The organism is Actinomadura syzygii (assembly GCF_008085905.1).
Lineage (GTDB): Bacteria > Actinomycetota > Actinomycetes > Streptosporangiales > Streptosporangiaceae > Spirillospora > Spirillospora syzygii.
Window position 1 is genome coordinate 54,732 of record NZ_VSFF01000005.1, and the last position, 55,838, is coordinate 110,569.

Consider the following 55,838-nt stretch of genomic DNA (forward strand, 5'->3'; position numbering starts at 1 on the left):
GTGGCGGCGGACTCGACGTCCCCGCCGGCGCCCTGCCCCTCCGACCGCACCTTGGCGGCCGTGTCGGTGAACTTCTGAGCGGTGGACGACGCGCCGCCGGGGGACGTCATCGACATGCTACCGGTGGAGAAGCTCCGCAGCTCCGTCTCGATGTTCTTGCAGGCGGTCCTCTTCTTGCCACCGGCGACGGCGTCGATCGCCCCGCAACCCGTGGACCCGAGCAACAGGCCACCGACGACGAGAACGCCGACCAGCGTGGTGGCGGACATGCGCATAGGGATTCTCCTTCAGGGGGTTTGGAATCTTCCGGACGGGACAGACCACTCATGTCACACCCGTCCCGATGACCCCTTTGACACCCTCCCACCACAAAGGGTTCCGTGACTCAAGTCACACTCTCACGCCGCCCCGTACCGCAACCGATTCGCAGTCCGCCCCGCGGAGCCGGTACAGTACTCCCGGCAGGCACCCGTAGCTCAACGGATAGAGCATCTGACTACGGATCAGAAGGTTAGGGGTTCGAATCCCTTCGGGTGCGCAGCAGGTCAAAGGCCCCTTGCGATCTTCGCGAGGGGCCTTTTCGATCTACTATGTAGCAACGCATGTAGCAACGCGCTCAGGACGCCGATCGCCGCTTCTCCCGCTCGCCGGTGAGGTCGACGAGCATCCCGTCCATCGCGTCGGCCGCGCCGTCCTTGACCTCCTCCAACAGGTGCACGTAGATCTCGCTCGTCGTCGAGAGACGGGTGTGCCGTAGGACGCCCTGGATCACCTTGAGGTCGACGCCGTCCGCGAAGAGGAACGACCCGCAGGCGTGCCGTAGGTCGTGAATGCGGCAGCGCACGACGCCCGCCGCCGCGCAGATGTCCTCCCACATGCGATTGACGTTCCGCGGTTCGAGCGCCGTCCCGATCGTCGTCGTGAAGACGAGGCCCTCATCCGCCCAGAGGCGCGCGGCGTCCCGCTCGTCGTCCTGCCGGGCGCCGTGCTCGCGCAGGGCAGCCACGGCGAACGCGGGAAGCTTCATGGTCGCCTTGCTCGCCTGCGTCTTGAGTCCCTTCGCGACGAGCTTGCCCTTGCGGCGGCCGGTCTCCTCGTCGACCTCACCGCGCATCCGCTGGACGGACAGCCGTAGATGTACCGTCCCGGCGTCGAGGTCGACGTCTTCCCAGCGGATGCCGAGGCCCTCGCCGCGGCGGAGGCCGAGCGCGAGCAGCACCAGCCAGTAGGCCCACAGGCGGTGATCGGCCGCCGCGCCGAGCAGAGCGCGAACCTCGTCCTTCGTCAGCTCACGGGGCGGCTTGCGGTCGACGGTCGGCGCGTCGACCAGCAGGACGACGTTCCGCTTCACCGACTCGTCGTCGACGGCGTCGTTCAGTGCTTTCCGCAAGACGGCGTGCGAGTAGGCGACCGTCCGCGTGGACAGCTTCTCCGGCGGCGGGAGCTTCTTCTCGCCGGGGCGCAGCTTCTTGCGCCGTCGACCGCTCGGCTTCTCGGCCAGTTCCAGCAGCCACGCCCGGATGTGCGTCGTGCTGAGGTCGACCAGGCGCACCCGGCCGAGGTGCGGAACGATGTGCTTCTCGCAGGTGTCCCGGTAGGAGTCGAGCGTGCTCTCTGCGAGCTTCCCGGCCTGGACACGCTGCGGCAGCGTCACCGGCAGCCATACCTTTGTCAGGTAGCGCTCAAGGGTGTCCGTGCGCCCGGCCGTGACCGGCTGATTGTCGTCGATCTCCCGTTGGGCCTGCTTCCGCTTGCTGTCCGCTTCCGTCCGGCTGTCGCCGTAGACCGGCTTCCGCTTGCCGGATGGGAGGTAGACGGTCGCGACCCATTTCCCGTCGCTCTTGCGCTGATAGGGACGCCCGTCCCGGTTGCCGCGCGTCCGCGGCTTCCTGCTCGGCTTCTCGCTCATCCTGCTACGCCCTTCTGTGCTGGCGGGAGGAAGCCACGGCGCCGCGCCTCCCGGACCCATCGGTGCGCTGTGGTCACGGGCACTCCGGCCTCGGCTGCCATCTCGACGGCTGGCGACCGCGTGTGGCGAGTCAGGTCGCGGTATGCCGCAGCGACGCGCTGATAGAAGCCGTCCGGGTCGGTACGGTCCGGACGGCCGAGCGGCTCGCGGTCGGTTCGCCGCGGCGTTGCCTGTGTCGGCTTGCGCTGACGAAGTTCCTCAACGGTGAGCGTCTCGTCTGAGGTCGCGAACGCCGTCAGGGTGTCGACCGCGAGGTGGTCCTCAGTGCCGGGCTCCTCGCCCAGATTCACCATCGCCTCAACACGCGCGGGCTGGATCTTCCGCAGAGTCGCTGCGGTGATCCGCGGACCGTGCAGATAGACGTCGGTCACGACGAGGCGACCGGCGTCGTCCTCGGCAAGGCGCATATGGACGCCGGTCTCGCCGTCGGGCCCGGATAGGGACACCCAGCCGTCCGACACCACGAGCGCGTCATCCGGGAGCTGCTCCTTAGACATGGCGTGACCGTATCTCGAAATCGTCCATCCATCTAGGTTCGCTGGGGTACTCGCATATGTGAGCGTACTTGCGCATCTGTCTGCCGGGTGGTACTCCTTTGGTCCGTTGATGCACAAGGGAGCACACCTAGACCCCCTGGAGGTGGACCGCATGGCGGAGCCACTCGCGTATCGCGCCGAGGAAGTGCCCCAGGCCTTTCCGATCGGCCGGACAGCTCTCTTCAAGCTGCTGAGGACGGGCGAGATCGAGAGCTTCAAGGTCGGCCGCGCAAGGTTCGTCCCGCGTCAGGCCCTCGTCGACTTCATGGCGCGGCAGCTCGCCGAGCAGAACGGCGGCGGAGGGACGGCCGCCTGATGAGCGCCGACGAGAACGCCCCCGGGGACGAGTCCGGGGGCGCTGAGGACGAGCAGGCGGGCGGCCGGGTCGTCGAGAGCACGATACCCCGCTACCCCGTCGCGCACGTGTCCGTCTACGCGCCCGCCGGCCGCCGCCGCTGGTGGTGGTACGCGATGCGGTGCCCGCACTGCGGGGCCGGTCACTTCGGGCGCGCGAGGTCACAGGACGGCGTCAAGGGCACGCGGCGGACCGGCTGCGGGCGGCGCGTGTGGGTCATCGTCGCTCGCACCTACGGAGCCAGGGAGGCAGCGTGACCGCGCTCGACAGGGTGCTCGACGCGCTCCGCGAGGCCGGACGACCGGTCACCCGGTCCGGGGACGGGTGGCGGTCGAGCTGCCCTGCGCACGACGGCCAGAACCCGACCGCCCTGTCGATCACTCCAGGGCGTGACGGCGTGCTCGTCCACTGCCACGCACTCAAGACGTGCACCCCGGCCGAGGTCGTGTCGGCGCTCGGCCTCACCCCGCAGGACCTGTTCGACCAGCCGAAGACCAGCGGCGCGCGAGGTCTCGGCGAGCCGGTCGCCACGTATGACTACGTCGACGAGAACGGCGAACTGCTGTTCCAGGTGTGCCGGTTCGTGCCCAAGACGTTCCGGCAGCGGCGCCCGGCCGGGCCGGGCCGGTGGACGTGGCGCGTCAAGGGCGTGCGACAGGTGCTCTACCGGCTGCCTGAGGTTCGGCGCGCGGTCGCCGACGGGCGGCCGGTCTACGTCGTCGAGGGTGAGAAGGACGCGCATGCGGTCGAAGCCGCGGGTGCGGTCGCCACCTGCAACGCCGGAGGTGCGGGAAAGTGGCGCGGAGGGCACGCCGACACCCTGACCGGTGCGCACGTGGTCATCGTCGCCGACAACGACGCGCCCGGCATGGCGCATGCCCGGCAGGTCAAGGCCAGTCTCGACGGCCGCGCGGCATCCGTCCGGGTCGTGCGCGCCGCGTCCGGCAAGGACGCAGCCGACCATCTCGGGGCCGGTCACGGACTCGCCGAGTTCGCGTCCGTCGACCTGGACGAGTCGGGCGCCGAACCGTCGTCGGAGGTGCTCGGCGACGAGCCGGGCGACAAGGGCAGGGGTCCGTCGCAGGCGTCCATCCTGGTGAGGATCGCGCGGGAGCGGTTCGAGCTGTTCATGTCCGACGACGGGCGCCCGTACGCGGTGCGGCAGGACGGCGCGAACCTGGCGCTTCCGCTGCGCGGGCGGGCGGGCCTGCGGTCGCTGCTGGCCAAGGTGTACGCCGACGAGCAGGGCGGCGCGGTGCCCTCGCAGTCGGCGCTGGCCGACGCGATGACGGTCTTGGAAGGGGTGGCGCAGGCCGACGAGCCGCGCGTCCCGCAGTTGCGCGTCGCCCGGCATGACGGGCGGATCGTGGTCGACCTGGGCACGGCGGACGGACGATGCGTGATCGTCGGGCCGGACGGCTGGTCGCGTGAGTCCCGCTCGCCCGTGCTGTTCCGGCGCTCTGGGGCGATGAAGCCGCTGCCCGACCCGGTCCGCGACGGCGACGGCCTGGCGAGCCTGGCCGAGTTGCTGAACATGAACGCGACCGGGTTCCGGCTGCTGGTGGCGTGGCTGGTGGCTGCGTTCATCCCCGACCTGCCGCACCCGATCCTGACGTTCCGGGGCGAGCAGGGAACGGGCAAGTCCAAGTCCGCCCAGATGGTCATCGGGATCATCGACCCGTCCGGCGCTCCGAAGCGGACCGCGCCGCGGGACGTGAAGTCCTGGGCGACGCAGGCGTTCAACAACTGGGCCTTGTGCTTGGACAACGTCTCCTACATCCCCGACTGGCTCTCGGACGCCCTCTGCCGCGCCGTGACCGGAGACGGCATCGTCGACCGGGCGCTCTACACCGACGACGACGTCGTCGTCCTGGAGTTCCGGCGCGTCCTGGCCCTGACGACCATCGACGCCGGGGCGCTGGCTGGCGACCTCGCCGAGCGACTGCTCACCATCGAGCTGTCTCTCATCCGGGACGCCGACCGGCGCGAGGAAGCCGACCTTGACCGGGCGTACGCCGACGCGCACGCCGCGATTCTGGCCTCGCTGTTCGACCTGCTGGCCGAGGTGCTCAAGGCCCTGCCGGACGTCGTCCTGACCGAGCGTCCCCGCATGGCCGACTTCGCTCGCGTGCTGGCCGCAGTCGACCGGGTCCGCGGCTGGTCGACCCTGGAGGACTACAAGGCGGGCGCCCGCGACGCGGTCGCCGACGTCCTGGAGGGCGAGCCGTTCGCCCAGGCCGTCGTGAAGCTCGTCGACGGCGCCGGGCCGGACGGGGTGACGCTGACCGCTCAGGAGGTTCTCGACCGGGTCGACGCCCCGGACCGACTGCCGAAGAAGTGGCCGAAGGACGCCACGCGCGCCGGTGGACAACTCAAGCGCCTCGCGCCCGCGCTCCGCGCCATCGGTATCGAGGTCGAGGAGAAGCGCCGCAAGCAAGGCCGCTACTACACGCTGACCGCAACGGAGGAACGACGGAATGACCGCGCGGCCGGTTCAGGGATAGAAGCTGAGTCGCAGCATCACCAGCGTCACCCCGAGGGGCCAAAAGACGGAGTGAGCAGCGAAAACAGGGGTGACGCTAGCGGCGTCACCCCAGCGTCACCCCTGCCGGGGCTGAGCGGTCCGGGTGACGCTGGTGACGCTAGGGGTGACGCTGGCCAGACCGTAGCGTCACCTGGTCGGACCCACGCTGACCAGGGGCGACAACCCTCGGATGACGCTGATGACGCTGATGACGCTGAAAAGCGCCGTCGCTCGCGTGACGACCCCTCCGCAAGCTTCATCGCCGACTGGAACGCCCGCGCCCGCGAGCGGGACCGCGCGAAGGGTGATCGGCGATGACCCCCGAGGACGTTAAGCGCGACCTCGCCCAGGCCGTCGAGGACCGGCTCGCCGAGCGCGTCGAGGGCGCTCGGCGCCGCCGCGCCGAGCGGGAGCGGGCGCGGCGGGAGATGGGCGAACGCCGGGCTGCAGGACTCAAGAGCCGACACGCGCGCAAGCTCGCGCGACAGGAGGACCAGACATGATCGAGTTCGGACACCTCGCGCTGCGACTCGTCAGCGCCAACGAGGACCGTCTGTTCAACGACGGACCGGACGTCCAGATCGCTCGCGCCGTCGAGCAGCTGGAGCGGTTCCACCGGACGACGCCCCTCGCGCCGGTGCACGAGACTGCCATCGACCTCGCCGGATTCGGGACCGCGCCCGTCCATTTCGCCGCGGGCGACGAGCGGTACCTCCTGCTGAGCGAGGTGGCCGAGGCGCTCGGCGTGCCGGTGTGGCGTGCGTGCGAGTGGGCCCGCCGTGAATGGCTCTGGGCGGTCGAGGAGCAGCGCGAGGCCGACGAGGAGCGCGGAGACGGTCGCCTCGGGTGGGATCTCCTGCGCGACTACTGCGACCTCCGTCTCGACTTCATCGCCGACGACCCCGAGGCCAAGCCCGACGCGGACGGCCGCCGCTGGTCGAGCTACGGGAACTGGCTCATCTCGGCCGACCGGCTTCCGCTGTTCATCCTGTCGAGCCCGTGGCGCGAGGAGTTCCTCCGCAACACCCGCGGGTTCATGGCGCATGCGGCGGTGCGCTCCGGTCTCGTCGACCTGCTCGACGACGTCCAGACCTACCGACAACCGCCGTGGGACGGACCGGCAGAGCCGACCGGGGACACGCTCGGCGACCGCCTCCGGCGTCGTGCCGAGAGCATCGACGAGGGCGACGCCATCGAGCAGGCCCGGCGCGGCCCGGCGCTCGACGACGACCAGGCGGACACGTGACGAGCCCCTACTACAGGAACACCGTGGACGGGCCACGGCCGACGGCCGCCGGGCTCGGCCTGCTGGTGGGCCTGCCGGTCGGCGTCGTCGAGGCCGAGCGGGACCGGCAGGCCGGTGGTGATCCGGACGCGGTGTTCACCATGCCGCGGGCCTGGACGCGCCGGTCCAGGCGCAACACGCAGAAGGCGCGGGCCGCGCTCGGGTATCACGCGCCGCTGGTCGAGGTGCTCGACTGGCTGGCCGAGCGCTCGGCCGATCGGTAGCGGGACGCTGCCGTGACATGCGCACCCGTCTGACCTGGGATAACTACGCGACGTAGCGGGACACAGGTCCATGTCCCGTGACACGAGATCGCAAGGGAGAGAAATGGAGACTGGGCGCGGGGCCATGAGCCGCACCTCCTCAAAAAAATCGCGGCGTCTTTTTTGATCAAGACCGCCGGTAGGCCCCGCGCCCACTGTTCCGCCTCTCTCCCCGCGCCCTCCGGGGCATCACCGCAGGTCAGAGCGTTGATCGTCTAGCGGGCGCATCTCGGCGCCGAGTGGCCCATACTCCGGCATCCGGAGTAGGATTTCCGCGTGACGAAATCCACCTGCCAGCAGTGCGGCCGGGACCTCCCTCCGCGCCGTGGCCCTGGCAGGCCGCGCCGGTACTGCGGACCCGCGTGCCGCAGGCAGGCCGAGCGCGACCGGATGGCGCGGCGCCTGCTGCTCGGCGCGCTGGTCGAGCAGCGGGCGATGAACGAGGAGAGCGGATGAGCGAGGTTCTGGTGACGCTGGCCGAGATCGGCGCGGCCACGGGGCGCAGGGCCGACGCGGTCCGCGCCGAATGCAGCGCCCGCCGGATGTCGGTCCGCGACGACCGGGCGGGCCGTCCGGCGGTCACGGTGCGCGAGGCGCGAAGGCTGGTCCGCGCCGCGCGGGGCGGCCGGGACGAGCCGCCATCGAGGAAGCCGAGCGACGGGAAGGCACAGCAATGAACGGACCCATCGAGACCTCAGAGAGCAACCGGGCGTTCGGCCCGTTCCCCGCGGAGTGGGGCACCCCGGCCGGAGCGCGGTTCAGTGAGGAGCGCACCCGGTGGGTCGCCGAGCGCGTCCGCGAGCACCGGGCGCTGCAGGCCGTCCGCCGCCGCGCCGCCGCCGAGCAGAGGCTCGGAGCCGAGCACGTCCGCCGCGCGCTGCGGTTGCTGCAGTTGCGCAAGGAAGGGCCGTAGATGGGCTCGGACACTTCCCTGATCTTCAACCTGATCGCCAAGGACAAGGCGACCGAGACGATCGGGAAGGTCAAGGAGAAGATCAGCACGGCGGCCGCGGGCATCGCGGCCGGGGCGGGCGGCGCGCTCGGCGCGGGTATCGCGGCCTCACTCGACCTATCAGCCGCCTCCGACAAGCTGGCCGCGCAACTGGGCGTAGGGCCCGCCAAGGCTGCCGAACTGTCCAAGGTGAGCGCGAGCGTCTACAAGAACGCCTGGGGCGACTCGATCGACACCGTGAACACGGCGGTCAAGGGCGTGTATCAGAACATCGGGAACCCCGGCATCGCCGAAGGCGGGATCGAGGGCATCACCACCAAGGTGCTGGCGCTGGCCCAGACGTTCGACGTGGACCTCGGCCAGACCACGGCTTCGATCGGCAACATGATCAAGACGGGGCTCGTCAAGAACGCCACCGAGGGCCTGGACCTGACGACCGTCGCGTTCCAGAAGCTCGGCGACACCGGCGGCGACTTCCTGGAGACGATGCAGGAGTACAGCGTCCAGTTCTCCAAGGTGGGCCTGACCGGCCAAAAGTCGCTCGGCCTGGTCAACCAGATGTTGCAGGCCGGCGCCCGTGACTCCGACGTGGCCGCCGACGCCATCAAGGAATTCGCCCTGGAGATGGGCCAGGGGTCGAGCAAGGCCCGCGCCGGACTGCAGAGCGTCGGCCTGGACGCCGATCAGATCTTCAAGGCGTTCGGCCAGGGCGGCGCGACCGCGGACAAGGCTTTCTCGACGGTGCTGGGCTCGCTCAAGAACATCGAGAACCCGATCAAGCGCAACGCCCTGGCAACGCAGCTCTTTGGCACGAAGGCCGAAGACCTCGGGAACGCGCTCTACGCAATGGACCCGTCAAAGGCGGTTGCGTCCCTGGGCAAGGTCAGCGGCGCCGCCGACCGGATGACCAAGACCATAGGCGACAACCCGAAGTCAGCCCTCGAAACTTTCAAGCGCTCGGCACAAATGAAGCTCGCCGAGATAGGCGGGAAGTTCATCCAGTTCGGGATGGAACACCAGCAGTTCGCACAGCCGATGATCGTCAGCTTGGGCGTCATCGCCGGGCTGATCATGGCGGTGAAGGCCGGGACGATGGCATGGAACGCGGCCATGGCGATCAAGAACGTCGTCACGGCAGCGGGCACGGCCGCGCAATGGCTGTTCAACGCGGCGATGCTCGCGAACCCGATCGGACTGATGATCGTCGGACTGATCGCGCTCGGCGTCGGGCTCGTCGTGCTGTGGAAGAAGTCGGAGACCTTTCGCAATATCGTAAAGGGCGCTTTCTCCGCCGTGTGGTCGGCGATCAAATTCGTCTGGGATTGGACAAAGAAGAACTGGCCGCTCCTGGTGGCGATCCTGGTCGGCCCCTTCGGCATCGCGGTCTACACGATCGTGAAGAACTGGGGGCGGATCAAGGGCGCTGGCGTCAGCGTGTGGAACTGGCTGAAGGGCCTGCCGGGCAAGATCAAGAGTGGGTTCGCGAAAGTCGGAGGGTGGATCTCGGCGCCGTTCCGAGCCGGATTCAACGCCATCTCCCGCTTCTGGAATGGCACGGCCGGACGCCTCAGCTTCCGGGTGCCGGGCTGGGTGCCGGGGATCGGCGGGTCCGGCTGGTCGATGCCCAACCTGCCCTACCTCGCCAAGGGCGGCGTGATCCGCGGTGCGGGCTTCGCCGTCGTCGGTGAGGCGGGCCCGGAGGTCGTGCACCTGCCGACGGGCGCGGCGGTGTCCCCGCTCGGCCGCGGCGGTCGGCAAGAGATTCTGCTCCGCATCGACAGCGACGACGCATACCTACTGCGGTCGCTGCGCAAGTCCGTCCGGACCCACGGCGGGAACGTTCAGGTCGTCCTCGGACCGCACGGCCGAGGAGGCGGTTAGGGAGCCAGGGCGGCGCAGGGAAGGCGCTGAGGCCCGCGTGAGGCGGGGCGAGCCGGGCCCCGCGCTGAACCCGGCTCGCCCCTGATGAGCGCCCGGCCGACGAGCCCGCCCCCATGGTCCGGACCGCGACCGTACGCCCACTCTCGGACCGCGCTCCCGGCCGCCCGCGCAGGCATCCGGAGGCGCGGCGTCTACCGGCTCAGGAACCGCGCCGCCGCCCTGCCTCGCCGAGCGGCTCGGCCGCCGGGACGTGAGGTCACGACCGGTCCGCGCGATCGGCGTCCGTGGCGGTCAACTCGACGAGCCGCGCGGCGGCCTCGTAGTGGTCGGCGGGGAGGTCCTCCCACCGGTCGCCGTCCGGCTTGCACCACTGGTACCGGGTGCCGTTCCAGGTGACGAGGAACGTCAGGGTGCCGCGGTTCAGGACGCGCACGTACGACAGGCCGGTCTCCTCGTTGGGCATGACGGTGCTGGCCAGGTGTCCGGCGCGGTGGAGGATGGCCACGCACAGGCGGTCTGCCGGGCCGAGTTCGCCGATGGTCATCGATGGTCCTCGTGGGGGTCGGTGGGGTGGCCCGGCTCAGCGGCTCAGGAATCGCTGCGCGAGGTCGAGGGGGTCGTCGTTGCCGGGCTGCCAGACCTTCTTCGGCTTGCCGAAGGCGTGGCCGTGCCACCAGCCGGGCGAGCCGGCCATGGCGTAGAACGCGCCGACGACCGGGCCGTCGTCTGGCTCGGTGATGATGTACACGCCGTCGATCGTCCCGCCGTAGACCTCGTATCCGTCCGGCGTCGTCGGGTGCGGCTGGGCGGCGGGGCTCACAGGCTCGGCTTCAGGTAGCCGCCGATGACGACCTGCGCGTCGATGATGCGGTCGGCCTGGGCGATCGGCTCGCCCCATGAGGTCCAGAACCACAGCGCGCCGCCGTCGCTGTCGCGCGGACGGCAGGTCACCTTGTCCGCCATGCGGGGGCCGTCGGACACGGGGGCGACCACGGTCAGGCCCGTCTCGTCCAAATCGAGGTCGTAACCGCACACGTCGAGGCGGTCTCGCAGGGCGCCCAGACGGGCCCCGGCCTGCTCAGCGTCGCTCGTCGTCTTCACGGGAAACCGTCCTGCCGGTTGCACTGTTCCGGTCACGTCCAGTGAAGCTGTGGCGGACGCCACAGGTCAGCGTGATAATCGCGGATGAGCACGGATGCGCCCGCGTCCGTGAACATCCAGGCCGAGGTGCATCGCAACCATGTCGTCCGGGAGCAGGGTCATCGGCGCGCGCCTGCGCGCCGCGCGAAGGGCGGCCGGATTAACCGTTGCCGATCTCGCCGAGCAATGGCGCGACCTCGCGCCCGCCCGCGTCCGGCAACGGCTCCCCGCCCTCAGGAACCTTGAGCGCACCATCCGCGCGCACGAGGCCGGCACGAACAAGCCGGGCCCCCGCTATCAGCTCCTATGGGCCCGCGCGACCGGCAAGACCGAGGCCGAACTGTTCACCGAGGCCGGACGAGCGCCCGTCTCGCCTCCGGCCGGTCGCCGCCGCACGGCGCTGGAGGTAGGCGTGGCACCCGAACTCGTCGGCTACTTCCGCCAGCAGCTCCCCGGCCACTACAGCGCCGACATGTGGCTCGGCCCGCACATGCTGATCCCAACCGTGGACGCGCAGACGCGCCTCCTGCAACGGCTCGTCAGGGACGCCGATTCGCCCGTCCGGCGCGGCCTGCTGGAGATGGGAGTGGCCTACGCCGCGCTGCTCGGATGGCTCTACCAGGACGCGGCCGACCTGGATCGCTCGGCGCGCTGGCGCGGCGAAGCCCTCGACATGGCGCACCGGCACGGCGACCCGCAACTCGTCTCCTACGCCCTCGCGAACAAGGCGATGCACGCCGTAGACACCGGGGACGGCGCGGCGATCGTCGACTACGCACAGGCCGCCCTCGACGAGGAGCGCCGCCTGTCCCCGAAGGTGCGCGTCCTGGCGCTCGTCCACCTCGCCCACGGGCACGGCTACCTCGGCGACCGCGACGCCGTCGACCGCGCGCTCGGCCGCGCTCAGGCCCTCGTCGACCGGGTCGACGGCGAATACCCATGGGGCAACGCATGCCGCCGCACCCCCCGATACATGGACATCCAACGCGCGACCGCCTACGGGCGAGCAGGCGAGCACGATGAGGCCGCGCGACTCTGGGACGAGATCCTCGGCGACCAGCCGGACGACCACCGGAGGGACACCGGCGTCTTCCGCGCGCGGCAGGCCGCCGCCCTCGCCGCCGCCGACCGTCCCGAGCCCGAGAAGGTCGTCGAGATCGCGGCCGGTGCCGTGACCGTCTGCGCAGAGACCGGCTCCAACCGCCTCCGCGCGGAGCTGGCCGCGCTACCTGAGCATGCGTCGGCGTGGGCGCACAGTTCGCACGGCCGGGACCTCGCTGAGATCATCGCGTCCGTCACCTGACCGGAGGTAGCCGTGACCATCCCCGAGCCCCTGACGGACGGCCAGATCGCCGAGCAGCTCGCCGCCCTGCCCGGCTGGGAGCGCGACGGCGACGCGATCAGCCGGACGTTCAAGCACACGTACCACGAGACCGTGCACCTGGCGATGTACGTCGCAGCCAAGGCCCGCGAGGTCGGACACCATCCGGACATCCACATCACGTGGCAGCGCATCCGGTTCGACATCACCACGCACGACGCCGGCGGCCGGATCACCGCGAAGGATTTCGAGCTGGCCCGCCACATCGACGCGATCGCAGCCGGGCACGGGGCCGAGCCGGTCTAGAATGACCGCGCGATGCACCGGCGCCCGTCCTCCCCGTGAGGCGGGCGCCAGTCTCGTTAATGGCGCTACGCAGGGCGAACATCACTTTGCCCAGATCAGCAAAGCGACGGGTAGGCCGCTGGCACGGACGCTGCCTAGCCGCCGATCATCTTCCTGACCTCGGCTGCCATCTTGGTGCGCGCCTCCTTGGAGGTGAACCGCTGATCGCGGGCCGTCCATGCGAGCGCGTACCTGCCCACCTGCCGCCAGTCGCCGTTCGCCTTCATCGCCTTTACCCACCGGGTCGCCGTCGCCGGGTCCTCGAACTCGTAGATGCTGACGGCATCGGTGGTGATGAGCTGCTTGCAGCCCTTCCCCGTGTCGCCGGGCTTGGCCGCGCACGAACCCGTGTTGTCGGTCGGGTTCGGTAGCGGGTAGAGCTTGGCGAGCCGCTCGGCGATCTGCCGGGCCGTCACTCCGGCTGCCCGTGACGACGCAACGGAAGGCGCGGCAGAAGGCGCGGCGGCCTTGGCAGGCGGCTCATCCTCGGTGGCGCACCCGGTGAGGACGAGGCCGATGGCGAGGGCAGCGATCACCGCGATGCGCTTCATGGGATTCCTCTCGGTCCGCGGCGGGGGGGCGATGCTGGGACGCGCCGACCGTTGCGCGTGGTTCACGCCGGACGCCCCGCTGTCACGATCCGGCCGCGCTCCCTGAAACGTCAGGTCCGGACCATGTCCGCAGCGGCGCGGAGATGGTCGGAAGCGAAAGCGCCCCGCCGGTCGGGTGACCGTGCGGGGCGCTCGTCGAGCGGACTACGGCTGCAGCCGCTTGCACTCCGGGCCGAGCGTCCAGAGCTGCCGGTCGCACGTCGCGTAGCCCTCGTACGCGAGGGTGCGCAACAGGTGGTACGTCGTCGCGAGCGGCAGGCCGGTCACGCGCGCCAGCCGCTTCGCCGGAGCGCCGTCCGGCTCGTCGGAGATGGCGCTCAGCAGCGACAGGGCGCGCTGTACGGACCGGATCAGGGTCGGGCCTTCGCGCTGCTCCGGTCGGGGTGGTGCGGGCATCTCGTACGGCTCAGCGCCACCGTGGATGATCACGAGCGCCCCGTCCCGACGGGGTGGAGGTGACGCCTACGCGGCGTCGGCTGCCCCTTCATCTGGTCGAGCAGGTCTTGAAGCGTGTCGTTCAGGACCGTCGCCGTCCTGACCTGCCGCTCGTGGAGGTCGACGAGCATCGACTCCAGCGCGCGGACCTCCCGCTCTAGCGCGGCGATGCGCTCTGCGTCCGTCATCGGCTGCCGCCGATCTCGTCGAGCAGGTCGACGACCTCGCGCCAGCGTCCGGCCTTGACCTCCGCGACGAGCCGTAGGGCCTCGTCCTCGTCGATCTGGTCGTCGACGTGCGCGAAGGTGACGCGAAGGACGGCATACATCGGCATTTCCCCGCGGCGTCGGCCGAAGTCGAGGATGCGCGCCATGATCTGCTCAGCGTCGGCCGCGAGCCGGACGCTCTCAGGCTCGCCGTCCGGCCAGTCGCCGGAGCCGGTCGAGATGACCGGCTCATTGGTGGGTGTGGTGTCACTAGGCTTGCCCATGGGTCGGAAGCTCCGTTTCCGATCAAGGGCTCGGCCGGTGCTGGAATCACCGCGTCCGGGCCCGCCTTCTGTTGGGGACTCCGTCTCCTCTCCGTGGACCGCTCCCTTTTCTGTTACACATAAAAGCATCGGCACAGCGGACGGTCAACGACTCGCTAGGCTTTTGTGTGTGACAGAAAAGAAGAAGCGCGGACGACCGGCGACCGGGAAAACGCCAACGCTCGGAGCGCGCGTGCCCGAGGACGTTCGCCGCAAGGCTGAGGCGAAGGCCGCCGCGGAGGGGCGCACTCTCAGCGACGTGATCCGCGAGTGCCTGGAGCAGTACGCGAAGGACGAGTAACCGCAGGTCGCTCCGGCCGTTCCATGTAGCAACGCATGTAGCAACGGAGCGAGGTTCACTAGGGTCCAACAAGGTTCACCAAAGGACGTCTGCCCAGGTCACAGACTTAGGCGAACCTCGGCGAACCCCCCGCCCAAGTCTACGGATCAGAAGGTTAGGGGTTCGAATCCCTTCGGGTGCGCCCAGCTCAAAGGCCCCTTCCGATCGTGGAAGGGGCCTCTTGCGTGGGCCATGGGAGCCACGTTGGGAGCCGCGGGATTCGATCAGGTCTCGAAGAGGGCGCTGCTCGTGGCCTCAGACGCCGTCCGCTTGTCGTCGAGATGCTCGTGCACGTCCTTGGTGATCGCGGTGGGCGTGTGGCCAAGGAGCTCGGGGGGCTTGGGCAGCTTGGGCTGGATGTTGCCGAACCTTCGCGGGGTGATGAGGGCGTGGTCGCTAGCGTTCGCGAGGCGTTGGGGTGGTGGTTAGGCGGTTTAGGGAGGCGTGGGCGGGTGGGGCCCAGGTGGGTTTGCCGCCGGGGTGGCCTTGGGTGCCGGCGTGGCCTATGAGGATGCCGGTCAGGGCTCGGGCTGTTGCCCATCCGCGGGCTCGGCGCAGGGTCGCGGGGTCTGGGGTCGGCTCGTAGGCGGCGTGGAAGTGGTCGATGGCGTTGTCCGGTAGGAGGATCCAGGCGGCGGCTAGGTCGAAGGCCGGGTCGCCTGCGAAGAGGTCGCCGAAGTCGATTACGCCGCTGATGGTGCCGTTCGTGGTGAGGACGTTCGCCGGGTGCAGGTCACCGTGGAGCCATAGTGGCCGACCGGTGTACGGGGGTGCTGCGGCGGCGTCCTCCCAGATCGCGCGGACGGCGTCCGGGTCGGGGATCAGGCCCAGTTCGGTGGCGGAGGCCAGCTGGTTGGCGAAGCCCTCGGAGTGGTCGGAGAGGTGTCCTCCGCGGTTTCGTCCGGTGGGTGCGCGTTCGGGGGCCGGCTGGTGGAGTGCCGTCAGGAAGGTGGCCAGGGTGGTTGCCGCCTCTTGGGCGTGGATGGCGGGGGCGCGGTCGGCCGGTTCGCCTGGAACCCACGTTGTGACGATCCAGGGGCGCGGGAAGTGTGCGGAGGGCTCGCCCAGACGTTGTGGGACGGGGACGGGCAGCGGGAGGCGTGGGGCGAGGGTGGGCAGCCAGGCGTGCTCCTTGCGCACCAACTCATCTGCGGACGCCGTTGCCCAGGGCAGCCGGACGGCGAGTTCGTCACCGAGTCGCCACAGTTGGTTGTCCCAGCCGCGTGCGCCGAGGGTCACCGGGTGGTCGGCCAGGTCGGGGTGCTGCTCTCGCAGAAGATCGCGCACCAGGTCCGCGGTGATCTCGATCTCGACGTGCGTCATGCGGAGCACAGTAGCCAGCAGCGGTTGAGTGTTGCTGGTCTGTGGGGGCCTATGGCCGTCGTGATCGCTGTCTTGGCGGGACGGCGGACGGGTCATGTGCTGTAGAGGCCGTCCCAGGGTGAGGCGAAGCCCAGGCCCTGGGGGTGAAGTTCGGCCCAGGTTCGTCGGCCGCGTCTTTTTTCTATTAGTAGGCCGAATGTGATTTCGTCTACTACTAGCTGGAATGGTCGGATTGCTATGTCGCCGTAGGTGCGGTCGGGGAGGGCGGTCAGCCATTCGGTTAGTTTGGCTTGTGCGCGTTGGGTTGCGTCTCGGCGGTCTTTCTGGTTCCGGCCTGCCGACCAGATTTCTGAGCCTGCGTGGAAGCCTGCGGGGTCGAACCTGTGGAGGACGGCGTACCAGCGCATCTGTGTCTGCCAGTCCGGGCCGGGGACGTGATCCTTGGGGTACGCGCCGGTTACCGAGGCGAAGAACTGGCCCGCTTGGTAGGTGCCGATGGTGTCGGCGTGGAAGTCGGGCTCATGCTTGATCGGGATCACGTCCGGTACGGGCATGGGCGCATTCTAGGCAGGCGTGACTCGTTGTTAGAGGTCTGGGGCTGGGGAGACGGCACCTGTCCATAGGAGGGTGAAGAGGGTTAGTAGGGGGACGGCGTTGCCTACGGTCATTAAGGCTATGGCTCTGTGGGCGGGGAATAGGAAGCTCAACTTCCAGGGCGTGGTTAGGACTCGGCTTCGCAAGGCGGTTTGGGGGGTTGGGGTTGCTAGGCCGTCCAGGAAGTGGTGCATGGCCTTGCGGGTGGGCTCGTCGCGGCAGGCTTCCGCGTCCGCGCGCAGTTCCTCTACCAGGCGGAGAGCGGTGCGGGCTCGGCGGACGGCGAGGATTCCGCTGACGGCCATGATGAGGAAGAGGGCGAAGAGTAGCCCGTCGGAACCCCGGACGGTGAAAGCCATTCCCGCGTCCAGGAAAGCGCCGAACTGGGCGAAGTGCGCGTACATGGCGACGATGCGGCGGCGGGAAACGTCGTGGTGGCGGACGTGGGAGACCTCGTGCAGGAACACAGCGGTGGCGGTGGGGGCGTCGCCGCGCAGGCGGGAGCGCCACTGGCTGGGGATCAGGACGACGCTTTCGGGGCGGTGGGCGTTCATACGGTACTGCGACCAGCCGTTCCATATCGCGAACGGCATGAGGACGGCCGTCACCACGCCTGCCCCGATCCAGAACTGGGGGCGGTCGTACCAGCCCGGCCATACTTCTCCGGCCACGGCGATGGCGACTCCGGAGATGGCGCCTGTGACGATCAGTTTCCGGTTGTGTCGTTCGCCCCAGTCGGACATTACGCCGAGCATCCCCAGGCTGCGTCCGGGCGGGTGCAGCGTCTTCAAGTTGAAGTGGGTTCTGTAGACGGAGTAGGCGGCGATGGTGTCGATGTCCAGGCCGGATTGCTCCAGCGGTTGGCGGACGTCGTCCCAGCGGTGGTCCCAGTTGATCGGGCTCCGGAGTTGGCGGCCGTGGCGGTATTCGTACGACCATGCCGCCCATTCCCTGATCAGGAAAGCGAAGATCGCCAGGCAGATCACGGTGACGGCGCCGAGTGCGAGCAGGAGCTCCCCTGCGAGATGCATGGGCGAGTCGCCGTAGTGATCGACCGTCATGAGCGTCGGCACGAACAGCGCGTAGGGGGCGGCGATGACGGCGCGTAAAGCGCGGTCGGTGAAGCGGAGGTGGCGGAGCTGGGCCGCCTCGGTCATTCGGCGTCGTCGCCGTCTAGCAGCACGGTCACCTGGATGACTATCACGGTGCGCATTTCGCTCGGGTCCACCTCGGGTGGGAGGGTCAGCTCCTCCATGACGTGGTCGACGATCTCGTCCTTGCGGAACTTCTTGCGCAGGTAGGTGACGGCGTTCTCGACACCGCGCTCAATGGCCATGTTCGTGGCGACGTTCAGGACGGTGAACGCCACATGTCCGAGGAACGTGAGGCCCATTCCAAGGAAGATGAGGGCGTCCGCGAGTCCGGCGGCACTGTCGTCCACCGGGTGCGATTCCGTGCCCGGGAGGATGCGCTCGGTGCGCATGAGGTCGGCGTAGTCGTCGAACGAGTCGTCGCGTTCGTCAGGGGCGACCGCCGCGGCGGACGCGTCCACCATGGCGAGGATCCGTTCGACCTGTTCGTCGTCCAACCGCTGCATGTGCCCCCGGCCTCCCCGCCCCGTTTCGCCTCAACGTACGCGAGGCGGCGGGGAGCGCGCGGGACGCTGTCCACGTCCGGCCGGGACCCGGGGTCAGCGCTGTGTGGTGCCAGGGATGAGCTGGTGGAGGAGCGGCTTCCCGACGGGCAGGAACGTCCGGCCGAGCATGTTGTTGATCAGCTCTGCGGCGGAGGCGTACCAGGCGCAGACCGCGGTCAGCACGCCGATGTAGCCGCCGATCTTGATCGTGTTGGGGCTGGTCGCGAAGTTTCCGATGAAGAGGATGATCTCGGTCGCCTCAAGCGTGACGAACACGGCGAACACGGCCTGGTTGACCTGTGCGCTCCACAGCATCATGTACGTGTTGAAGATCGCGAAGGCGAGCAGGATCCAGCCGAGGTCGTTGGCCTGCTGCACGGCGGTCGCCCCGCCCGCGACCAGCGCGACGTACAGGCCGAGGCCGAGCCAGAAGCCCCCATAGGATCCGAACGCGGTGGCGCAGAACACGTTCCGGTTCCGGAACTCCCACATCGCGGCCAGGATCTGGACGAGGCCGCCGTACGCGAGCGCGTAGCCGAGCCAGGCGTCGGTGCCGTCCGTCCACGCCGCGTTCTTGGCGGACAGGAGGAACGTCGTCAGCGCGAACGCCGCCAGCCCGAGCGGGGCCGGGTCGGCGACCGCGGACGGGGCATGCGGGACGGGTTCCTGCTCGACATGTTCTGTCACGGTGCCTCCTCGCTTGCGTCCCATCGCCGCTTCCCGGCCGGGTGGGGACGGGCTTCGGACGGCGCCGGACGCGCGGTCCCTGAATCGCGGGGACCGTTTCTCACCCGGATCCCGATTGCGATCATAACTCCGCCGAGACCGTCGATCATGGGGCTGATCTGCGGTTATTCACGGCATATCCCAAGAAAGCGGACCAGCCATATCGGGCGGGACGCCGGATTCGGCGGATAAATGTCCCGGTGAATGCTCACACTTGACCGCGCCATCACCCCTTTTCCGGTCAGGTCGACCAATAGTGGCGAAAGCTTGCCGGTACCGATCCCGGAGTCGCTGCGACGAGCCGCTGGTGTCGGCTTCGGCCACCTGACAGCCACCGACACCGCCATCACGGGTCACGGTGACGCCTGACGGGCAGCGAGTCTGGTTGGACACGCTGGACAACCGCGACATCCCGCCATCATTTAAGAAGGTAAATTCTCGGCCAAGCCGTAAACCCGCTACAGCCCTCATTCGTCGTGGCTCGGCATCATTTTCCACGGATTATCCAGAACCGTTCCCCATCGCCCGGCATCTCACCGAAGTACAGGATCCGATCGAGGGAATAGGGGATTCCGCAGATGAAGATCTTGAATCGGGCGGGGCTCGGCGTCGCCGTCACGCTCCTCGCGCTGGGCGCCGGGACCACCGCAGGGATGGGCGTCGCCAGCGCCGATGGGCCGGGCACCGACCCGGCGGTCGCGAGGGCGATCCAAGAGCAGCCGTGGGTCGAGCTCGGTCCCGGCGACAGCGACTACCGGATCGCGTCCGCGCGCTGCTTCCTGGTGCAGCTCGGCTACTACCGCACCTGCACTCCGACGTCCGCCGGGGAAGGGTGGCCCTCCGACCTCGGGGCCGCGCTGAAGAAGTACCAGGGCGCGCGTCACCTGCCGAAGTCGGGACGGCTCGACGTCGAGACCTGGGGCGCGCTCCAGCGTGACGGCGGCGTGGTCGGCCAGGGCAGCGCACGGCACTCCCAGGTCAAGGGCATCCAGTACGCGATGAAGGTGTTGCAGAGCCGCTCGCTCGTCCCGGACGGGCAGTACGGCCCGGCGACCACGAAGGCCGTCAAGGCGTTCCAGCAGCGAAAGGGAATCGGCGCGGACGGCGTCTTCGGACAGATCACCTTCCGGGCCGCCTTCGCCAAGGGCGCCGAATCCCGGAGCACTCGGGGCCGGTAGCAGGCACGCGGCCGCCCCACCGCGAGGCGTGGGGCGGCCGCGCACATCTCATCGGTTCGGCTGGAGGAAGCGCGGGGTCGGCAGCGAGTCGCGGGCCAGCACATTGTTGATGAGGAAGCGCCGCGCGGGTTTCGTCGGTTTCGGAACCGGCCGGAACGTCAGGCGGTGCAGGTAGAACCAGCCGTCCGCGAACGCCTGCACGGCCAGTGCCATGCAGCGTTCGAAGTCCTCCGCCTTCCGGGGGCCGACGAGTTCGGCGGCTCGGTCGCGGTCGGCGCGCAGATTGTCGAGCCACACCTCCAGCGTCCGCGAGTAATGGTCGAAGTCGTTGCGGAGCGCGACCAGGTCGAACAATCCGTCGGACGCCGCCTGCAATTCGCCCAGGTACGACGGGTTGCACTCCGGGTAGACGGTCGTCGCCAAATAGAGGTCGCGCAGGATGTCGACGTCCAGCGGGAAGCGGTGGCCCCACGAGATCGTCTGGACGACCAGCCGTCCCTCCGGCCGCATCCACGACCGGCAGCGCTTGAAGAACTCGCGGTAGCCCTGGATCTTCGCCCGTCCCGACATTCCCGGACGTGCGAAATGCTCCATCGCCTCGATGCAGATGATCGCGTCGTACGGCGCGGACGGACGGTGGTCGATCCAGTTCTCCAGCCGCACGTCGGTGCGCGGGATGCCGAGGTTCTGCGTCCAGTCGACGGCGGCGCGGCTCAGCGTGATGCCGGTGACGGACTCGACGTCGTGCTCCTCCACCATCCGCCGCATTTCGCCGCCGTAGCCGCAGCCCACGTCCAGGACGCGGATTCCGGGCCTGATCCCGGCCTGGCTGAGCAGGTACTCCTCCTTGCGGAGCTGTGCTTTTTCCAGGGTGTCGGCGCCGTCCGTCCATAAGCCGCAGGCGTAGGCGAGACTCGGGCCCAGCCAGATGCGGAAGAACTCGTCCGAGACGTCGTAGTGCTTGGCCGCCGCTTGGGTCGAGACCCCCCGGTAGCCCTTGGAATTCGGCATGTGCCGTCCTTTCGTGTCATTCCTTCCATGCGGTGGGGAGCCGCCGGTCGAGCCAGCCGGGCAACCACCAGTTGGCGCGTCCCGCGACCCCCATCACCGCCGGGACGAGCAGCAGCCGCACGACGGTCGCGTCGAGAAACACCGCGAACGCCAATCCGAACCCGAACTGCTTCAATTCCAGGACGCGGGCGAACAGCAGCGCACCGAAGACGATCACCATGATCGACGCGGCGGCGGTGATCTGGCGCGCCGTGTGGTCCAGCGCGGCGGGGATGGCGCGGGTGTCGTCGCGGGTAGCCTGCCGTTCCTCCTGGATGCGTCCGACCAAGAAGACCTCGTAGTCCATGGACAGGCCGAAGAGCAGCGCGAACAGCGCAACCGGCAGGTACGCCTGGAGCGTCCCCGAGCTGGTGAAGCCGAGGACGCCGGAGCCTAAGCCGTGCTGGAACACCTGGGTGGTGACGCCGAGCGCGGCGACCGTCGCGAGCAGGTTCAGCAGGACGGCCTTCACCGGGACGAGCACGCTCCGGAACACCACGAGCAGGTAGCAGAACGAAAGCGTCAGGATGACGGCGACGACCAGGGGGAGCTTGCCGGTCGTCTCGTCGGACAGGTCGACGTACTCCGCCGTGAGCCCGCCCACCCTCACATGCGCGCCCGTCCCGGCGAACGCGCGTGGGACCAGGTCAGACCGCAGGTTCCGGACGAACGCGCTCGCCGCCGGGGAGTCGACCCGCTCCTTGAGGACGATCTGCATCGCGGCGCAGTCCCCCGACTGACCTGCGGGAAGCACGCGGGCAGTGCGCCGGTCGCCGCCCGCCGCGGCGGCGAGGCGTCCCATCCCGGTGGCGGCGTCGCCGCCGCAGCCGACGACCTGGACGGGCCCGACCGCGCCGGGGCTGAACGCCGTCGCGACGATCTGCTGGCCCTTGCCCGACGGCGTCCCGGTCAGCGACGCGAGGCCCCAGTCGACCCCGAGCTTGATCGTCGGCAGCGGCAGGCACATCGCGCCGAGCAGCAGCAACGCCGGAATGCCGAGCCGGTACGGGTGGCGCAGCACGACGCTCGCCCACCGCGACCACCGGCCCGGCCCGGACGCGCCGCCGGGCGTCAGGTCGGCGGGGCGGAACCGGTGCGGCAGCGCGCCGAGGTTCACCCGGTGTCCGAGCAGCGACAGCAGCGCGGGGAGCACGGTCAGCGACGCGACCAGGCAGCACGCGACCATGAGGCCCGCCGCGATCGCGATCTCCATGAAGATGTGGCCGCGGATCAGCGCCATCGAGCCGAGCGCGACCATGACGATGAGCCCGGCGGTCAGGACCGTCCGGCCGGACGTGCGGACGGCGACGCCGACCGACGCGCGCACGTCGTCCCGGGAGGGGACCACGCCGGGACGGGTCCGCCGGGCGAGTTCCTCGCGGAAGCGGCTGATCATGAAGAGGGCGTAGTCGATGCCGACGCCGACGCCGATCACGGTGGCGACGACGGTGACGAACCGGTCCAGGTTGAGGGCCCCGGCGAGCAGGCCGAGGAGCGCGGTGCAGACCGCGACGGACGCCGTCGCCACCACGACCGGGAGCACCGCCGCGACGACCGCGCCGAACGCCAGGAGCAACGCGATCAACGCGATCGGGATGCCGATGCTCTCCGCGACCTCCTGGTCGCGCAGCTCCGCGTCGGACAGGTCGTTGGTGATCGCGGACGCGCCGGTCAGATACGCCTCGACCGGTCCGCCCGCCGCCGCGTCGCGGGTGCGTCGTTGCAGCTCGTCGGCCTTCTTCGCGCGGTCGGCGCGGCTGCCGGACATCGCGAACGCCGCCACCGCGACATGCCGGTCGGCGGAGATCCGGCCGGGTCCGGCGTACGGGCTGTGCGGGGCGGCGCCGTGCGCGGCGACGGCCGCGATGACGCGGTCGACCGTCCGGCGGTACTCGGGCGCGTCGGCCGTCAGCCGCGCCGAACGGAACACGAGAACGCCCTGCTCGGCGCCGAGCGCGGGGAAGCGCTCGGCGAGCAGGGACTGCGCCTTCGACGACTCCGATCCCTGCACCGAGTAGTCGGGGGCGCCGAGCCGTCCTTCGACGTGCGGGTAGAACAGTCCCGCCGCGACGAGGACGGCCAGCCACGCGACCAGCACCGGGACGCGCCGCCGCGCGACGAAGCCGCCCCACCGCTGGAGTCGCGTCGCCGGACGCTCCGCGGCGGGCCGCTTCGTCGTGGGCCGCGTCATCGCGCCCCCGCCAGTGCGACGGTCGTGTCGGCGCGGAGGGTACCGTCCGCGAGCCGCCGCCGCGCCGTGTGGTAGCGCTTCTTACCGCTGGTCGTGCGGGGGATGACGCGGCGACGGGCGAGGTGCAGGGAGTCCACCGGCAGGTCGAGGGTGCGCAGCGCGCGGCGGCGTGCCCCGTCCAGCTCGAACCGGGCCGGGCAGTGCTCGACGACCGCGACGATCTCGCTGCCGGGGTCGTAGATGTCGGCGTCCAGCACCATGACCTCCTGGACGGGACGGCCGAGGATCCCGGCCACGCGTTCCTCCAGCAGCGACGCCAGATGGTTGCGGCCGTTCCGGATGATCACGTGCTTGCGTCGTTCGAGGACGAACAGCTCGCCGCGCTGCCGGAAGCCGAGGTCGCCGGTGCGCAGGACGCCGTCCGGGAACGGCCGTGGCGCGCCCGTGTCCGGGTCGAGGTATCCGGCGGCGATGTTCGGGCCGGTGAGCGTGATCTCGCCGAGTATCGCGTCGCCTTCGACAGGACGTCCTTCCTCGTCGATGAGGGCCGCGGTCATGCCGTCGAGCGGCGGGCCGCAGGAGAACACCGGGATGCCGGGGCCGCCCGGCGGCGGGCCGCCGAGGACGCCCTCGCCGAGCAGCCGCACCGGCGCGCCCGTCTCCACGCCCGCCGGGTCGACCAGCACGTAGCGCGGCGGCGCGTCGACCTCGGACAGCGCCGCCGCGAGCGTCGTCTCGGCCATCCCGTAGCCGCAGACCAGCGCGCCCGCACGCAGCCCCGCCGGGGCGAACCGGCGGTGGAACCCGTCGAGCGTGTCGAGCCTGATCGGCTCCGCGCCGACCACCGCCGTGCGCAGGGCGGACAGGTCGCAACCCGGCACGTCCTCCGGCGCGACCTTGCGGCGGACGTGGTCGTAACCGAACGTCGGCGCGGCGATCAGCGTGCCGCGGTACCGGCTGAGCGCGTCGATCCACGTGTGCGGGCGCATGACGAACTCGATCGGCTTCATGACGTACAGCGGCCAGCCGCGGAAGGCGCCGAGGAGCGCCATGCCGACAAGGCCCATGTCGTGGTAGAGCGGCAGCCACGTGACCAGGCGCTCGTCGCCGTTCCGGCCGAGTTTCCGCTCGATCGTGGTCAGGTTGGCGCACACGTTCGCGTGCGTGATGCCGATCAGTTTCGGGTCTCCGGTGGACGCGCTCGTCGCTTGCAGGAACGCGACCGTGTCGCCGCCGGGGCCCGCCGATTCGGGCAGGTCACCGGGGGCGAGGGTGTCGTAGCCGTCGGCGTCGGCGGGCAGCGGCACCACCGGGACGCCCGGCGACTCGACCGCGATGCCGTCCTGGAGGGCGAGGACGACCTCGCCCTGGACGACGCCGAGCGTCCGCCGGACCTGGGTCTGGAACTGCTCCATGCCGCCCGCCGCGTGCGGGGACGGGAGGATCAGCGGGCGGCCGCCCGTCCACAGCGCGCCGAAGAAGGCGAGGAGGGCGGGCAGGGGATCGTCCGCGGCGATCACGACGGTGGCGTCCTCGGGGATCTTGCGTCCGAGCCACGCCGACGTCCGCAGGAACGCGTCGTACGGCATCTCCACGTTCGGTTTCCCGTAGCGCAGGAAACACACACCGTTCCGGGGATCGGCGCGGGCAACGTTGGCCCTCGTAACGTCCAAGAAATTCACGCTGTTCTCCTTTCTGGGGGACGACCCCCAGACCCCCGGGGATGGAGGCGGCATGATCCTCGCTTCGCTGCGGTCACGCCGCCTCCGCGAGTCGCCGCTCGATCAGGGAGGCGAGGCGGAGCGGGGTTGAGGAGAGGAGGACGTCGTTGTCGGAGAACGGGACGCCGAGCCGGTCGGAGACGTCCACGCACACCTGCAACTGGGTCAGCGATGTCAGGCCGTGGGCGCGAAACGGCGTCTCGTCCAGCCGGAGCGTGGAGATGTCGACGCGGCCGTCCACGGCGGACACCGCCTCAAGTATTTCCGCGAATATCTCGTCCTTGGTCATCTGGTCTCCTCACCGTCCGTGGAACTCGAATGCGGTCAGCGCGCTGGTGACCCCGGACGAGGCCACCATCAGCAAGGTCCGGTCGCCGTCTGCCAGCTCACCGGACCGCACGGCCTCGGACATGCTGACCGGCACCGACGCCGAGGCCGTGTTGGCGTGGTTGCGGTGGTCGAAGCGGGCCCGCGCCGGGTCGATTCCGCAGGCGTGGACGACGTGCCGCGCGGCGCCGTCGCTCGCCGAATGCAGGAACACGCGGTCGGCCTTGAACTCCTCGAAGCGAGGAAGGTCCCGGTAATGCTCGACGAGTTTGCGGGTGCCGAACTCCAGCAGGCTGAGCCCGTAGGAGACGAATTGCAGGTCCGCGAGCCCGCCCGCGACGTCGACGTCCTTGCCGAAATGGCCCGTGAAGCTGGGCATGGGGACGAAGCAGAGGTCGCGTTTCTCGCCCCATGTCCGGAAGTCGGCGTCGTAGGAGCCGTCCTCGGGTGACGCGGTCAGAATGGTCGCGGTCGCGGCCTCGCCGATCGTCACGGTCGGGTGCCAGTGCGGGAACTCGTCGAGCGAGGTCAGCTCGTAGCGGTAGACGTCCCCGGCGCCGAACTCCGCGTTGACGATCATGATGGTGCGGTAGGCGCCGGCGCGCAGGAAGGCGTTCGCGACGTGCAGCGCCCGCACCCAGCTCGCGCAGGCGTCCAGGACGTCGAAGGCGGTGGCGCGGTCGAGCCCGAGCAGGTCCTGGTAGATCGTCGCGGACGCGGGCTCGATGATCCCCCGGCCGATCCCGGCGTAGATCAGCAGGTCGATGTCGTGCGGGCGCAGTCCGGCGGCGTCGAGCGCCCGGTGGCCCACCTCGACGGTCAGCTCGCTTGCGGTCTCGCCGTCGGCGCGGTGGTGCCGCACCTCGGTGCCGCTCGACGCGAAACAGGTCCGCACGAGCTCTTCGAGGGTGCGCAGGTCGTGTTCGGGCAGGTGGGCGGAGCTGTCCGCGAGCACCCGGTCGACGACGTCCTCGTTGGTGACGACGTGGGACGGGAATACATGCTCGATCGCCAGGAATCTCATAACCGTTCCCCCGTGAGCCTTTCTCGTGAAATGGAGAAGAATCCGGCAGACGCCATTTCGCGGACGCTCTTCCCGAACGCCTCGGACACCTGTTCCAGGTCCGCGTCGGAATGGGCGGCGCTCAGCAGCAGCGTGTGTAGTTCCGGCAGGAAGACGCCGTGCCCGCGCATGTGGTAGGCGAGCGCGAGCGTCGCGGTGACGTCGAGCCCGGCCAACCGGTCCCGGACAAGGCTCGGCGTGGCGTGGTCGAACGTGATCGAGAAGATCGAGTCGCGGCCCCTGACCTGGCACGGGACGCCGCAGTCGGCGGCCCGCGCGGCGAGGTCGGCGACGAGCCAGGACGTCCGCTCGCGCAGCCCCGGGTAGGTGTCCGGCCAGGCGCGGAGCTGTTCGAGCACGGCCGTCCCCGCCGCGCACGTCACCGAGTTGCCGCTCATGGTGCCGCCCGCGAAGGCGCGTCCGTCCACGTCGTGGAACGGGTCGCCGCTGGTGCGGGCCGTGTCGACGACGTCGGCGCGGCCGGTCACGGCGCCCGCGGGCAGCCCGCCGCCGATGATCTTGCCGAGGCAGGTGAGGTCCGGGACGGTCCCGACGATGTGCTGCACCCCGCCGTAGGCGACCCGGAAGCCGGTCACCACCTCGTCGTAGACCACCAGGATCCCGGCCTTGCCGCACACGTCGGACAGCGCGCGCAGGAACTCCGCGTCGTAGTCGGCCAGGGCGGACGGCATCGGCTCGACGATCACGCAGGCCAGCTCGTCCGCGTGCGCGGCGATCCGGTCGAGCGAGCCGCGCTCGCCGTACTGGAGGACGAGCGTCTCGGCGACCACCGCGTCCTGCATCCCGGCGGAGTTCCCGACCGGCTCGGGCGCGCGCGGGTCGCCGCGGTACCGGAACCACGAGCTGACCAGGCCCTGGTCGGAGAACCCGTGGTAGTGGCCCTCGAACTTGGCGACGCGCTGCCGTCCGGTGAAGGCGCGGGCGATGCGCAGCGCGACCTGCACGGCCTCGGTGCCGGAGTTGGCGAGCAGGACGCGATGATCGGGGCCGAACGCCTCCGCGATCAGCTCCGCCAGCCGGACCTCGCCGGGATGGCCGACGGCGTTGACGGCGCCGCGCGCCGCCGCGTCCTGGATCGCCGCGACCACGGCCGGGTGCGCGTAGCCGAGGATGTGCGGGCCGAACCCGCCGCCGAGGTCGATGTACTCGTTGCCGTCGACGTCGCGGAGCTTCGACCCGTACGCCCGGTCCACGACCAGCGGGAACGCGCTCGGCAGGACGAACCGGTCGAAGTGCGTGGGCGCCACCAGGCGGCGCGCGGCCCGCTTCCGCAGCGCCAGGGAACGCGGCGCGGTGTCCGCCATCTGGTGCTGCAAACGGTCGCGGAGTTCGTCGTTCAGGTACGGCGCGAAACGGTCGGTGAATCGGCGGGTCGTCGCCCAGAGGTCGATGTCCGGGTCGACTTTCGCGATGAATCCCTCGCCGGTGAGCAGCGACAGCGCGAGGACGGAGAACGCCGTCGTGATCCGCGAACCGTGTCTGCCGAGGATGCGGATCGCGTCGTCCAGGAAGGCGAGCGTCGACCAGCGGGACGTTTCCTCCTCGAAATGGCGACGCAGGATCCGGCCGAGTTCCTCTTCGTAGGCGGAGCCGGTGAGCCTTTCGGGACGCACCGCGAACGCACGGGTGAATCGGCGGACGGCCGTCGTCCATTCCTTGCGGATGCAGGCGTAGTAGAACGAGGCGAGGTTCCACCTGTCGTCCTCGGACAGGCGTCCGACCAGGCCGAAGTCGAGGAAGACCAGCAGGCCGCCGGGGGCGAACACGAGGTTGCCGGGATGCGGGTCCACGTGGAAGACGCCGTGGAAATAGACCATGCAGTAGAAGGCGTCCTGCATGCGGGCGGCCAGTTCGTGCGGCGGCAGCCCGGCTTCGTCGGGGAGGTGGCCGGAGGCGCCTTCGACGAAATCCATGACGAGGACGTCCCGGCTCGAAAGCTCCTCGTGGACGCGCGGCACCCGCACGAACGGGTGGTTGCGGAAATTGGCGGCGACCTCCTGCTGCCGCGCGCCTTCCCCGGCCATGTCGCACTGTCCGGTAAGCAGCGGGCGCAGTTCCCGGAAATGGCCGGGCAGGTCGTAGCCGCGCACCTTCGGGAGGACGTTCACGATCGAGAGGAGGGCGCCGAGCACGGTGGAACTGGCCTCTAGGCGTCCGCGCACTCCGGCCCTGACCACCTTCACCGCGACCGTCTCGCCATTGTCGAGCCGCGCCCGATGAACCTGAGCCACCGACCCGGCCGCGACCGGACGCATGTCGAACGCGGCGAACACCTCGTCCGGCGAACGGCCGAGGCCGCGGCGGAGCGTCCGGCGCAGGACGCGGTCGCGCATCGGGGGGAGTTCGGCGAAGAACGTCCGGAACTCCTCGACCGCGTCGCGCGGCAGGAGCCCGGACTGGGTGCCGAGCACCTGGCCCGCCTTGATGTAGAGCGGCCCCATCCGCAGCAGGTAGGCGCGCAGCAACCGCGCGGCCCGGACGCGATCACGCCGCCCCAGCCCGAACCGAACGGCGAGCACCACCGTCCACCACAGAACCCGCCCCGCCTCGACAACAGCGAGCCCCGCGCTCCTCACGGCGTCCTCGCAAGTGCGTGTTCGGCGGCGAGACGGCGTAGGCCCTCCGCCATGTCGATTCGGGGGTGGTAGCCGAGGTCGCGTTTCGCAGCGGTGATGTCGAACCAGTGGGCGGTGGTGAGCTGGTTGACCAGGAAGCGGGTGAGGGGCGGCTCGTCGAAGCGGAACAGGCGTCCGGTGAACTCCATGGCGGCGGCGAGGCCCCGGGCCGCCCACACCGGGACCGCCTTCGTCGGCGGCGTCACGCCCGCCGCGCCGAGGAGGAGGTCGATGGTCTCGCTGACGGTGCGCGGATCGTCCTGCGTGATGAAGTAGGCGCGGCCCGCCGGAGGATGTCCCGGGCCGAGCCGTTCCAGCCGTTCGAGGGCCAGGACGTGCGCGTCCGCGGCGTTGTCGATGTAGACGGTGTCGATCAGCTTGGTGGCGGGGCCGACGCGGCGGAGCCGTCCGCCGCGCGCGGCCTCGGCGAGGCGGGGCAGGAAATGCGGGTCGCCCGGCCCCCAGATGATGTGCGGGCGCAGCGCGACGGTAGCGAGGTCGGCGGAGTCGGCGTCCAGGACCAGCCGTTCGGCGATCGCCTTCGTGCGCGGGTACGGCGCGAGGAACCGGGACGCGTACGGCGCCGACTCGTCCACGCCGTCGAGGTCGGCGCGGTCGTGCACGACCGCCGGGCTGGACGTGTGCACGAGGATCCGCGTCCCGGCGCGGCGGCACGCGGTCACCACGTTCGCCGTGCCCGTCACGTTCACGTCGAAGTAGTCGCGGGCGGCGCCCCACACCCCGGCCAGGGCGGCGCAGTTGATCACGGCGTCGTGCCCGTCCACGGCCCTGGCCACGGCGTCCGGGTCGCGGAGGTCGCCGGTGACCTGCCGGACGTCGAGCGCCTCCGGCACCGGAAGCGGCCGCCGCTGGAACGCGCGGACGACGTGCCCGCGTTCGACCAGGCGCGCGCAGACCGCCCGTCCGAGAAAGCCCGCGCCCCCGGTGACCAGCACTTTCATCGCGTACCTCGCTCATGTCGCAGGAAGCGTCCGGTGGCGCGGACGCGGCCGTAGCCGGGGGCGAACGCGCCGTCGGCGAAGACGACCTCGCCGCCGACGCACACCGCGGGGACGGCCGCGTCGTTGCGGTTGACCATCCGGGACAGGCCGCCGAACCCGGCCATCGGCGCCTCGTGGTAGGCGGCGAGCGAGCCGTCGAGCCCGTCCGGGTCGACGACGACGAGGTCGGCGCGGTCGCCGACGCGCAGGGTGCCCGCGTCCAGGCCGAGCCAGCCGGCGAGTTCGCCGGTCAGCCGGTGCACGGCGTGTTCGAGCGTGAGGATCGGACGTCCGGCGCGGTCGGCGTCCCGGACCCGTTTCAGCAGCCGCAGCGGCGCGTTGTAGAACGCCATGTTGCGCAGGTGCGCGCCCGAGTCGGCGAAGCCGAACTGGACGGCGGGCTCGGCGGCCAGCCGGTCCAGCACGGCGGGACGGTGGTTCGCGAGCGTCGTGCGCCAGCGCAGCTTCGGCCCGTGCTCGGCGACGAGGTCGAGGAACGCGTCCACCGGGTGGCGGCCGCGGGCGTCGGCGACGTCGCCGAAACTGCGTCCGGCGAGGCCGGGCTCGGGGCACGCGACGATCTCCGCGTCGTACAGGTCGCGGTGCCAGGCGCGGCGCGGCAGCGGCCGCCGGTACTCGCGCCGGAACCGCCGCCGGAACCCGGTGTCCTGGAGCAGCCGGCGCCGCTCCGCCTCGGTGCGCAGGTGCAGCACCTCGGCGGTCGCGCCGAACTCCTCGAACACGACCAGGTCGATCCCGTCGGAGTACAGCTCGAACGGGACGGGGAGGTGCTGCCAGCGCAGGTCGGCGCCGAGCGCGCGTCCGGCGAGGTGCGAGGTCGCGACGAGGACGGCCGCGAGCCCCGGCGCGGACTTCGGGTCGATCGCGGTGAGCAGCGTCGTCCTCAGCGGCGCCCGTCGCGTGGGCGCGGGCGCGGCGCTCGCGGCGACGAACAGCAGCGTGTTCAGCGGCATCGCCGGGTTCGGGGCGCTCTGCAGGATCCCGCCCGTGCGGCGCAGGACGCGGTGCAGCCGCCGGTACTCGCGCCACGTCGCGTACGTGGACGGCAGCTTCGCCGACCGGTGCCGGTCGCCCGCGAGGCGGGAGAACGGGCTGGTCATCGTGGACAGCCCGACCAGTCCGGCGGCGCGGGCCGCCGCGAGCAGCGCCTCCATCCGGCGCAGTTCCGCCTCGTCCGGGCGGACGCGCGGGTCGACGGCCCGGCCGAGGCCCATGACGTGGGCGCGCAGGTCGGAGTGTCCGAGGAAGGCGGCGACGTTCGGGCCGAGCGGACGGGTTTCGAGCGCGGCGACGTACTCGGCGGCGGACGTCCAGGACTTGTTCTCGGTGAGCGCGTCGAGGATCAGCCCGCGCGGCACCGCCTCGACCCGCGCGAACAGGTCGGCGCAGTCGACGGGCCCCGCGTGGACGGTCGACAGCGAGCAGTTGCCCATCACCACCGTGGTGACGCCGTGCCGGACCGACTCGCCGAGGCCCGGGTCGAGCAGGACCTCCGCGTCGTAGTGCGTGTGCATGTCGACGAAGCCGGGCAGCACCCAGCGGCCGGTCGCGTCGATCACCCGGGTGGACGGCGGCGGCCCGGCGGGCAGCGGGCGGGCGGACACGGCGGCGACCCTGCCGTCCCTGATCCCCACGTCGCGGACGGCGGAGGACGCGCCGGTGCCGTCGAACCAGCGGCCGTTCCGCACGACGACGTCGAATGGCGTGTTCATTTTCGCGGGACCCCCGTGGGCTGCGGCGGCCGGACGGGAAGCGGTCCGCGGCGGCGACACCGCGGACCGCTCCGCTCGTTCCGGTGGCGTGGGCGTGGTTACTCGACTTCCACGTCCGAGATGTCGAGCGAGCTGCAGGACGAGCTGCTGCTGCAGCCCTCGTCCATACCGATCGCTTCGAGGGTGGAAACGGGCTCCTCGATGACGGTGATCTCGATGTCGGACATTTTCCCCTCCTTTCGACGTCCGAAGGAACTCCGTCACAGTAAGAGCGGAACGGCATTTTTCTCCATCCCGGTTTTCCGTAGTTGATACACCCCGCAATCAGGAATGCGCGGCCCGGAGGCGGTCAGCTGAGAGCGGCCCGGAGGCGGTCAGCTGAGATTGGCGCCGGAGGATTTCCCGGCGGCGGTTTCCACCGGATCGGCCGGTGGCCGCGCCGGACGCCGCCGTCCCCACGCGACCACGAGCACGGTCAGGAGCGCCGCGACGGCGGCGGCGGTCCGGGCGGCTCCGTCGAAGCCGAACCCCTGCATGGCCCAGCCCGCCCCGAAGGGCGCGACCGCGAGGCCACCGGTGTAGGCCAGCGTGTAGACCGCGTACACCGCGCCGTAGACCGGCGGCTGCCGCGACTCGGCGATCTGCGACATGACGGTGACGGTCGGCGTCAGGACGAGCGACGCGCCGCCCGTGACCAGGGCGAGGCCCGCGGCGCTCGCGACGACGCCGTCCAGCGGGCCGCCGAGCAGGAGCAACGCGACCGCGGCGATGACGCAGCCCGTCCCGGCGACGACGCCGGGCGAGAACCGCGCCAGCGCGTACCCGGCGAGCGACGGCGCGATCGCCGCCGCGACGCCCGCCGCGCCGAACACCAGCCCGATCTCGCCGGTTCCGGCATTCTCCGTAGTGAACAGATGCAACGGCAGGATCGGCTCCATGAACGCGATCAGCGCCGCGCCCGTCGCGGTCAGCAGCGCCATCAGCCCGAGTCCGGGACGGCCGCGCACCTCGCGAATGCCGCCGCGGACCGCCGGGCCGGTGTCGGCCGGGACGAGGAACCAGCGGACCGCCCCGTCCGCCAGCGCCAGCGCGCAGGCCAGCAGGAACGGGACGCGCGGGTCGAACCACCCGGCGAGCAGGCCGCCGAGCGGCGGGCCGAGCAGCGTGCCGACCGCGAACGTGGACAGTGCGATGCCCATCGCCTTGCCCCGCTCGGTCGGCCCGTGGGTGGCGGCGACGAGGGCGAGACCGGCCGTCCAGACGATGCCGGCCGCGGCGCCTTGCAAGGCTCTGGCCAGGATTAACAGTGACGGATCCCGGGCGAACGCGAACAGCGCCGTCGCCGCGGCGAGGCCGGCGACGCCGGCCAGCAGCGGCCGCCGGTTGCCCTGGCGGTCGACCCACAGCCCGGCCGCCGGAGTGGCGGCGACCAGGGCCGCGGCGTAGACGGCGAACATGAGTCCGACGCCGAGCGGACGACTGCCGTGCTCGGTCGCGATCTTCGGCAGCACCGGCACGGCCATGCCGTACACCAGGGCGTCCGTGGCGAGTCCGAGGGACGCGACGGTGAGCGCCGCGCGGCTCCGCGATGACGTCTCACGATTGATTCCCATAGTGAATGTGACTACCATAGTGAACGTGAGCAAGCAAGAATCGAACCGGCAGACGCCGCGGCCCACCCGGCGCATGGGCGACACCCTGCGCGCGGCACGGGAGGCCCGCCGCCTGTCCACCCAGGCCGCCGCCGCGGCGGCCGACATCTCCACCGGTTACCTGTTCAAGCTGGAGAGCGGCTTCGTCGGGACGCCGTCGCCACGCGTGCTGCACCGGCTCGCGGGCGTCCTCGACCTCGGCTACTGGCAACTCATGGAACTCGCCGGCTACGTCGTCCCGGACGCGGGCGCCGAGGCGGGCACGGGGAGTCAGGCCGCGCCGGCGCCGGCTCCCGATCCGATTCTCCGCATCGCGGAGTCATTGGAAGCCATACGCGACGAGCTGATCACAGTAAGAAAGATTCTGGAATCCCGCGAGCACGATGGGCAGAGCGGAGCCGCCGAGTGAAACGTTCCAGTTCCCACGGTTTTCCTTAGTCGGAGACAAGCGGTTTCCGAGCTCCCGAATAACCGCACTGGTCAACCGCCGACCCGTCCGAAACAGGCCGCTCGACAGGAGTCCGCTCCACCTTGACAGCGGCCGCGTCCAACGTGATTGCATAAATCACAGGGCACTCATCCGACGGGGCTTCACCGGAACCTCAAATGGGCTCCAATTGGCCGTCCGGGGGCTAGGTCACATGACAATCGCAATCTCCGGTAATGGCGCGGCATTCGTCGTCGGCGAGAACGCCTTCCGGGTCGTTCTGGTCGGTTCCTGGCGCGCCCTGACGTCGACTCGGCCGACCGCCGTCCACGACCAGAACGTCGAGATCCACCCGTGCGCGGACCCGGACGTCCTGGCGCCCCTCGTCCACACGGTCCGGGCAGGCTGGATGCTCGCGGGGCAGCAGCTCGACGACAGCGACATCCACCGCATGTTCTGCAGGGCCAAGGCCATCCGGGAGGACCTGAGCCTCGCCATCCTCGGACCGCGCCGCGACTGGCGACGCTGCGAGCGCTGGCTGCGCCGCGGCTGTCACGTCTACTTGGAGGACACCGTCGAAGTCGACCGGATGGCCGAGGCCATCCGCGCCGCCGAGCGGCTCCGCATCAACGTCAGCGACCAGTGCTTCTTCCGCATCCTCCAGGAACGCTCACTCGGCCCCGCACCGCACCTCACCCAGCGCGAACACGAAGTCCTCGACCTGCTCCGCCGCGGCTTACGCAACCGCGACATCGCGGGCGCGCTCCACGTCACCGAGAACACGATCGAGTACCACATGCGCCACCTGCTCTCGAAATTCGGCGCCCGCAACCGCCTGGAGGTAGTCGAACGAGCCACCGCTCTCGGGCTCGCTTAACCCAGGGGGCTGTGTTTACCCAGGGGGGCGACCCCCTGGAACCCCCGTTGCTCGCGAGGGACCGTTTCCCGAACGCGGTCGCTCTCGGGAAACGGCCCCTCGCTCGGCGGGTCGGGCGGCCTCCGGCCTTGGCGGTCTGCGGCCGCCCGACCCGTGGCCCCGGCTGAGCTTCGTCCGCGGGCGGTCAGGGGTGGGTGGGGATCAGTTTTAGTTCTAGGAAGGTTTCCGGGGTCAGGGTCGTGGCGGCTGCGGAGCGGACGTCGGCCGAGGTCACCGTCGCTATGTTGCGGGGGTAGCGGTCCAGGTCGGCGGGCGGGAGACCGGCGGCGGCGTAGCCCAGGAGGCGTTCGGCGCGGCCCCGGGCCGTCTGCAGGGCGCGGTGCTGGCGGACGATCAGCCGTTCCTTGACCGAGCGCAGCGCCGTCCCGCTCACGCCGTCCTTGGCCAGGGCCGCGAACGTGTCGCGGACGACGGCGGAGACCTCGTCCAGCGCGTCCGGACGGCACGCCGCGACGCACATGCCGTAGCCGCCCTCCGCGAGCTCCCTGCTGAACGCGGCGACCGAGTAGGTGAGGGCGCGCTCCTGGCGGAGCCGCCGGTCGAGCAGGCCGTCGCGTCCGCCCAGCGCGGCCCAGGCGACGTGCAGCGGGAACTTGCGCGGCGAGGCGAGCGCGACGCCGGGCGCGCCGATCAGGCAGCAGGCGCGGGCGCCGTCGACGCGGACGGCCGTCCGGCGGCCCGGCGGGCGGGCCGTGTCGTCCGCGCGGGCGAACGCGGCGGGACGTTCCGCGAGCAGCTCCGCCATCGCGTCCTCGACCGTGCGGACGTCGGCGTCGCGCAGGTGGGCGGCGCGTTCCCGGTGGGTGACGCCGTAGCGGTGCCGGTCGCCGAACAGGGCGCGCCGCACGTCCTCCGACCCGCGCTCGGACGTCGGCAGCCGCGCCACGCAGTCGTCGCGCAGCCGTTCCAACTCCGTCTCCCCTGGTGGGGGCACATTTTGGAACCAGGATTGGAGGGAGCGCAGGGCGGTCTCGTCCGCCCGCACCACCTCGGCGGTGATTCCCGCCAGGTCGGCGGTGACGATCGGTTCGACGCGCATGGCGGTGCCGGTCGCCTCGGCGGTGTCCGCGACGGACCGCGCCCAGACCGCCGCCACCAGCGGTGCGGTCAGCACGGCGGTGCGCGACACGGCGGTCAGCGGGACGGCGAGCGCCGCCGCGGCGACCGGCGACCGTCCGGCGGGCGGAAACGCCGACAGCAGCCGCACGCTCACCTCCGCCCCTCCTGACCACTGGTGATTTTGTTGCGCCAATGGGTCAGCACGGCCGCCACCGGGTCCGCCGTGCAGGACAGGAGCGCGGCCGTGGTGACCAGCGTTCGGGGGTCGGCGGCGCGGACGGCCGCCGTCTCGACGTCGTCCTCCCGGCGGAGGGTCGGGATCAGGGCCTCGGTGCGCAGCCACGCCGCGCCGTCGGGGCCGGTCAGGCGGTCGCGGGTCCGGGTGAGCGCGGCGATGAACGGCTCCCGGGCCGTCGCCGCCCACACGCACAGCCACTCGCCCAGCGGGAGCGTCCGCACCTGGACGCCGCTCGCCGCCGCGACCGCCTCGCGGGCCAGCATGACCGGCGCCGCCGACCCGGCCGGATCGACCCGGTGGTAGGCGAACGCGATCCCGGCGTGGTCGCGTCCGGCGGTGGCCGTCCAGGGGCGGGACGGCGCGTCCGTCCGGTGCGCCGGCGCGGGTGCGCCCGTCCACCTGGACGCAACCGCCGCAACGTCCGGCAGCGGACGCCCGGCCACGACCACCAGTGTGGCGTTCGCCGGGTGGTACCAGGTGCGGTGGAAGCGGAGCACGCGGCGCGGGGTGAGGGCCGCGACGACGCGCGCGTCCCCGAGCACGGGATGCTCGAACGCCGTCCCGGCCCACAGCCCGGCGAGCAGCGACTCGCGGATCCGCCACGCGGGCTCGGCGTGCCGGCGCGCGGCCTCCTCGACGATCGCGGCCTGCTCGGCGGCGAGGACGTCCGGCGGCACGCGCAACTCGTCGAACACCGCGCCGAGCGCGACCACGGCGCGGACGGCGTCGAAGGCGCGCACGACGACGCTGTACGCCGTGGACTCCCGGCCGGTGCGCGCCGAGACGAGCGCGCCCTCCCCGACGCGTCCGCCCGCGAGCGCGCACCGGACGACGAGGTGTTCGAGCATGTGGGCGGTGCCGCGCTCGTCCGGACGCTCGTCGCCGCTGCCGACCCGCACCCGCAGCACGACCGCGGCGAGCGGCGACCCGGGGCGGGGCGCCTCGACCAGCCGCAGCCCGCCCGGCAGCCGCACCCGCCTCATCTCAGCCCGCCGGTTGGACGCTGACCAGGGATTGGGCGAGGAAACCTTCGTGCTCGTCCACCGCGATGACCACCCAGTCTCCGGGCGCGAGCAGCGGGTTGGCGTCGAGCGCGATCTCGTGGTGGGCCTCGGGCGCCTCGGGGGTGCAGGTCAGCTCCCTGCGGTCGATGCGTCCCATGGACTGCCACGCGATCGCTATCGGGACGGGCCCGGTGAGCCCGGTCAGGCCGACAGTGAAGCGGAGCGCGCGGCGTCCGGCGTCGTCGGTGACTTCGTCCAGGTCGGCGCGGCCGAGGGTGTGCGGAGAGACGTACCGTTCGGTGAACGGATACGGGACGGTACGCCCCCGCTGGTCGAACACGATCGCGTGGACGGCGAGCAGCCGGTTCTCGCCGTCGTACACGGAGGCGTGGCAGTAGTCGCGTTCCGCGCCGTCCATCAGGACGAGGACCTCGGAAGCCACCTCCGGCTCCTCGGGGGTGACCAGGTGGAGGCGTTCGCGTGTTTCGTCGCGGTCGACGAAGAAGAAGCGGTGGGTGAGCAGTGTCGGCTCGTCCAGGCCGGGGACCTTGCTGGAGAAGCGCAGCCGCACGCCGCCCTCGGCCTCGTCGGCGGCGTAGGAGCAGTGCACGGGCGACCGGTCGGGCGGCAGGCAGCGGCTCGTGACGTGCCTGGCGAAGGCGGCCGGGATCAGCGACGTGTCCGCGAAGTCCTCCTTGCGGACGACCGACAGCGAGGGCCGCGCGACGAAGGACGGCACCATCGGAATCCTCCTAGGGAAGCGGGTGGGGGAACGGGTTGTCCGGTTCGGAGTCGAAGCCGAGCGCGCGGACGGCGCCGCGCAGCCGCGGATTGCCCAGCAGCCGGAACCGGTGCGCCCCGGAAAGGTGCTGGAGCCCCGGGACGAGGACGCGCACGACGTCCACCCCGACGTGTCGCGTGTCGGTCGTGCTGAGGTCGACGACATAGGTGTCGTGTCCGGCGGCGGCGAGTTCGGCGACCGTCGCGTCGAGGTCGGTTCCGGGGGGCGGCGTGCGGGCCGGGCGTGCGCAGACGGGTGGTTCGTCGGGGTGGACGAGGTACCCGGCGCGGCGCCGCAATTCCGGGCGCAACGTGTAGAGGATGGCGTGCTTGTTGAACTCGTCGACGTTCCCGAAGTCGGGCCCGGGGTCGAAGTCGCCGTAGTCCTTGACCAGCCTGCGCACGTAGGTGAGGCCCTGGGCCGCCTCCAGGAACGCCTTCTCGACGGCGCGTTCGGGTGTTGCGCGGCAGGCGCTTCCGAACGACAGGACCGGGTCGGGGCCGCCCCGTCCGTCCATGACCGCGACCACGACGGTCGGGGCGAAGTCGAGCGACAGGTCGTAGAACGACACCCGCCAGGACGTCGCGTTCGCCAGGTGGTACCGGACCCGCGTCGACCCCGCGACCACGTCCTCCGGGACGGGACGCGGCGGCAGCCGGTGCAGCCAGGAGATCGCCAGCGCGTCCCGCTCCAGGATCTCGTGCAGCCCGCCGAGGACCGCCTCGCGGCGGGACGGCCCGGCGGCCAGCCCGGTGGAGATCGACGGGGCGACCGGTGTTTCGTCGCGTGCGCGGCGGTAGTAGAGGAAGACCTGCGAGGCGGGCACCCAGACGGTGTCGCCGTCCGTCCAGCGGGTGGCGCGGACCCAGCGGACGCGCGTGTCCTCGGCGAACCGCGGGAACGGGAATCCCGGCTCTTCGTACTGGGCGTCGGAGAACAGCCCGAACTCCGTCGGGTGGACGGCGGGCTCGCCCGAGCCGGTCAGCTCCGTCCAGGACGCGAGGCGCAGCCCGCCCGGACGCGACACCCCCGCCGCGTACCGTTCGAGGGACTCCCCGATCGTCGCGTTCAGGGCATCTCGCTTGGCGAACCCGGCGCCGCCGTTGCGGATCACGCCGAGCCCCGGCCGCACCAGCGACAGGTCGGACGTCGTGCTGCCCGCCAGGTAGATGCGGGGGCCGCCGTCCGCGCGCCGCACGTTCACCGAGTGGACGACCCCGACCAGATCGTCCACCGCGGCCGTCATCGGCGACACCGGCGCGGGGTGTTGCTGCTGTTGCGCGGCGCAGACCGGGCAGGTCGGGACGGGGAGGAGGCGGCGGCTGGACTCCTCGCCGTTCTCGTCCAGCCACAGCAGGTCGGCGGCCGCCCGTTCCGGCCACCCGGCGATCCGGCGCGCGACCGCTCCGGCGAGCCGCGCGGCGTTCCACGGCGCCGTCCGCTGCGGCAGTGCGGACAGCCCCGCCTCGGCCAGGAAATCCGCGTACGCCCGCCATGTCGGTCCGTGGACGGAATTCGCGAAAATCCGGGTGCGCAGGCATTCGTAGCAGGGCGCGGACGTCCGGTCGGGGGACGGGAGCGGGCCGACGAAGGCGGCGCCGTCCCGGACGACGCCGTAGTGGAGGCATGCCCTGCCCTCGCGGACGCACTGCTCGTTGACCCGTCCGGCCCCCGGATCGAAGATCGACGCGGTCGCGACGACGACGAGATCGGGGTCGCCGACCAGGTCCCCGGCCCGGGTCGCGCCGATGCGGGGCATGCGGCGCAGGACCGAGAACAGGTCGGCGGTGAGGTCGGTCGGCCCGTGCACCTCGACGGTTGTGACCTGTGCGTTCTTCGCGGCCTCGATGGTGGCGGGTTCGATGATGCCCTGGTCGAGCAGGCCGTCCAGGAGGCTGAGCGCGGTGTCGCGCGGCAGGACGTCCGCGAGATCGGCGGCCAGTTCGGCGGGGCGCGCCGGGACGTCCAGCCGGGGCAGCACGCGGTCGGCGAGGACGCGCAGGCCCGTCCCGCTGAGCCTGCGCACCCCGTCCGCCGACTCGACGAAGCCGGTCGCGTCATCGCGCACCCGCACGCGTACACCGGGCGTCAACCGGACGGCGCCGTCCTGTTCGATCACGTGGCCCTGCCTTTCTGGGGGACGCCCCGGGGGCGCGTCTTCGCTCCGGTCATGACGCGGCCTCTCCGAGGAGGACCAGGTAGAGGACGGCGTCGTCGGTCCCGTCCAGGCCCAGCAGGCGGTTGAAGTAGTCGTCGACGAAGCCGATCAGCGGGTGCGCGACGAGCCCGAGCGCCGCCGCGGCGACCACCACGCTCTGCGCGAGATGTCCGCATTCGAGGAGGACCATCCGGTAGCCGCGCTCCCAGTACTTCCACTGGTTGCGGCGGAACGCGCCCGCGAACACCGCGATCGCGGCCGCGTCGGCGACCCGTCCCGGATAGCCGGTATGCGCCGCGACCTCGGCGAACGCGAAGTCCGACCGGACGAGTTGCAGCACGCGGCGGCCGGGATGGAAGTAGTGGACGCCCTGCCGCAGGCCGTCCACCCGGCGGGTCAGGACGAACAGGTCGCATGAGCACAGACCGCCCGCTGTGGGGGTGGCGCGGAGGGGCAGCCTGGTCCCGCCGGATGTGCGCGCGAAGCCGGTGATGCCCGCGGACAGGTCGAGGACGCGGGCGAGATCGTCCGCGGGGAGGGCGGTCGGGGCCATCGGCGCCGCCGATCGCCGTCGCCGGACCGCCACGTCCAGCGGAAGCAGCGTGTGTTTCTGCTGTTCCGTAGGGAGGGCGTACTCGGTTTTGGTCCGGCCGTAGTCGCGGTAAGGGCGCGCCAGTGCTTGCCGGACGGTGGGGGCGAGCCGGTCGATGTCCACGGGCGGGAGCGTCCGGTGCCCGGCGCGGATCTTGGAGTTCTCGTGGAAGATCCGGGACAGCCGGACGCGGGACGGCGGGCAGGCGAGCGGCACCTCCGCGGGCGCCGCACGGCCTGCGACGTCGTGCTCCGCCCAGGGCCCGAGGTCGCTCGGCCGCTCGTCCGGCAGGCGGCATTGGACGACGGCGCCGCGCTCGTCGTCGAGGACCGTCCGCACCTTGGCCTTGACGCGGTCGCCCAGTTCGCCTTCGGCGACGATGCCGTCGAGGGCTGTTTCGGCGGTTGCCTCCACGGGCTCGGCGGGCGCCGTCCAGCCGCCGGAGGCGATCTTGGCGAGGACGCCGTCCAGCGCGGCGCGCACCGCCTCGGCCGGGGTGAGCCCGCAGCCGAGGGCGCGGATCTCGCGCGCCGCCGCGCCGCCTTGGCGGAGAACCGCGCCCACCAGCGGCAACCCGTCCGGCGCGTCGAACAGATAGCAGTCGAGGCGGCCGTCGAAGGACGGGTGAAGGGGCGGCGGCACCGCGTCCTCGTAGCCGGTCAGGCGGCGCGCCGTGGCGGGCGGCGGGCGGCGGGCGACCGCGTCGCACACCGCCGCGCGGACGGCGGCGGCACGCGACGGACCGGCGCCGACGCCGTGTCCGGGGCGTCCCTGCCGCAGGTCGACGGCGCGGGCCGCGAGGCGCCATGCCGCGTCGGCCGCGTCGCGGCCCGCGGTCAGGGCGAGCATGGGCACGGGGTCGCCGGACAACTCCAGCCGCCCGACCCCGTGCCGGGCGGCGACCAGCGCGAACGCGGCACCGTCGGCGAACGCGGGGAGCGGGACGGCGCGCACGCCGTACCCCAGCGACTCGATCAGCCCGGTTGTTGCGGCTGGTTCGGCCATCAGAGCGTCACCCATTCCCGGTGCGGGACGTTCCGCTCGCCGCAGTCGTCGCAGAACGGGTCGCGCCAGGTCGTGACCGATCGCTGCTCGCCCGCGACGACGTCCACGGTCGTGACCCGGCCCCACGGATGCTCCGCGCCCATCGGCAGCAGCGCGTTCAAGGCGAGGTGGGAGAGGAGGCCGCCCGTCCAGTACAGGCTTCCGGCCTGCATGGTCGCCCATCCCGGTCGGGCGCTCCGCTCCTTTCCGGCAGCCGTGTCAGCCGGGACGAAACAGCGCAGGCACCCCGATTCCCCGGCCTTCACCCACGGCCCGATCCGAACGCTCTGCGGCGAGAACACGACGGGAACCCAATTGCGCCGCGCCGAGCACAAAGCGCGGTTCACTGCCATGAGCACCTCTTCGTCGGACGCCACGACAATGTTCAGGTCGGCCTCTTCATTGGCCTGCTCGACATGGATTCCCTGTTCGCCGAGCAGTCGACCCCAAACCGAGACGGCATGCTCAGGCCCACGCAGGACGATACGTTTCGCTCGCACACTCCTGAACGCCCGATCAGGATCGGCCGCCCGCCGCGCAACATACGAATAGAGGCGGCGGCCGGGCTCATCGTCGATGACAACATCATCGCCGGGAAAGAGCAGGACACCCATTTCGCGGAATCGCTCGATATAGGGCTCCAGCGTCGCGACCTCGGCCGCGGACAACTGCTCCGCCGCAGTTGCGGCACGCCGCAGTCGCGGGACGACCCGCAGCAACACCTCCGCCAGGGCGTCCAGCGACTCCTCCCCGGCGGCCAGCGAAAAGGCGCGCGGCCCGACGGCGATCTCGCATTTCCCGCCCGCGTCACCGAAACGCACCTCGACGTCCGAAGCGGCGACCAGCACCGTCCGCATCAGCTCGGAATCAGCCACGAGACCGATAATAGAATCCGCGTGCAGCCACGCCAATATCGACAACACGAGTACCGTACTACGGATTTCCGTAGTACTGGTCGAGATTGTTTCGGTCCTTTAATGGGTGGATGTTGAGCCGAAGGAAAGTCCTGGGGGCCGGCGCACTCGCATTGCTCGCCCCACATCCACGGTCGGCCCGTCCCTGGGCCCGTCTCGCCCGGCATCTGCGGGGCCAGCTCGTCCTCCCCTGGCACCCCGGATATCGGACGGCCAGACAACTCGACCTCGCCCAATACGACCGGGTCAACCCGGCGGCGGTCGCCTATTGCGCGGACGAGGCCGACGTGGCGTTGTGCCTCGCCTTCGCGCAGGACGAACGCCTGCCGTTCGCCATTCGCAGCGGCGGCCACAGCTTCGGCGGCTATTCCACGTCCCAGGGCCTCCTGATCGACGTGTCCCGGCTGAACTCGATCGCGATCGGACGCGACGCCGCTTTCGGGCAGGGCACCGTCCGGATCGGCACCGGGGCGGCGGCCGTGGACGTCCTCAACGCCCTCGCCCCCGCCGGGCTCGTCGTCCCCGGCGGGGCGTTCGCCACGGTCGCGGCGGGCGGCTACATCCAGGGCGGCGGCATCGGCTACCTCACCCGGACCTTCGGCCTGGCCTGCGACAGGGTGACCTCCGCGCGGGTCGTCCTCGCGGACGGACGGACCGTCACCGCGTCCCGCGACCAGCACCCCGACCTCTACTGGGCGATCCGCGGCGGGGGCGGCGGAAACTTCGGGGTAGTGACCTCGTTCAACGTCGTCCCGGCCCGCCTCAGCACCCTCTCAGTGGCCACGCTGACCTGGGACTTCACCCGAGCCGCCGACATGCTCGACGGCTTCGCGCACTTCCTGGCCGACGCCCCGCGGACGGTCGGCGCCGTCGCGGTCGTCGCCCTCGGCGACGGCGAACCCCCATGGTCGGGCGTCGTCCTGATCTCACCCGGCGACCTCCGCCCGCAGGTGGACGCCCTGCTGTCCGCGACGGGCCCGGCGTCGTCCCAGAGCATCGACGTGATGTCGCACCAGGACTTCATGCTCTACACCTACGGCTGCACGGACCTCACCCAAACCCAATGCCACCGAATCGGCACGCGCCAAGGCGCCCTCCTTCCCCGGACGCCATTCGGCCTGGTACGCGGCCGTTTGTTCAGCCGTCCTCCGTCCCGCGACATGTGGGAAAAGGCCCTAGCGGTATTCGATCTCCCGCGTCCCGCAAGCGTGGCGAACAAACTGGAAGTCCTGGCCCTAGGCGGAGCAGACAACGACCCCGCCCGAACGGACACCGCCTACGTCCACCGCGACACCCTTTTCGACCTGAACTACCTCAGCTCGGTCTACCGCACCCCCGTCCCCCCGGAAGCACGCGCTGCTGCGACCAGTTGGGCAAACGCGGGCTTCGCCGCCATCGACCCCCACTCGAACGGCGAGACCTACCAGAACTTCATCGACCCGTCCCTACCCGACTGGGCCCACGCCTATTACGCCGAAAACCACACCCGCCTGACCACCGTCAAAACCACCTACGACCCCCACAACACCTTCGCCTTCCCCCAATCCATCAGGGCCTGAACTACTCGTAGGAACGCGACGTCCTCCATACTGGAGCCGCAGACGGGCGCGAAACCGATCGGACACCTTCGGCACGCTGCCCGGCTGCGGACTCCGACCAAGGAGGCAGGCATGAAACGTCTGTGGGACGCCCTGATGCGCCTTGAAGACCGCATGCTCTTCGACTCCGAAGGCCGTGTCCGCGGCAGAAGATTCCCCACCACCCGCACCGGCCTGACAGTGGCGATCCTCTCCCTCGCAATAGGAATCACCCTGATCACCGGCCGAATCCTGTGGTGGACGGAACCAACGACAGTCCCAGGCGCCCTCATCACCTTCGCCGGGCTGACAGCCCTGACCCGCCGAGCACTAACCCGCCGCCACGGGCCCCACTCCACCGACCCCGCCTAACGCCCAACGCAAAACCCCGCCCCCTCCTGACACACCAAAATCACCGTGTCCGGCAGATCGGGGACGGTAGCCCCTGGGGATTCGTGTCACCGAAGGGATCTCACGTTCGTGGGTCTAGAGATGGTTGGACAGGCGACCGGGTTGTTCGCCGTCACCAATATCGACGACATCCTGATCTTGGCCCTGTTCTTCGCCCAGGGCGCCGGGCATCACCGCTCAGCCATCCGGATCACCCTCGGGCAATACCTCGGGTTCGCCGCGATTCTGGCTGTGGCGGTGGCGGCCGCGTTCGGCGCGACCTTCCTGCCGGAGTCCGTCATCCCCTATCTGGGGTTGCTTCCGCTGGCCCTCGGACTCAAAGCGGCCTGGCAGGCGTGGAAGAACCACCGAAACGGCGAGGACGAGAACGAGGAGCAGACAGGGCAAGGCGGCCCCGGCGCCCTCGAAGTCGCCGCGGTGACCTTCGCAAACGGCGGTGACAACATCGGGGTTTACGTCCCGGTCTTCGCGACTGCCGCCGCCGGGGGTGTGGTCGTGTACGCCGTTGTCTTCCTCGTCCTGGTGGGCGTCTGGTGCGCAGTGGGACGCTACTTCGCGACGCGCCCGGTCGTCGCCCGCACCCTCAGCCAGTGGGGGCATGTCCTTCTTCCCGTGGTCCTGATCGGCATCGGCCTGCTGATCCTCCTCGAGGGCGGCGCTTTCGGCCTGTAGCACAGCGGACACCTTCCCCCTGTGCCGTCACGAGGGCGGCGCCACCACGAACCAAGGTGGACGGAACGAGCGCCCCGCATGCCTTGAGCGAAGGCCCGTACGTATGAACAGCTTGCGCACCGATCAGTTTTCTCCACTCGACTGGTCTACTCTTCCGAGACCCGGCTGACGGAAGGCATCGCGCTATGCGGAAACTGATCTACGGCATGAACCTGTCCCTGGACGGCTACGTTTCCGCACCCGGCGGCGACATCAACTGGAGCGAGCCGAGCGACGAACTGTTCCAGTGGTGGCTCGACCAGGAGCGGGCGATCACCCTCTTCCTCTACGGGCGCCGACTGTGGGAGACCATGAGCTCCTACTGGCCGACCGGCGACCAGCAGCCGGACGCCACCCCGGCGCAGGTCGAGTTCGCGCGAAACTGGCGGGACACGCCGAAGGTGGTGTTCTCCTCAACGATCGACAAGGTCGACTGGAACGCTCGCCTGTTCACCGGCGACGCGATCGCCGAGATCACCCGACTCAAGGCCGAGGACGGCGGGCCGATGAGGGTCGGCGGCGCAACGCTCGCCAGCGCGGCCATGCGGGCCGGGCTGATCGACGAGTACGAGATCGTCACCCATCCGGTCATCGTCGGCGGCGGCAAACCGTTCTTCACCCCGCTGGAGAACTGGGTGAACCTGAACCTGGTGGAAACACAGACGTTCCCCGGCGGCGCGCACTTGACCAGATACAAGACAAGACACTGACCACGCTCGCGAACCAAGAGCCCGGGCCGGATTTCGAGTCTGACCTGGGCTTTCGCTTGGGTGGAGCCTAGGGATTCGCCCCCTGACACTCGGCTGAAAATCGGCGAGATCACGCCCCGCCGGGCCTCCCACCTCGACGGATCATGATCCCCAACTGACCACTCTTGCCTCCTGATCACCCTGCCTAATGGCCCACTAATGGCCCGCCGCGCCACCCCGCGACCTGCACGTATGGCAGCGCGCTCACCCGCGACCGGGCTGGCGACGCGCCAACGCGATGGCAAGGCTGAACTCAAGGGCAAGAAGCGATCGGGCACGCAACGGGCACGGAAGCGGAAGAAGAGATCTTGAGACCAGAGAGCCAGGCCGGAACTTCGGTTCTGACCTGGGCTTCGGCTGGGTGGAGCCTAGGGGATTCGAACCCCTGACACCCGGCTTGCAAATCTGCGAGATCAACCCCGATCCCTTCCCTGACCTGGGCGATCCATGATCTCCAAGCGACCGCTCTTGACCCCTGGTGACCGCCCCTAATTGCACGCTAATTGCACGGCTCCCCGCCGCTGGCCTGCGAGTCCTCACCACGTGCAGCGGACGCCACAGCCGACCGCAACAGACGAACGGACCTGTCCGGAGGGTGCTCCCGCGCGAACGGCGCGCATCCCGTGACAGACCGATTCGCGCGGGAGTGCCCTCCGGCTCCAGGAGGGGTCTGGGGAACCACGGGGTTCCCCAGTCGCGCACGCTCAACTGATCCCCGAACCGACCGTGACAACGCGACAAGGCCCGACTACGGTCACGCCCTGGTGCTCGTCGCCGAACGGCTTCGACGCTACGGCGTTGGTCGTCTATGGCGGCGGCGCGGCCCCCGTGACGGGCCGGATGATGCGGGACCGGCAGGCGCGTCGCGATGCGCGGCCCGGCGCGGCCGTCCGGTGACCGGCGCCCACGCCGCATGCTCCGGGCGGCCAGGCGCGGGGCCGCGCAGCGGCCTGAGCGCCGCCGCCCCTTGATTACAAACAGCTTAATTCGGCAAGGAAACAGTTAGACGCAGCCCCGAGTAGCTGTGAGGCAGCGACCAGGCAATGCGTAAAATGCGCAGGTTAATCTCGAATAGTTTCAGCTTCCAGAAAAGAACTCACTCCTGGCATTGTTTGGACGACACCGGAATTGGCTCGCTGGCGCGCATCCTCGCGATCGTCTGGAATACTGATCTTCAGTCGCTTCTCTTCCGACGGATAGAAACAGCCGCTTTCTCCATTCTCAGACGATACCTCATACCGCCCAACGATCACTTCCTGATCCATGAGGCCCAGTTCCCACTGCCTTCCCAGCAGCTTTACTTTCAGCGGCTTGGTGATTCTTATTCGAGCTGGCAACTCAAGTTGCACTGTCGGAGTCACTCCACACAATGAATTCCAAGTCCTCCACGCCACACCGTCACGAAGTAGGTCAGCCGCGTCGGCCCATTCGCGCAAGCTCTGAACCGAGACTTCGGAGGCATTCGGTATTCGCACAATCGCTGAGACATGCTTCTGCAGTTCCGCCAAATCTGTGCAGACTCTTACGCGAAACCTGATAGCTTCAGTATCTGTCACACCCTCAGGAATGTCTTTTACATTCAAAACTGGAGGGCCATCCTTGAAACGAAGTTCAATCGTCACGCCTGCCACCATCATGGATAGCACCTGCAGAGCAGGGAGACAGGCAGAGGGCTTGAGGCCAGTGATGTCGTTACACTTAGTCCAGAAGTCGACCTTACCGAGCGCCGGAGAGTGACGTATTCCAAAATCTAGCACTCCGCTGACGTCCTTACCTTCCCACGACCACGCGCCCGATCCGTTCAATCCGCTGGTAGGCGACGACATATTCATGACCGTGGTCGCTAGCTCACGACCATCGTTGTCCATCACGACAAGGTCAAATTGTTCCGTTTGGAGATCATCAAGTGTTGGCAGAAACGACACGCTCCCAGTTGTGGCCTGATGCGAAGAGAATCCACCAGGCAAATTTCTTTCGATCATCTCCGCCGGAATCATATCAACGGAAGTCCCAAATTCTAGGAAGTCCTTGAGTGCAGCGCGCTGCTCTTCCGTTTCCGGGCGCAAGGTTACGTTTACCGAGATTGGCCGATCTTTAGTTGCCTCGTTGTAGCGGGCAATAACGTCTATGCGAGCAACTGTTCCATCACGTCCAAGCATGGTGGAGAACACCAGACCCGGAACGTCATGGGGCAGGTGAAACTTACTATCCTGCGGTTCCTGCTCCACGTGAATCTCATAGCGATAATGCGGGTCTGTTTTATTTAGAGCGTTATGAAGGTCTATTAGCCCCTGGATTGCTTGGGCTGGCTCAGATACACTTCCGGATCGGATCGCTTGATCAAAAGACGCAGCTGCCAGGAATGTTTTTACCTGCTCAAGAACGCGCTCTTTTTCTCCTAGTAGGTAGTAATCAACCACCTCAGGGTATTTTGCAGCCAGACCGTCGATTGCTGTAAGGCCGATCCAGTCGCAGGGAAAATTACGTCCTTCTGTTAGCTCGGCAAGCCAGTCACGATCCGGATGTGTGGGATCTAGCGGCCTGACGACATGCCATGCCCTGAGTGAGATATTTCGCGCAGAGGTGAATTCTAGAAGACGATTCCATGATTTAGTGATCTGGCGTTTCTGTGACGCATTAAGAGAGGCGGTGAAACCCTTAACTTGATAAACTTCCCAGCTTCCATCTCCGTGAGGCACCAGAATATCAATTCCGCCATCACCTTTCGATGGCCGAATACGTTGTCCGTGCGGTATCTCACGGAGCAACATAATGGCTATCACCGCCTCGATGTCATCACCTTCATAGCGCTCCCATGGCACTCGCCCAGTCACGCATACCTCCTGCTTTGTATCGTTTGAGGTTGAGAATACTCGCCTTCCCGGCAAGTAGGCCAGCTTCCTGCTTGGAAGTCCCCGTAAGCACTAGCACAGCTAGCTAGCTTGCTGATCTCCGCCCAGCAAAAGAGGGTATCGCCGCATTCGGCTCTAGTTGTTGGAACCGCGTCGGGTTGCATCAGAGAGTAGAGCGGATATAGCTGGGGAAACCGTTGGTGCCGCGCCGATCGTGGCCGCAGAGTCGTAAGCGTGATCGGTGCCGTCCTGGTCAGTGACGACCGCTCCGGCTTCGCGGGCGATGATGACGCCGGCGGCCATATCCCAGGGTTTGTTGGACAGGGTGATGCTGGCGTCTAGCTTGCCTTCGGCGACCCACGCAAGGTCTATGGCAGCGGAGCCGAGCATGCGGATGCGTTGGACGTTGGCGGCTAGGCGTTCGGTGAGGGCGAAGCGTTGGCGGTTCTTGGCTTCGGCGCCCTCGCCTACGGCGTAGTCGCCGATGGCAACGATGGCGTCCCTGAGGTTGGTGGTCATGCTGGCTTGGATGCGGCGGTCTCCGAGGTAGGCGCCGATGTGCTGGGCTGCGTGGTAGCGGGTGCCTAGGAACGGTAGGTCGATGACGCCTACGACGGGGCGGCCTCGTTGGATGAGGCCGATTGAGAAGCCGCAGAGCGGGATGTTGCGGATGAAGTTTGCGGTGCCGTCTACGGGGTCGATGGCCCAGAGGAGTTCGCCGGTGGTGTCGCCGGTGATGCCTTCTTCTTCGCCGAGTATCGCGATGTCGGGCGTTCGCTCCTTGAGGGAGTCGCGGACGGCGCGTTCTACGGCGTAATCGACCTCGCTCGCCATGTCGCGGTCACCTTTGGCGGTGAGCAGGCCGGGGACGCGGGTGCGCACTAGGTCACTGGCTATCTCTGCTGCTTTGAGGGCGACGGGTAGTAGTGCGGCTGGTGCGTCGGTCATAGGGTGCGGCCTCGTTCCCATAGCGCGTTGAAGGTCTCTTCGAACGTCTCATACAGGCCGGTGCCGGTGCCGGTCGCGCTGCGTTCGGCGAGGAACGTGGGCGAGTCGAGTCCGCGGGCGCTCGGTAGGTAGGGCTGCATAACACAGAGCCGGTCGTTGATGAGCGTGATGTTGAACCGGATCGTCTCGTCGTAGACAGCGACCGTCAGGCGTTCTTGGGCCTCGGACGACAGGCGCTTGCGTAGGCGGGTCAGGACCTCGATGTTCAGGCGCGTGAGGGTGGTGAGGTGGTTGTCGCTGTAGTCCTCCTCATGTTCGCGGGCTCGGATGGCTTCGCCTTCGGGGTCCAGGAACAGGGCCTGCAGGGTGGCGCCGTCCTCGATGAGCCGGTAGAGGCGCTGGTCCGGATACTGCTGGCAGAGCATGTTGAGGGAGAGGCCAGCGGCTCGGATGCTGCTCGCTCCGTCGAGTAGGGCGTGTGGCGGGTGGGCGTAAGAGAACTCGGCGCGGGTGGCGAATACGGCGGTGACGTCCGCGTAGGGGTTCGGGCCCACCCGGTCGGCGGTCGACTCAAGGTCGGCGCGCTCGTCGCTGAGCGCGTAGGCGGCGGGCTCGTCAGCCAGGACGTGCGGCGGGCACGGAGCGAACAGTTGGTCGGCGGTCCACTCGGGGAACATCGCCTCCAGGACGCGGCAGTGGTCCGTGTAGGGAAGGCGCTTGAGTTCGCCGGACGTCCAGCGGTGGAGCTGCGCGCGGCTCGGTGCGGTGCCGGTGAGTTCGGGCGAGATCCTCTTGGCAGCCTCGTTGTAGGCGGCCTGGAACATGCCGTACCTGTGTAGGCGGCGCTGACGGATGACGACTTGCAACAGGATCGGTTGGGGAGACACCGGCCGTCCTCTCTGCTGGGCGTTTCTCAGGCTAGATGCGGCGCAAGATCGATGACGAGACAAAGTCGAGACAGGTGCACGACGTTGACGTTCGGGATGAGATGATCATGGCGTCGTGACGCAACGTGACTTGTTGGCACGGTGGCGTCATGGTGAGCGATTGCACCTCTTGCCGGGGACGCGGAGTCAAACGGCGCGTAGCCCGGCGGACGTTGACGCCGGGTCACGTGGCAGGCGTTCCGGCTGACAGCCGTCAGGACTCTTGCCCTGATTGTCTGGGGACGGGTCGCGCGTCCGTGCGGCCGAGTGGTGCGGAGTCGTGAACGCGCGGGATTTCGAGTTGCGGCTTCTGGCTGATCTGCGGTCCTCCCTTCTGGCTCTGGGCCTGGCTGTCCGGCTGGATGAAGGAATGCCGGGGCTGCTGGTGAGTACCGCGAATCCGGGGCTGTTCGTGTGGGTCTTCGTCGGGGCGTCGGGCCGGACGTTCACCTGGCGACGCGACGACAGCAAACACCCGGTCGACGACGTGTCGGGCGCGGCGGCCCAGGTCGCTCGCTTCGTGACAGCGCAGACCGGGCAGCTCAACGGCTCGGCGAACGACCCCTCCGACTAGCGCTGCGGCTGGCCTGGCGGGCTGGCCCTGAGCGCGTTGAACGGCAGAGCTGGAGGCGCGGCGAGGACGGTCCGTCGCGTGATCGCCCCCCAGTTCCCCCATGGTCACGCGTGTGGGAGGGACGGACCAGGCCCCGCGCCTCCGGCTCTGCTTCCGACGAAAGCGAGAACAGGTAATGGGTCCTTCTCTGTCCCGCGACGCTGAACTCCGGGTGCTGGGTGAGCTGTGCCGGGCTCTAGTCAAGCGCGGTCTGTACGTCCAGATGCGTGACGCCGTCCCCGGACTGACGGTCACGCGAACGGGTGGGACGGCACTCGACATCATCGGGTACGTGGTGGTGAACCGTCACAAGAGAGAGATCTCTTGGTGGCGGGTCGACAACGTCCACCCGGTCGCCGACCTGGACGCGGCGGCCGAACGGATCACCGCGTTCATGCACGAGCCGACCGCGTCGAACCTGCCGAGACGGCCGTGACGATGCGGGCCGGAGATGCACCGGACGATCGGGCGGCGGCAATCATCACCCTGCAACGCCGGTTCCCGGACTCGGCCGTCTGGTTCGGGCAACACACCTCCCGTTGGTGGGCTCTGATGCCCTGGGCGAAGTGGTGGGTGCTCCTCGAAGCGGGGACGCCGATGGAGCTGGCAGACCGGATGACTGAGGCGCGCGGGTCCGCCGTTCCTCACGGCGTTATAGGGCCTGCTGATGTCCGGTAGTCGTGACATCCGGGACGGGTTGGGCGTACATTAACGCTGACCTGGTAAGACAACCTGTCGGATGATGGACGGACGAGATGAGCCTTGAATCCGTGCCCCCCAAGTACGCCCAGCTCGTCACGGAGCTTCAACGGCGCATCGAGTCTGGCCAGTACCCGCCCGGCTCCGCGATGCCCAGCGAACACATGCTGATCGCGGAGTTCGATGTGAGTCGGCCTACCGTGGTGGCGGCTCTGCGGGTGCTTCGGGATCAAGGCTGGATCGACTCCCGGCAGGGCAAGGGCCGGTTCGTCCGCGGCCGTCCCGCCTTGGCCTCGCTGGAGAGCGCACGGGCGGGTCAGGTTCGGCTCGCTGGCTCGGAGGCTGCCGTACCCGGCGAGGTCCTCGCCGCCGGGGTTGTCGATGCGCCGAACCGTGTCCGGTCTCTTCTCGGCATCGGCTCGTCCGGCAAGGCGTTCCTTCGCCGACGGCTGCTGACGGCTGACGGTGCGCCGTCTGAACTCCTCTCGCTGTGGCTGCCCCTGGACCTCGCCGAGTCAACGAACCTGACCAGCGCCGAACCCCTGAAACAAGGTGTGCGGCAGCACCTGGAATCCCGCAAGGGCGTGAAGTTCGATCACGTCGTCGAGCACATCGTTGCGAGGATGCCAACCGGTGAGGAGGCCGACGCGTTGTCGATGCGTACGGGGACGCCTGTCCTCGTGGTGTACGCGACTGCCCGGGACGCTGCCGGTCGTCCGCTCATGGTGGTTGACACCGTCCTGCCTGCTGACCTGCATGAGCTGGAAGACGCCTACCCGCTGGCGTGACCGCACCCGGCCACACGCCGGTTAGTTACTTGATAGACCAAGCTGGGTAACCTACGATCACACTTGGTAGGTCAACTGACAGACAGTTGACCGGATAGGAGTGATCGCCATGGCGATGCAGGGTCCGTTCAAGGTCGCGTTCGGGGACGTGTTCCCGTTCGGGGCGTTCATCAAGGGCGGCGTGGAGCCGGTGCGGGACTTCGACCGGTCGACGCGGGAGAACTTCGTCCAGGCGCGTGACAAGGAGTCGGGCGAACTGGTGTGGGCGGTTGAGGTGCTGGACGCCGACCCGGAGTCCAAGGGCACGTTCAAGGTCAAGCTGACCGCGCCGGTTCAGCCGATCATGCCGGAGGCTCCGACCGGGTTTCCGTTCGTGCCGGTGGAGTTCGACGCCCTGACCGTGACGCCTTACGTCAACTCCGGTACCGGGCGGTTGGCCTACTCCCTTAAGGCGGGCGCGATGCGTCCGGCCAACTTCAAGGGTGCGGGACGGCCGGGCAAGGACGCGGCTGCGAAGGATGCGGCGTGATGGCGGGCGGGCGCATGTCGGCGCTGTCGCTGCCGATCGACGGTGCGGCCTCGTCCGAGTTCAAGACGTTTCGGGCGCGTACGCCGCTGTTCACCGTCTCGGCCGGTCGGGTGCTGGTCACGCTCACTCTTCCCGAGCGGCTGGGCGCCGGGGACGTGGAGTTCGCGCGGCGGCTGGCCGAACAGGCGGCGGCGTACGCGGTGGAGGTGGAGCGGCTGTACCGCTCTGGCCGTCGTCCCTCGTCTGGCGGGTCCTCGTCGGGGCGGTCCTCGGGCAAGGGGAGGGCGGCGTGAAGGACGGATATGGCGGGATGGACCTGCACCTCGGCGCGGGCACGCGGTTCTACTGCCACACCTACCCCGAGAACCCGGAGGCAGGACCGATTCTGGTGATCGAGGCTGCGGGCGTGTCCCTGATGCTGAGCAACCGGACGCGGGGCGCGGTGGAGGCGGGCGACGTGGAGAACGCGCGGCGGCTGCTGGAGGTCGTCTCCGAGTTCACCGCCGAGGTGGAACGGCTCCACGCCATCAACGGCGCTGCGGTCGACTCCATGCAGGACGCGGCGGCCTGATCTGGGTGGGGCGGCTGGAGCTGCTACCTCCGGCCGCCCCGCTTCTCTCCCCTGAACAGCACAAAGAAGAGGTGTCTCCATCATGGCATGGGAGTTCCGCAAGCTCGGTCCCGGTGAGAACGTCGCCGTTGAGGCACAGCGTGACCCGTTCGCGCCGCCGAAATGGGCGCCGCCGGTCTGGCACATGCCCGAGGGCCTGGTCCTGATCGTCAACGCCGTCCGCGCACTGGTCGGGACGGTCGTCTTCCTGGTCCGCAACATAGTCCCCGTCTCCGTCTTGTCCGGGCTGGCCTGGCTGGGCTACCGGTTCGGCTGGCTCGTCCCCGTCTTGGTCCTGGCCCTCGTCGCCGTGGGCCTGGCCCTGTGGGCGGTGGTGGACCGTCCGTCCTTCGTCCGCTGGGTCGCTCGTCCGGCTCGTGCACGGGCGGCTGGTGTCGGTGTACCGGCGGGACTGGCAACCCGTCCTGGTCACGGCCGGGCTGACCAAGGTTCACAAGGGGCGGGAGTACCTGCCCTCCCTCGTCCGCGTCCGCTGCGGTCCAACCTCGGACCGGGTCCTCGTCCGGATGCTCAAGGGCCAGGCCCCGGACGCGTGGGAACGGGTCGCGGCCAACCTCGCGCACGGCTTCGGGGCAACCCTCGTCCGCGTCCGCGCCGGGGACCGTCCCGGCCGCATCTGGCTGGAATTCGTCCGCCGTGACGCCCTCGCCGTCCCCATCCCTGCCCTGCCCGTCCCGGACGGCTCCGCGGTCGACCTGTCCGGGCTGGTGATCGGACGGCAGGAGGACGGGTCGCCGTGGCGGCTTCGGCTCCTCGGGACGCATGTGCTGATCGCGGGGGCGACAGGGGCGGGCAAGGGTTCGGTCATCTGGTCCACCATCCGCGCCGTGCTGCCGCTCATGCTCGCCGGGCTGGTGGAGGTTTGGGCCATCGACCCCAAGCGCATGGAGTTGTCGTTCGGGCGGGCGCTGTTCGAGCGGTACGGGCGCTACAGCGACGATCCCAAGGGCGGCATGGTCGAGCTTCTCGAAGCGGCGGCCGAGGACATGAACGCCCGCGCCGAACAGTTCGCCGGGGTGACCCGCTCGTTCACGCCTACCCATGAGCACCCGTTCCGGGTCATCGTGGTCGATGAGCTGGCGTTCCTGACCGCCTACTGCCCTGAGCGTGATCTACGTAAGCGGGCTGAGTCGGCGCTGGCCGTGCTGACCTCGCAGGGCCGGTCGGTGGGGTACTGCGTGATCGGTGCGCAGCAGGACGCGCGCAAGGAGGTCAACAACCTGCGCAACCTGTTCCCCGATCGGATCGCCCTGCGCCTGGACGAAGACGAACAGGTGGACATGGTCCTCGGCGACGGTGCCCGCGACCGTGGCGCTCTCGCCGACCAGATCTCGTCCATCCCTGAGATCGGCGCGGGCGTGGGCTTCGTGCGGCTGGAAACCTCACCTGACCCGGTGCGGGTGCGGGCGGCCTACGTCTCCGACGCTGACATCCGCGACATGGTCACGCTCGGCCTGCCCGGTGTGGAGGCGGCATGAGGCAACCCACCCTCGACGACACCTCCCAGGACACCCGGCCCTCGTCGACCGAACCCGGCCCAGAACCCGTGGTCAAGACGCTGGCTCCGCTGGCGCGCGGGGTACTGGAAGCGGTCGCGGTCGAACACGGCGTCTGCATCCGTCCCGTCCCCATGCGGCGGGTTGACCTGAACACGGGCGCGGCCGAAGTGGTCTATGTCCCGTGCGGTCACACCCTGGCCTCGGTCTGCCCTTCGTGCGCCGAACGCAAGCGCAAACTCCGGGCCGTCCAGTGTCGCCAAGGCTGGCACCTGTCCGAGGAACCGATCATCACGCGCGCTGACCCCGACGCCGAGCAACGCGCGTGGATGGAACTGCGGGCACAAGCGGCGGCAGCCCGTGACCTCGCGGCCGAGAACGGTACGGCGCACGGGGAAGACGCTGCGTTCTGGGATGCAGTGGTCCGTGACCTCGAC

60 protein-coding genes and 1 tRNA gene (2 of these 61 cut by a window edge) are annotated in these 55,838 nt (G+C 69.7%); 27 read left to right on the forward strand and 34 right to left on the reverse strand.

Annotated elements, in window-relative coordinates:
- Positions 1-275, reverse strand: partial view of a hypothetical protein gene (locus FXF65_RS12775; protein ID WP_148350074.1) — the 5' portion only. It extends 157 nt beyond the left edge of the window; the window shows 275 of its 432 coding nt (coding positions 1-275); the start codon lies at positions 273-275; the stop codon falls past the left edge of the window.
- A gap of 190 nt (positions 276-465) precedes the next feature.
- On the opposite strand from FXF65_RS12775, the gene FXF65_RS12780 reads away from it, so the two are divergent.
- Positions 466-538 (forward strand) — tRNA-Arg (locus FXF65_RS12780).
- Between the two features lie 78 nt (positions 539-616).
- On the opposite strand, the gene FXF65_RS12785 is transcribed toward FXF65_RS12780, so the two are convergent.
- Positions 617-1,909, reverse strand: coding sequence for a tyrosine-type recombinase/integrase (locus FXF65_RS12785; RefSeq protein ID WP_187412257.1), 1,293 nt, complete (start codon positions 1,907-1,909; stop codon positions 617-619).
- Positions 1,906-2,466 (reverse strand): hypothetical protein, encoded by a 561-nt coding sequence (locus FXF65_RS12790; RefSeq protein ID WP_148350078.1) that lies wholly within the window; start codon positions 2,464-2,466, stop codon positions 1,906-1,908. The genes FXF65_RS12785 and FXF65_RS12790 overlap by 4 nt, the downstream gene beginning before the upstream one ends.
- 151 nt (positions 2,467-2,617) lie before the next feature.
- Here FXF65_RS12790 and FXF65_RS12795 point away from each other — a divergent pair, with 151 nt between their 5' ends.
- From FXF65_RS12795 to FXF65_RS12840, 10 genes are all read left to right on the forward strand, one after another.
- A complete protein-coding gene (locus FXF65_RS12795) occupies positions 2,618-2,821 on the forward strand; it encodes a helix-turn-helix domain-containing protein (RefSeq protein ID WP_148350080.1) in 204 nt (67 codons plus the stop codon).
- Positions 2,821-3,117 carry a hypothetical protein gene (locus tag FXF65_RS12800; RefSeq protein ID WP_148350082.1) on the forward strand — a complete coding sequence of 99 codons (297 nt, stop codon included), beginning with the start codon at positions 2,821-2,823 and terminating at the stop codon, positions 3,115-3,117. Before FXF65_RS12795 ends, FXF65_RS12800 begins: the two co-directional genes overlap by 1 nt.
- Complete coding sequence (locus tag FXF65_RS43695) at positions 3,114-5,702, forward strand: hypothetical protein (RefSeq protein WP_187412258.1); 2,589 nt, start codon at positions 3,114-3,116, stop codon at positions 5,700-5,702. Before FXF65_RS12800 ends, FXF65_RS43695 begins: the two co-directional genes overlap by 4 nt.
- Positions 5,699-5,887 carry a hypothetical protein gene (locus FXF65_RS12810; RefSeq protein WP_148350084.1) on the forward strand — a complete coding sequence of 63 codons (189 nt, stop codon included), beginning with the start codon at positions 5,699-5,701 and terminating at the stop codon, positions 5,885-5,887. The genes FXF65_RS43695 and FXF65_RS12810 overlap by 4 nt, the downstream gene beginning before the upstream one ends.
- Positions 5,884-6,630 carry a hypothetical protein gene (locus tag FXF65_RS12815; RefSeq protein ID WP_148350086.1) on the forward strand — a complete coding sequence of 249 codons (747 nt, stop codon included), beginning with the start codon at positions 5,884-5,886 and terminating at the stop codon, positions 6,628-6,630. Before FXF65_RS12810 ends, FXF65_RS12815 begins: the two co-directional genes overlap by 4 nt.
- A 23-nt stretch (positions 6,631-6,653) precedes the next feature.
- Positions 6,654-6,893, forward strand: a complete 240-nt coding sequence (locus FXF65_RS12820; RefSeq protein WP_148350088.1) for a hypothetical protein — start codon at positions 6,654-6,656, stop codon at positions 6,891-6,893.
- Between the two features lie 315 nt (positions 6,894-7,208).
- Entirely contained in the window at positions 7,209-7,388 is a 180-nt protein-coding gene (locus tag FXF65_RS12825; protein ID WP_148350090.1) for a hypothetical protein, read from the forward strand.
- Positions 7,385-7,609, forward strand: a complete 225-nt coding sequence (locus tag FXF65_RS12830; RefSeq protein WP_148350091.1) for a hypothetical protein — start codon at positions 7,385-7,387, stop codon at positions 7,607-7,609. Before FXF65_RS12825 ends, FXF65_RS12830 begins: the two co-directional genes overlap by 4 nt.
- Positions 7,606-7,845 (forward strand): hypothetical protein, encoded by a 240-nt coding sequence (locus tag FXF65_RS12835; RefSeq protein ID WP_148350093.1) that lies wholly within the window; start codon positions 7,606-7,608, stop codon positions 7,843-7,845. Before FXF65_RS12830 ends, FXF65_RS12835 begins: the two co-directional genes overlap by 4 nt.
- Complete coding sequence (locus tag FXF65_RS12840; RefSeq protein ID WP_148350095.1) at positions 7,846-9,765, forward strand: phage tail tape measure protein; 1,920 nt, start codon at positions 7,846-7,848, stop codon at positions 9,763-9,765.
- Positions 9,766-10,021: 256 nt separating this feature from the next.
- Here FXF65_RS12840 and FXF65_RS12845 read toward each other — a convergent pair whose 3' ends face one another.
- Genes FXF65_RS12845 through FXF65_RS12855 form a run of 3 tightly spaced genes read right to left on the reverse strand, consistent with a single transcriptional unit; the run spans position 10,022 to position 10,866 of the window.
- A complete protein-coding gene (locus tag FXF65_RS12845; RefSeq protein ID WP_148350097.1) occupies positions 10,022-10,309 on the reverse strand; it encodes a hypothetical protein in 288 nt (95 codons plus the stop codon).
- Between the two features lie 36 nt (positions 10,310-10,345).
- A complete protein-coding gene (locus tag FXF65_RS12850; RefSeq protein WP_148350099.1) occupies positions 10,346-10,585 on the reverse strand; it encodes a hypothetical protein in 240 nt (79 codons plus the stop codon).
- Positions 10,582-10,866: a hypothetical protein gene (locus FXF65_RS12855; RefSeq protein ID WP_148350101.1), complete on the reverse strand. Its 285-nt coding sequence runs from the start codon at positions 10,864-10,866 to the stop codon at positions 10,582-10,584. Before FXF65_RS12855 ends, FXF65_RS12850 begins: the two co-directional genes overlap by 4 nt.
- A 139-nt stretch (positions 10,867-11,005) precedes the next feature.
- On the opposite strand from FXF65_RS12855, the gene FXF65_RS12860 reads away from it, so the two are divergent.
- Together FXF65_RS12860 and FXF65_RS12865 are read left to right on the forward strand one after the other, a co-directional pair.
- Positions 11,006-12,208: an NsdA family TPR-like regulatory protein gene (locus FXF65_RS12860; protein ID WP_148350103.1), complete on the forward strand. Its 1,203-nt coding sequence runs from the start codon at positions 11,006-11,008 to the stop codon at positions 12,206-12,208.
- A gap of 12 nt (positions 12,209-12,220) precedes the next feature.
- Complete coding sequence (locus FXF65_RS12865; protein ID WP_246198535.1) at positions 12,221-12,532, forward strand: 4a-hydroxytetrahydrobiopterin dehydratase; 312 nt, start codon at positions 12,221-12,223, stop codon at positions 12,530-12,532.
- 134 nt (positions 12,533-12,666) lie between these two features.
- Here the strand turns inward: FXF65_RS12865 and FXF65_RS12870 are convergent, their stop codons facing one another.
- From FXF65_RS12870 to FXF65_RS12910, 9 genes are all read right to left on the reverse strand, one after another.
- Entirely contained in the window at positions 12,667-13,122 is a 456-nt protein-coding gene (locus tag FXF65_RS12870) for a hypothetical protein (protein WP_148350105.1), read from the reverse strand.
- A gap of 204 nt (positions 13,123-13,326) precedes the next feature.
- The gene (locus FXF65_RS12875) at positions 13,327-13,611 is read right to left on the reverse strand and encodes a helix-turn-helix domain-containing protein (RefSeq protein WP_246198537.1); all 285 of its coding nucleotides are present in this window, start codon (positions 13,609-13,611) and stop codon (positions 13,327-13,329) included.
- A complete protein-coding gene (locus tag FXF65_RS12880) occupies positions 13,608-13,805 on the reverse strand; it encodes a hypothetical protein (RefSeq protein WP_148350107.1) in 198 nt (65 codons plus the stop codon). Before FXF65_RS12880 ends, FXF65_RS12875 begins: the two co-directional genes overlap by 4 nt.
- Positions 13,802-14,107, reverse strand: a complete 306-nt coding sequence (locus tag FXF65_RS12885; protein ID WP_148350109.1) for a hypothetical protein — start codon at positions 14,105-14,107, stop codon at positions 13,802-13,804. The genes FXF65_RS12880 and FXF65_RS12885 overlap by 4 nt, the downstream gene beginning before the upstream one ends.
- Before the next feature lie 775 nt (positions 14,108-14,882).
- Complete coding sequence (locus tag FXF65_RS12890) at positions 14,883-15,809, reverse strand: aminoglycoside phosphotransferase family protein (RefSeq protein ID WP_148350111.1); 927 nt, start codon at positions 15,807-15,809, stop codon at positions 14,883-14,885.
- A 92-nt stretch (positions 15,810-15,901) separates the two neighbouring features.
- On the reverse strand, positions 15,902-16,363 hold the full coding sequence (locus FXF65_RS12895) for a hypothetical protein (protein WP_148350113.1): 462 nt from the start codon (positions 16,361-16,363) through the stop codon (positions 15,902-15,904).
- A gap of 30 nt (positions 16,364-16,393) precedes the next feature.
- Complete coding sequence (locus tag FXF65_RS12900; RefSeq protein WP_148350114.1) at positions 16,394-17,560, reverse strand: M48 family metalloprotease; 1,167 nt, start codon at positions 17,558-17,560, stop codon at positions 16,394-16,396.
- The gene (locus tag FXF65_RS12905) at positions 17,557-18,000 is read right to left on the reverse strand and encodes a hypothetical protein (protein ID WP_148350116.1); all 444 of its coding nucleotides are present in this window, start codon (positions 17,998-18,000) and stop codon (positions 17,557-17,559) included. Before FXF65_RS12905 ends, FXF65_RS12900 begins: the two co-directional genes overlap by 4 nt.
- A 93-nt stretch (positions 18,001-18,093) precedes the next feature.
- A complete protein-coding gene (locus FXF65_RS12910) occupies positions 18,094-18,726 on the reverse strand; it encodes an acetate uptake transporter (protein ID WP_222868541.1) in 633 nt (210 codons plus the stop codon).
- A 617-nt stretch (positions 18,727-19,343) separates the two neighbouring features.
- Between FXF65_RS12910 and FXF65_RS12915 the strand changes: the two genes are divergently transcribed.
- On the forward strand, positions 19,344-19,943 hold the full coding sequence (locus FXF65_RS12915; protein ID WP_148350120.1) for a peptidoglycan-binding domain-containing protein: 600 nt from the start codon (positions 19,344-19,346) through the stop codon (positions 19,941-19,943).
- A 48-nt stretch (positions 19,944-19,991) separates the two neighbouring features.
- Here FXF65_RS12915 and FXF65_RS12920 read toward each other — a convergent pair whose 3' ends face one another.
- From FXF65_RS12920 to FXF65_RS12960, 10 genes are all read right to left on the reverse strand, one after another.
- Positions 19,992-20,954: a class I SAM-dependent methyltransferase gene (locus FXF65_RS12920; protein ID WP_148350122.1), complete on the reverse strand. Its 963-nt coding sequence runs from the start codon at positions 20,952-20,954 to the stop codon at positions 19,992-19,994.
- 16 nt (positions 20,955-20,970) lie between these two features.
- Entirely contained in the window at positions 20,971-23,184 is a 2,214-nt protein-coding gene (locus tag FXF65_RS12925) for an MMPL family transporter (protein WP_148350124.1), read from the reverse strand.
- On the reverse strand, positions 23,181-24,866 hold the full coding sequence (locus FXF65_RS12930) for an AMP-binding protein (RefSeq protein WP_222868542.1): 1,686 nt from the start codon (positions 24,864-24,866) through the stop codon (positions 23,181-23,183). Before FXF65_RS12930 ends, FXF65_RS12925 begins: the two co-directional genes overlap by 4 nt.
- 73 nt (positions 24,867-24,939) lie before the next feature.
- Positions 24,940-25,194 carry an acyl carrier protein gene (locus FXF65_RS12935; RefSeq protein WP_148350128.1) on the reverse strand — a complete coding sequence of 85 codons (255 nt, stop codon included), beginning with the start codon at positions 25,192-25,194 and terminating at the stop codon, positions 24,940-24,942.
- Between the two features lie 9 nt (positions 25,195-25,203).
- Positions 25,204-26,256 carry a 3-oxoacyl-ACP synthase III family protein gene (locus FXF65_RS12940; RefSeq protein WP_148350130.1) on the reverse strand — a complete coding sequence of 351 codons (1,053 nt, stop codon included), beginning with the start codon at positions 26,254-26,256 and terminating at the stop codon, positions 25,204-25,206.
- On the reverse strand, positions 26,253-28,892 hold the full coding sequence (locus FXF65_RS12945; protein ID WP_148350132.1) for an aminotransferase class III-fold pyridoxal phosphate-dependent enzyme: 2,640 nt from the start codon (positions 28,890-28,892) through the stop codon (positions 26,253-26,255). The genes FXF65_RS12940 and FXF65_RS12945 overlap by 4 nt, the downstream gene beginning before the upstream one ends.
- Complete coding sequence (locus tag FXF65_RS12950) at positions 28,889-29,893, reverse strand: NAD-dependent epimerase/dehydratase family protein (RefSeq protein WP_148350134.1); 1,005 nt, start codon at positions 29,891-29,893, stop codon at positions 28,889-28,891. Before FXF65_RS12950 ends, FXF65_RS12945 begins: the two co-directional genes overlap by 4 nt.
- Positions 29,890-31,665, reverse strand: a complete 1,776-nt coding sequence (locus FXF65_RS12955) for an N-acyl-D-amino-acid deacylase family protein (RefSeq protein ID WP_148350136.1) — start codon at positions 31,663-31,665, stop codon at positions 29,890-29,892. Before FXF65_RS12955 ends, FXF65_RS12950 begins: the two co-directional genes overlap by 4 nt.
- A 98-nt stretch (positions 31,666-31,763) precedes the next feature.
- Complete coding sequence (locus FXF65_RS45840) at positions 31,764-31,892, reverse strand: hypothetical protein (protein WP_281288903.1); 129 nt, start codon at positions 31,890-31,892, stop codon at positions 31,764-31,766.
- Between the two features lie 147 nt (positions 31,893-32,039).
- Positions 32,040-33,278, reverse strand: coding sequence for an MFS transporter (locus tag FXF65_RS12960; RefSeq protein ID WP_187412261.1), 1,239 nt, complete (start codon positions 33,276-33,278; stop codon positions 32,040-32,042).
- Positions 33,279-33,303: 25 nt separating this feature from the next.
- Here FXF65_RS12960 and FXF65_RS12965 point away from each other — a divergent pair, with 25 nt between their 5' ends.
- Together FXF65_RS12965 and FXF65_RS12970 are read left to right on the forward strand one after the other, a co-directional pair.
- Positions 33,304-33,726, forward strand: coding sequence for a helix-turn-helix domain-containing protein (locus FXF65_RS12965; RefSeq protein WP_187412262.1), 423 nt, complete (start codon positions 33,304-33,306; stop codon positions 33,724-33,726).
- A gap of 232 nt (positions 33,727-33,958) precedes the next feature.
- Positions 33,959-34,621, forward strand: coding sequence for a helix-turn-helix transcriptional regulator (locus tag FXF65_RS12970; protein ID WP_187412263.1), 663 nt, complete (start codon positions 33,959-33,961; stop codon positions 34,619-34,621).
- A gap of 184 nt (positions 34,622-34,805) precedes the next feature.
- On the opposite strand, the gene FXF65_RS12975 is transcribed toward FXF65_RS12970, so the two are convergent.
- Genes FXF65_RS12975 through FXF65_RS43700 form a run of 6 tightly spaced genes read right to left on the reverse strand, consistent with a single transcriptional unit; the run spans position 34,806 to position 42,477 of the window.
- Entirely contained in the window at positions 34,806-35,894 is a 1,089-nt protein-coding gene (locus FXF65_RS12975; protein WP_148350144.1) for a M16 family metallopeptidase, read from the reverse strand.
- Entirely contained in the window at positions 35,891-36,961 is a 1,071-nt protein-coding gene (locus FXF65_RS12980) for a M16 family metallopeptidase (protein WP_148350146.1), read from the reverse strand. Before FXF65_RS12980 ends, FXF65_RS12975 begins: the two co-directional genes overlap by 4 nt.
- Position 36,962: 1 nt before the next feature.
- Positions 36,963-37,724 carry a DUF5944 family protein gene (locus FXF65_RS12985; RefSeq protein WP_148350148.1) on the reverse strand — a complete coding sequence of 254 codons (762 nt, stop codon included), beginning with the start codon at positions 37,722-37,724 and terminating at the stop codon, positions 36,963-36,965.
- 10 nt (positions 37,725-37,734) lie between these two features.
- Entirely contained in the window at positions 37,735-39,882 is a 2,148-nt protein-coding gene (locus tag FXF65_RS12990; RefSeq protein ID WP_148350150.1) for a TOMM precursor leader peptide-binding protein, read from the reverse strand.
- A 49-nt stretch (positions 39,883-39,931) separates the two neighbouring features.
- On the reverse strand, positions 39,932-41,518 hold the full coding sequence (locus FXF65_RS12995; protein ID WP_187412264.1) for a SagB/ThcOx family dehydrogenase: 1,587 nt from the start codon (positions 41,516-41,518) through the stop codon (positions 39,932-39,934).
- Positions 41,518-42,477, reverse strand: a complete 960-nt coding sequence (locus FXF65_RS43700) for a hypothetical protein (RefSeq protein ID WP_187412265.1) — start codon at positions 42,475-42,477, stop codon at positions 41,518-41,520. The genes FXF65_RS12995 and FXF65_RS43700 overlap by 1 nt, the downstream gene beginning before the upstream one ends.
- Positions 42,478-42,542: 65 nt before the next feature.
- On the opposite strand from FXF65_RS43700, the gene FXF65_RS13000 reads away from it, so the two are divergent.
- From FXF65_RS13000 to FXF65_RS13010, 3 genes are all read left to right on the forward strand, one after another.
- Positions 42,543-44,030, forward strand: coding sequence for an FAD-binding oxidoreductase (locus FXF65_RS13000; RefSeq protein WP_148350152.1), 1,488 nt, complete (start codon positions 42,543-42,545; stop codon positions 44,028-44,030).
- Between the two features lie 498 nt (positions 44,031-44,528).
- Complete coding sequence (locus FXF65_RS13005) at positions 44,529-45,131, forward strand: cadmium resistance transporter (protein WP_148350153.1); 603 nt, start codon at positions 44,529-44,531, stop codon at positions 45,129-45,131.
- Positions 45,132-45,316: 185 nt separating this feature from the next.
- Positions 45,317-45,880, forward strand: a complete 564-nt coding sequence (locus FXF65_RS13010; RefSeq protein ID WP_148350154.1) for a dihydrofolate reductase family protein — start codon at positions 45,317-45,319, stop codon at positions 45,878-45,880.
- 1,100 nt (positions 45,881-46,980) lie between these two features.
- Here FXF65_RS13010 and FXF65_RS13015 read toward each other — a convergent pair.
- The 3 genes from FXF65_RS13015 to FXF65_RS13025 form a co-directional block, all read right to left on the reverse strand.
- Positions 46,981-48,753: a hypothetical protein gene (locus FXF65_RS13015; protein WP_148350155.1), complete on the reverse strand. Its 1,773-nt coding sequence runs from the start codon at positions 48,751-48,753 to the stop codon at positions 46,981-46,983.
- A gap of 153 nt (positions 48,754-48,906) precedes the next feature.
- Complete coding sequence (locus FXF65_RS13020) at positions 48,907-49,740, reverse strand: inositol monophosphatase family protein (RefSeq protein WP_342787302.1); 834 nt, start codon at positions 49,738-49,740, stop codon at positions 48,907-48,909.
- Positions 49,716-50,606 carry a DUF5919 domain-containing protein gene (locus tag FXF65_RS13025; protein WP_148350157.1) on the reverse strand — a complete coding sequence of 297 codons (891 nt, stop codon included), beginning with the start codon at positions 50,604-50,606 and terminating at the stop codon, positions 49,716-49,718. The genes FXF65_RS13020 and FXF65_RS13025 overlap by 25 nt, the downstream gene beginning before the upstream one ends.
- A gap of 319 nt (positions 50,607-50,925) precedes the next feature.
- Between FXF65_RS13025 and FXF65_RS13030 the strand changes: the two genes are divergently transcribed.
- From FXF65_RS13030 to FXF65_RS13065, 8 genes are all read left to right on the forward strand, one after another.
- Positions 50,926-51,219: a hypothetical protein gene (locus FXF65_RS13030; protein WP_148350158.1), complete on the forward strand. Its 294-nt coding sequence runs from the start codon at positions 50,926-50,928 to the stop codon at positions 51,217-51,219.
- Positions 51,220-51,394: 175 nt separating this feature from the next.
- The gene (locus FXF65_RS13035; RefSeq protein ID WP_148350159.1) at positions 51,395-51,694 is read left to right on the forward strand and encodes a hypothetical protein; all 300 of its coding nucleotides are present in this window, start codon (positions 51,395-51,397) and stop codon (positions 51,692-51,694) included.
- Positions 51,695-52,013: 319 nt separating this feature from the next.
- Positions 52,014-52,745 (forward strand): GntR family transcriptional regulator, encoded by a 732-nt coding sequence (locus FXF65_RS13040; RefSeq protein ID WP_148350161.1) that lies wholly within the window; start codon positions 52,014-52,016, stop codon positions 52,743-52,745.
- A 109-nt stretch (positions 52,746-52,854) separates the two neighbouring features.
- Entirely contained in the window at positions 52,855-53,274 is a 420-nt protein-coding gene (locus FXF65_RS13045) for a plasmid replication, integration and excision activator (RefSeq protein WP_148350162.1), read from the forward strand.
- The gene (locus FXF65_RS13050; RefSeq protein WP_148350164.1) at positions 53,274-53,567 is read left to right on the forward strand and encodes a hypothetical protein; all 294 of its coding nucleotides are present in this window, start codon (positions 53,274-53,276) and stop codon (positions 53,565-53,567) included. Before FXF65_RS13045 ends, FXF65_RS13050 begins: the two co-directional genes overlap by 1 nt.
- Positions 53,564-53,845 (forward strand): hypothetical protein, encoded by a 282-nt coding sequence (locus FXF65_RS13055; RefSeq protein WP_148350166.1) that lies wholly within the window; start codon positions 53,564-53,566, stop codon positions 53,843-53,845. Before FXF65_RS13050 ends, FXF65_RS13055 begins: the two co-directional genes overlap by 4 nt.
- Positions 53,846-54,261: 416 nt before the next feature.
- The gene (locus FXF65_RS13060) at positions 54,262-55,383 is read left to right on the forward strand and encodes an FtsK/SpoIIIE domain-containing protein (protein WP_246198539.1); all 1,122 of its coding nucleotides are present in this window, start codon (positions 54,262-54,264) and stop codon (positions 55,381-55,383) included.
- Positions 55,380-55,838, forward strand: partial view of a replication initiator gene (locus tag FXF65_RS13065; protein WP_187412266.1) — the 5' portion only. Its footprint extends 732 nt past the window's final position; only the first 459 of its 1,191 coding nucleotides appear in the window; the start codon lies at positions 55,380-55,382; its stop codon lies off the right edge, out of view. The genes FXF65_RS13060 and FXF65_RS13065 overlap by 4 nt, the downstream gene beginning before the upstream one ends.

Coding starts and splice junctions, on each gene's coding strand:
- FXF65_RS12925 (WP_148350124.1), bottom strand. CDS start 23,184: ATGACGCGGCCCACGACGAAGCGGCCCGCCGCGGAGCGTCCGGCGACG.
- FXF65_RS13000 (WP_148350152.1), top strand. CDS start 42,543: ATGTTGAGCCGAAGGAAAGTCCTGGGGGCCGGCGCACTCGCATTGCTC.
- FXF65_RS12970 (WP_187412263.1), top strand. CDS start 33,959: ATGACAATCGCAATCTCCGGTAATGGCGCGGCATTCGTCGTCGGCGAG.
- FXF65_RS12815 (WP_148350086.1), top strand. CDS start 5,884: ATGATCGAGTTCGGACACCTCGCGCTGCGACTCGTCAGCGCCAACGAG.
- FXF65_RS12835 (WP_148350093.1), top strand. CDS start 7,606: ATGAACGGACCCATCGAGACCTCAGAGAGCAACCGGGCGTTCGGCCCG.
- FXF65_RS13010 (WP_148350154.1), top strand. CDS start 45,317: ATGCGGAAACTGATCTACGGCATGAACCTGTCCCTGGACGGCTACGTT.
- FXF65_RS12785 (WP_187412257.1), bottom strand. CDS start 1,909: ATGAGCGAGAAGCCGAGCAGGAAGCCGCGGACGCGCGGCAACCGGGAC.
- FXF65_RS12895 (WP_148350113.1), bottom strand. CDS start 16,363: ATGCCCGTACCGGACGTGATCCCGATCAAGCATGAGCCCGACTTCCAC.
- FXF65_RS45840 (WP_281288903.1), bottom strand. CDS start 31,892: ATGTCCGACATCGAGATCACCGTCATCGAGGAGCCCGTTTCCACCCTC.
- FXF65_RS12940 (WP_148350130.1), bottom strand. CDS start 26,256: ATGAGATTCCTGGCGATCGAGCATGTATTCCCGTCCCACGTCGTCACC.
- FXF65_RS13020 (WP_342787302.1), bottom strand. CDS start 49,740: ATGGGAACGAGGCCGCACCCTATGACCGACGCACCAGCCGCACTACTA.
- FXF65_RS12800 (WP_148350082.1), top strand. CDS start 2,821: ATGAGCGCCGACGAGAACGCCCCCGGGGACGAGTCCGGGGGCGCTGAG.
- FXF65_RS12985 (WP_148350148.1), bottom strand. CDS start 37,724: ATGGTGCCGTCCTTCGTCGCGCGGCCCTCGCTGTCGGTCGTCCGCAAG.
- FXF65_RS12880 (WP_148350107.1), bottom strand. CDS start 13,805: ATGACGGACGCAGAGCGCATCGCCGCGCTAGAGCGGGAGGTCCGCGCG.
- FXF65_RS12830 (WP_148350091.1), top strand. CDS start 7,385: ATGAGCGAGGTTCTGGTGACGCTGGCCGAGATCGGCGCGGCCACGGGG.
- FXF65_RS13040 (WP_148350161.1), top strand. CDS start 52,014: ATGAGCCTTGAATCCGTGCCCCCCAAGTACGCCCAGCTCGTCACGGAG.
- FXF65_RS12885 (WP_148350109.1), bottom strand. CDS start 14,107: ATGGGCAAGCCTAGTGACACCACACCCACCAATGAGCCGGTCATCTCG.
- FXF65_RS12900 (WP_148350114.1), bottom strand. CDS start 17,560: ATGACCGAGGCGGCCCAGCTCCGCCACCTCCGCTTCACCGACCGCGCT.
- FXF65_RS12795 (WP_148350080.1), top strand. CDS start 2,618: ATGGCGGAGCCACTCGCGTATCGCGCCGAGGAAGTGCCCCAGGCCTTT.
- FXF65_RS13045 (WP_148350162.1), top strand. CDS start 52,855: ATGGCGATGCAGGGTCCGTTCAAGGTCGCGTTCGGGGACGTGTTCCCG.
- FXF65_RS12860 (WP_148350103.1), top strand. CDS start 11,006: ATGTCGTCCGGGAGCAGGGTCATCGGCGCGCGCCTGCGCGCCGCGCGA.
- FXF65_RS12920 (WP_148350122.1), bottom strand. CDS start 20,954: ATGCCGAATTCCAAGGGCTACCGGGGGGTCTCGACCCAAGCGGCGGCC.
- FXF65_RS12950 (WP_148350134.1), bottom strand. CDS start 29,893: ATGAAAGTGCTGGTCACCGGGGGCGCGGGCTTTCTCGGACGGGCGGTC.
- FXF65_RS12980 (WP_148350146.1), bottom strand. CDS start 36,961: ATGAGGCGGGTGCGGCTGCCGGGCGGGCTGCGGCTGGTCGAGGCGCCC.
- FXF65_RS12870 (WP_148350105.1), bottom strand. CDS start 13,122: ATGAAGCGCATCGCGGTGATCGCTGCCCTCGCCATCGGCCTCGTCCTC.
- FXF65_RS13050 (WP_148350164.1), top strand. CDS start 53,274: ATGGCGGGCGGGCGCATGTCGGCGCTGTCGCTGCCGATCGACGGTGCG.
- FXF65_RS12960 (WP_187412261.1), bottom strand. CDS start 33,278: ATGGGAATCAATCGTGAGACGTCATCGCGGAGCCGCGCGGCGCTCACC.
- FXF65_RS12955 (WP_148350136.1), bottom strand. CDS start 31,665: ATGAACACGCCATTCGACGTCGTCGTGCGGAACGGCCGCTGGTTCGAC.
- FXF65_RS13035 (WP_148350159.1), top strand. CDS start 51,395: ATGGGTCCTTCTCTGTCCCGCGACGCTGAACTCCGGGTGCTGGGTGAG.
- FXF65_RS12915 (WP_148350120.1), top strand. CDS start 19,344: ATGAAGATCTTGAATCGGGCGGGGCTCGGCGTCGCCGTCACGCTCCTC.
- FXF65_RS12810 (WP_148350084.1), top strand. CDS start 5,699: ATGACCCCCGAGGACGTTAAGCGCGACCTCGCCCAGGCCGTCGAGGAC.
- FXF65_RS12935 (WP_148350128.1), bottom strand. CDS start 25,194: ATGACCAAGGACGAGATATTCGCGGAAATACTTGAGGCGGTGTCCGCC.
- FXF65_RS12845 (WP_148350097.1), bottom strand. CDS start 10,309: ATGACCATCGGCGAACTCGGCCCGGCAGACCGCCTGTGCGTGGCCATC.
- FXF65_RS12890 (WP_148350111.1), bottom strand. CDS start 15,809: ATGACGCACGTCGAGATCGAGATCACCGCGGACCTGGTGCGCGATCTT.
- FXF65_RS12995 (WP_187412264.1), bottom strand. CDS start 41,518: ATGGCCGAACCAGCCGCAACAACCGGGCTGATCGAGTCGCTGGGGTAC.
- FXF65_RS12790 (WP_148350078.1), bottom strand. CDS start 2,466: ATGTCTAAGGAGCAGCTCCCGGATGACGCGCTCGTGGTGTCGGACGGC.
- FXF65_RS12905 (WP_148350116.1), bottom strand. CDS start 18,000: ATGCAGCGGTTGGACGACGAACAGGTCGAACGGATCCTCGCCATGGTG.
- FXF65_RS12840 (WP_148350095.1), top strand. CDS start 7,846: ATGGGCTCGGACACTTCCCTGATCTTCAACCTGATCGCCAAGGACAAG.